Here is a 57,671-nt window from a genome sequence, read left to right as displayed (position 1 = left end):
ACACGCCGGGCGGGCACTGTTCACGCGCGTCCGGTACGGGCACGGTGACAGCGGGCACCCGCCCCGCCGCGCGCCGTCCCGCGCGGTTCCGGACCGTGGCCGAGCCTGGCGCCGGACGGCCCGCTGGCCCATACTGCGCAGAACCGGGACCTGCCCGGTGGGGCCCGTGAACACCGCACGACACCCCTGGGAACACCGCACGACACCCCTGGAAACGTCGGAGGAAGGAGGAACGATGCGACTGCTGCTCGTAGAGGACGACGAACGCGTGGCCGCCGCGCTGGTCGCGGTCCTGGGCCGGCACGGCTTCCAGGTCAGGCACGCCCGCAGCGGGCACGAGGCGCTCGACGCGCTGGTGCCGGACGGCCACGACCCGTACCGGGTGGTCCTGCTCGACCTCGGGCTGCCCGACCGCGACGGCTTCGAGGTGTGCAGCCGGATCCGGGCCGGCAGCGGCGTGCCGGTGATCATGGTGACCGCGCGAGCCGACATCCGCTCCCGGATCCACGGGCTCAACCTCGGCGCCGACGACTACGTCACCAAGCCGTACGACATGGGCGAACTGCTCGCCCGCATCCACGCCGTGGCCCGGCGCGGCGCCGCGCCCACCGCCGCCGCGGCCCCCGCGCCCGACACGGTGCCGCAGCAGCGCGGGCCGCTGGAGTCCCGCGGCATCCGGATCGACCGCGAGCGCCGCCGGGTCAGCGTGGACGGCCGCGACGTGCCGCTCACCCGCAAGGAGTTCGACCTGCTGGCGCTGCTCGCCCAGAGCCCCGGCGTGGTCTACCGGCGCGAGCAGATCTTCAGCGAGGTCTGGCGCAGCGGCTGGGAGGGCAACGGCCGCACCCTGGAGGTGCACATCGGCTCGCTGCGCACCAAGCTCGCCCTGCCCGGCCTGGTCGAGGCCGTCCGGGGCGTCGGCTACCGGCTGATCGCCGAGTCCCCGGCCTCCGCCGGGCAGCCGCCCCCGGCCCGCGCGGAGCGCTGACCGCACGTGCGCAACCGCCTGCTCGGCATCCTGCTCGCGCTGATGCTCTGCGTGCTGGCCGCCCTCGGGCTGCCGCTGGCCGCGGCGTTCGCCGCCGCCGAGCAGAGCCGGGTGCTGGTCGACCGGATCGACGACGCCGCCCGGTTCGCCCAGGACCTGCCCACCGCGGGCCCCTCGGCCCCGGAGACGGCCGTCAAGGGCGAGCCCGGGCCGGCGCCGGGCGAGCTCGGCCGGCGGCACGCGCTGGACGCCGAGGTGGCCCGCTACCACGAGCTGTACGGGGTGAGGCTGGGCATCTTCCAGCGTGACGGCGTCCCCATCGCCGCCGCCCCGGCGGACTGGCGGGTGCCCGCCGGCGGCTGGGGCGAGCAGGCCTTCCAGGAGGCGCTGGACGGGCGGCGCAGCCACAACCCGCGGCAGGTCTGGCCGTGGACCACCGACGGGACGCTGACCATCGCCGCCCCGGTGGTCCGGGACGGCGACGTGGTGGCGGTGGTGCTCAGCGAGTCCCCGACCGGCCCGATGCGCGCCCGGGTGCTGCACAGCTGGCTGGTGATCGGGGCCGGCGAGGCGGCCGCGATGATCGTCGCGGTGCTGCTGGCCGTACGCCTCACCGAGTGGGTGCTGCGCCCCGTCCGCACCCTCGACCGGGCCACCCACTCCATCGCCACCGGCCGGATGGCCGCCCGGGTGGCACCCGGCGGCGGACCGCCCGAGCTCCAGCGTCTCGCCCGGTCGTTCAACGAGATGGCCGACCATGTGGTGCTCGCCCTGGACCAGCAGAAGGCCTTCGTCGCGGACGCCTCGCACCAGCTGCGCAACCCGTTGGCGGCGCTGATGCTGCGGGTCGAGCTGCTGGGCATGGAGCTGCCCGAGGGACACGAGGAGGAGCTCGGCGGGGTCCGGGAGGAGGGCACCCGGCTCGCCCGGGTGCTGGACGACCTGCTCGGGCTGGCCACCGCCGAGCACGCCCGCCCCGAGCCCGAGCCGACCGATCTGGCCGCGCTCACCCTGGCCCGGGTGGACGCCTGGCGGCCGGTGGCGGTGCGGCGCGGGATCGAACTCGGCTGGGAGGGGCCGGCGCTGGCACTCGGCATGGCCGACCCGATCGGCTTCGGCAGCGCGCTGGACGCGGTGCTGGACAACGCGCTGAAGTTCGGGCCGGCCGGCAGCCGGGTGCGGCTGCTGGTCGCGGTGCAGCGCAAGGAGATCGCGGTGACCGTCTCGGACAACGGGCCCGGCCTCACCGAGGAGGAGCTGTCCCGGGCCGGCGACCGGTTCTGGCGCAGTGCGCGCCATCAGAACGTGGACGGCTCCGGCCTCGGCCTCTCCATCGCCCGCACCCTGCTGCAGGCCGGCGGCGGCTCGCTCACCTTCGCCCCGGTGAAGCCGACCGGCCTCGCGGTGACCCTGGCGGTGCCGCGGCCGGAGAAGGGCCGGGCGTAGCACCCCTGTCCCGCGGTTTCCCGGGCCTCAGGGCTTCAGGGCTTCACCGAGCGGTAGTAGCGCATCGCGCCCTCGTGCAGCGGGAGCGGGTCGGTGTAGACGGCGGTGCGCAGATCGACCAGCTGGGCGGCGTGGACCTTGGCGCCGATCTGGTCCCGGCTGTCTATCACCGCCCTGGTCATGCCCTGGACCAGATCGGTGTCCACATCGTCCCGGGTGATCAGCAGGTTGGGCACGGCCACGGTGGCGACGGCGTCCGCCGGTTCGGCGCCGGGGTAGGTGCCCTTGGGGATGGTGGCGGCCCGGTAGGCGTCGGTGCCGCCGCCCGGGACCTGGTGGACGGCCTCGGCGAGGTCGCCGAGCGGCACGATCCTGATCGGTGTGTGCTCCGAGAGATCGGTGAGCGCGCTGGTCGGCAGGCCGCCGGACCAGAAGAAGGCGTCCAGCCGGCCCGCCCGCAGCTCGTCGACCGCGTCGCCGATGCCCAGCATGGCGGGCTTGATGTCGTGGTCCGGGTCGAGCCCGGCCGAGGAGAGCAGCCGCCTGGTCACCAGGTTCACCCCGGACAGCGACTGGCCGACGCCGACCCGCAGGCCCTTCAGGTCGGCGGCCCGGTGCACCGGCGAGGAGGCCGGCACGATCAGCTGGAAATAGTCGTCGTAGAGCCGGGCGATGGCCCGCAGCCGCTCCTTGCCGGGGCCGGAGTACTGGGCGACGGCGTCGGCGGTGGCGATGGCGAAGTCGTCCTGGCCACCGGTCACCCGGGCGAGGTTGTCGAGCGAGCCCTGCGAGTTGTCCAGCCGCAGCCGTACCCCCGGCATCGCCTTGGCGATGTGCGTCTGCAACAGCTGCCCGTACCGGTCGTACACGCCGCGCTGCACCCCGGTGGCGAAGCCCGTCTCGCCGCGCGGATAGGAGGGCGAGCGGCCGGTCGAGAGCCACCAGCCGCCGAGCCCCGCGGCCACCAGCACCAGGACCAGCACGGTCCGCCAGAGCGGGCTGTGCGCCGCCGCGCGGACGGCGGTGCCGAGTCGGTGCGGAGAGCTGGGGGCCATGCAGGGATAGTGCCAGTCCGCCGGGGCGAACGGGAGGGGCGACCGGCGGGGAAAGCGTTTCGCGGCTGCCCGTACCCTGGTCTGGTGAGCGGTGAGAGCGGATTGAAGAGCTACAAGGTCGTCACGTACGGCTGCCAGATGAACGTCCACGACTCCGAGCGCCTGTCCGGGCTGCTGGAGGACGCCGGGTACGTGAAGGCCGGGCAGGACGGCGACCCCGACCTGGTCGTGTTCAACACCTGCGCGGTGCGCGAGAACGCCGACAACAAGCTGTACGGCAACCTCGGGCAGCTGGCGCCGGTCAAGAGCCGCCACAAGGGCATGCAGATCGCCGTCGGCGGCTGCCTGGCACAGAAGGACCGCGACACCATCGTCCGCAAGGCCCCCTGGGTGGACGTGGTGTTCGGCACCCACAACATCGGGCACCTGCCCGCGCTGCTGGAGCGGGCCGCGATCGAGCGGAAGGCCCAGGTCGAGATCCTGGAGTCGCTGGAGACCTTCCCCTCCACCCTGCCCACCCGCCGCGAGTCCGCGTACGCCGCGTGGGTCGCCATCTCGGTCGGCTGCAACAACACCTGCACCTTCTGCATCGTGCCCGCGCTGCGCGGCAAGGAGGAGGACCGCCGCCCCGGCGACGTCCTCGCCGAGATCGAGGCGCTGGTCGGCGAGGGCGTCATCGAGGTGACCCTGCTCGGCCAGAACGTCAACGCCTACGGCTCCGACCTGGGCGACCGCGAGGCCTTCTCCAAGCTGCTGCGCGCCGCCGGGCAGATCGAGGGCCTGGAGCGGATCCGCTTCACCTCGCCGCACCCGCGCGACTTCACCGACGACGTGATCGCCGCGATGGCCGAGACCCCGAACGTGATGCACCAGCTGCACATGCCGCTGCAGTCCGGCTCGGACACCGTGCTCAAGGCGATGCGCCGCTCCTACCGGCAGGAGCGCTTCCTCGGCATCATCCGGAAGGTGCGCGAGGCGATGCCGGACGCGGCCATCTCCACCGACATCATCGTGGGCTTCCCCGGCGAGACCGAGGAGGACTTCGAGCAGACCCTGCACACGGTCCGCGAGGCCCGCTTCACCAACGCCTTCACCTTCCAGTACTCCAAGCGCCCCGGCACCCCGGCCGCCGAGATGGCCGACCAGGTGCCGAAGGCCGTCGTGCAGGCCCGCTACGACCGGCTGATCGCGCTCCAGGAGGAGATCTCCTGGGAGGAGAACAAGAAGCAGGTCGGCCGCACCCTGGAGATCCTGGTCGCCGAGGGCGAGGGCAAGAAGGACGACCGGACCGACCGGCTCTCCGGCCGCGCGCCCGACAACCGGCTGGTCCACTTCACCCGGCCCGCCGAGCCGGTGCGCCCCGGCGACATGGTGACCGTCGAGATCACCTACGCGGCCCCGCACCACCTGCTCGCCGAGGGCCCGACGCTCGCGGTGCGCCGCACCCGGGCGGGGGACGCCTGGGAGAAGCGCCAGGCGGCACCCGCCGCCAAGCCCGCGGGAGTGATGCTCGGCCTGCCGACCATCGGCGCCCCCGCGGCGCCGGCCGCCGCCCCGGCGGGCGGCTGCTGCGGCGACTGACCATGGCCCAGGGCGGCCCGGCGGGATCGGTGATCCCGCCGGGCCGCTTTCGTTAGAGTGATCCGCATGCTGGTAGCCGCCGCCGTTTGCCCCTGTCCGCCGCTGCTCGTCCCGGAGGTCGCCGCCGGGGCGGCCGCCGAACTGGAGCCGCTGCGCGCCGCCTGCGACGAGGCGGTGGCGGCACTGCTCGGGGCCGGGCCGGACCTGGTCGTGGTGGTCGGCACCGGGCCGGAGGCCGAGGTGTGGACAGAGGGCGGGGCCGGCTCCTTCCACCGCTACGGGGTGCCGCTGGTGGCCAGGCTGCCGTCCGGCCGGGTCGAGGGGCCGGAGCTGGCGCCCTCGCTGACCGTCGGCGCCTGGCTGCTGGAGCGGGCCGGGGCGGCCCTGCCGACGCACGCCTGCGCCGTGCCCGCCGACGCGCCCGCCGACCGGATGCTCGGGCTGGGCCAGGGCCTGGCCGGGCTGGCCGACCGGGTCGGACTGCTGGTGATGGGGGACGGCAGCGCCTGCCGTTCGGTGAAGGCGCCGGGCTACCTGGACGAGCGCGCCGAGGGCTTCGACGCGGCGCTCGCGGAGGCGCTGGGCTCGGCCGACCTGGCCGCGCTGGCCGCCGTGGACCAGGGGCTGGCCGCCGAGCTGCGGGCCGAGGGCCGGGCTCCCTGGCAGGTGCTGGCCGGCGCCGCGGAGGGCGCCGGCCTCAAGGCACGGCTGGGCTACCAGGACGCGCCGTACGGCGTCGGGTACGTCGTGGCGTCCTGGGGCTGAGCCGTTCCGGCCGGGCACGACCGGCCGGAACGGGGTGACCGGAACGCGGGTCAGGCCGACGGGCCGCCGTTGCCCGGCTGCGGCTTGTGGGCGAAGTCGTCCACCGCGCCCTTGGCCTTGCTGGTGCCGGTCTCGATCTTCTCCGTGTACTTGCCCTTGGTGGCTTTGTCGATCGCGCCGCCGGCCTTGTCCACCACGTTGTCGATCTGCTCGCTGTGCTTGCCCGCCAGCTCGCTCGCCTTCTCCTTGAGCTCTCCGGCCTTGCCCTTGAGGTTGTCCATCAGACCCATGGCGTTCTCACCGTTCCTTTCTGTCTTCTGCTCAACGTCCGTCGCGGTCGAACCGTTCTCAACCGCAGACCTGGCCTTAACCAGGCATATCGTCACCCAATAGGACCAGTCGGGCGGGGAGGTCAACGGCGCGGCGGCGGTTTTGCGAGACTGGTGCCGTGAGCAGCTCCCGTACCGTTCAGCCCCGTGTCGTCTCCGTGGTGGGCGCGACCGCCGCCGGCAAGTCCGACCTGGCCGTCGCCATCGCCCGTAGTCTCGACGGCGAAGTGATCAACACCGACTCGATGCAGCTCTACCGGGGCATGGACATCGGCACCGCCAAGCTCACCCGGGCCGAGCGCGATGGCGTCCCGCACCACCTGCTGGACATCTGGGACGTCACCGAGGCCGCCAGCGTCGCCGAGTACCAGCGGCTCGCCCGCGCCGAGATCGACCGGCTGCTCGCGGCCGGCCGCACCCCCGTCCTGGTCGGCGGTTCCGGGCTGTACGTCCGGGCGGCGATCGACGAGATGGACTTCCCCGGTACCGACCCGGCCGTCCGGGCCCGGCTGGAGGCCGAGCTGGAGCAGGCCGGCCCGTACGCGCTGCACCGGCGGCTGGCCGAGCTGGACCCGGCCGCCGCCGAGGCCATCCTGACCGGCAACGGCCGGCGGATCGTCCGGGCGCTGGAGGTCATCGAGATCACCGGGCAGCCGTTCACCGCCAACCTGCCGAGCAACACCGCCGTCTACGACGCGGTGCAGATCGGTGTCGCGGTGCCGCGGCCCGAACTGGACGAGCGGATCACCCTGCGGGTGGACCGGATGTGGGAGGCCGGACTGCTGGACGAGGTGCGGGCACTGGAGCGGCTCGGCCTGCGCGAGGGGCGCACGGCCTCCCGGGCGCTCGGGTACCAGCAGGTGCTGGACCACTTCGCCGGAGAGTGCACCGAGGACGAGGCCCGCGCCGAGACCGTCCGGGCGACCAAGCGGTTCGCCCGCCGCCAGGAGTCCTGGTTCCGCAGGGACGGCCGGATCCACTGGCTCTCCCGCCCGGCCGGTGCCGACCCGGCCGAGCTGCTGGCGGACTCGCTGGAGCTGATCGAACGTCAGGAAAAGGACGGCGCGTAGGCGGTATCCGGCCAATCCGGCGGTGCACCTGCGCGCGCAGGCGGGCGTGCAGAACGAACCGGCGGTTACGGCCCGATCACGTGATGGCCACGGATCACCCGGTGGCCCCGGTCAGGCCCGGAACGCCCCCCTGGACATGCCATCATCGATGCCATAAGGGCCGGTCCGCGAGGGCCGGTCGCGTCCGGCCGCGAGTCCGCACTCGTGTCGAACTGTCAGGGGAGGCCGCGTGTCGACGGGTACCGGCCCCGAATCCGGGCAGAGCGGGAGCGCCACCGCCGAGGCCGACGGCCCCGACGCCTCGACCCTGCCGGACCTGCCCGTGCTGGCGGGCCTCGACGCCCCCACCTCCTACGCGGTCGCGCTGCCCGCGCTGGACACCCGCACCCCCTCCGGCGCGGTGCACGAGCGGGAGATCCGCCCGCGCCGCCGGCTGCGCTGGTGGCAGACGCTGCCGATCGCGCTGCTGGCCACCGTCGGCTCGCTGATGTTCGCCTTCCCGCTCGCCTTCGGCTCCGGCGGAACCGGCTCCGCGATGGTCGGGATGCTCGGGATGCTGCTCACCGCCGCCTCGGTCGGCTGGGGGGCGATGGCCGCCCGGCACGCCGGGTACAAGTGGCCGGGCCTGCCGCGCCGCGGCTCCGGCGAACGGGCCGGATGGAAGGCGATCGTGATCTACACCCTGATCGCGCTGGCCGCCTGCGCGCTCGCCCTGTGGCGGGTCGTCCACCTGCGCTGAGGCCTGCCGGGGCCGTCCGGCCGGTCGTCCGGTCCGCCCTACGGGCCTGGCCGTTGCCCTGCGCGGTGGCTCAGTACCATCGGGAGGGTGAGCGAATCCTCCCAGCAGCCCGTTGGCCTCCTCTTTCTCAAGGGGCACGGCACCCAGAACGACTTCGTCATCCTCCCGGACCCGGACGGCCGGCTGGCGATCGGCCCCGAGGCCGTCGCCGCGCTCTGCGACCGCCGGGCCGGTATCGGCGGTGACGGGCTGCTGCGGGTGGTGCGCTCCGCCGCCGACCCGGCCGCCGCGGACCAGGCCGACCGGGCCGAGTGGTTCATGGACTACCGCAACTCCGACGGCAGCATCGCCGAGATGTGCGGCAACGGCGTGCGGGTCTTCGCCCGCTACCTGGTCGAGGCCGGGCTGGCCGAGCCGGGCGAACTGACGGTGGCGACCCGGGCCGGCGTGCGGCGGGTCAGGGTGGCCGAGGCCGCCGAGGACGGTACGCCCGGCGACGTCACCGTGGAGATGGGGCGCGCGGTGCTGCCCGGACCGGACGGGATCGAGGTCGCGGTCGGCGAGCGGCGCTGGCCGGCCCGCAACGTCAACATGGGCAACCCGCACGCGGTGGCCTTCGTGGCGAGCCTGGACCACGCCGGCGACCTGCTGACCGCGCCGCTGACCAGCCCCGAGGGGGTCTACCCGGAGGGCGTCAACGTCGAGTTCGTGGTGGACCGCGGACCGCGCCACGTCGCGATGCGGGTGCACGAGCGCGGCTCCGGCGAGACCCGCTCGTGCGGCACCGGCGCCTGCGCCGTCGCGGTGGCCGCGGCCCGTCGGGACGGCGCCGACCCGGCGGTCACCGGAGAGACCGTCAGCTACACGGTGGATGTGCCGGGCGGCCGGCTGGTGATCGCCGAACACCCGGACGGCCGGGTGGAGATGACCGGCCCCGCGGTGATCGTGGCCAGCGGCCGGCTCGACCCGGGGTGGCTCGGCGTACTCCGGGGCTGAGCCCTTCGGGGGCGGGCGTTTTGCCCAATTCGGGCGGTGCTGAATCCCCCCGTTCGGGTGATCCGGCTGACGGACAGGAAGCAGCGCACCGCGGAACGTGCTCTGCTCGGTAGCATGGACCACCGGGTCGGCCAAGGCTCCGGTGACCGCTGCCGGAGGTGCCGATGACCATCGAAGCCGGGCAGCCCCTGGCGGGGCAGCCGACATCCGCACGGCAGGCCGGGCCCAAGCGGCCCCTCGGCGGACTCGGCCGGGCCGCACTCGGCCGGGCCGGGCGCGCCGCCCTGCTGGCCACCGACCGCCCGCCCGTCCCCGATGCGCTCGAACCGCTGGTGCAGGCACACCGGCGCCACCATCCGCAGGCCGACCTCGGCCTGCTCGGCCGGGCCTACCGGCTCGCCGAGGCGAGCCACCGCGGCCAGAAGCGCAAGAGCGGCGAGCCGTACATCACCCACCCGCTGGCCGTCACCATGATCCTGGCCCAACTCGGCGCCGGGACAACCACCTTGGTCGCCTCGCTGCTCCACGACACGGTCGAGGACACCGAGTTGACGCTCGACCAGGTGAGCGAAGGATTCGGCCCCGAAGTCGCCTATCTGGTCGACGGGGTGACGAAACTGGAGAAGGTCGACTTCGGTGCGGCGGCCGAGGCCGAGACCTTCCGCAAGATGCTGGTCGCCACCGGGGACGACGTCCGGGTGATGGTCGTCAAGCTCGCCGACCGGCTGCACAACATGCGCACCATCCGGCACATGAAGCCGGCCAGCCAGGTGCGGATCGCCAAGGTCACCCGGGACGTGCTGATCCCGCTGGCCGAACGGCTCGGCATCCAGGTGCTCAAGGCCGAGCTGGAGGACATCGTCTTCGCCACCCTGCACCCCGAGGAGTACGCCCGGGCCCGGGCCCTGGTGGCCGGCCACGAGGCCGAACCGGACGCCCTGCTCGCCCCGTTCGCCCGTACGCTGGCCCGTCAGCTCGCCGAGACCGGGGTGGCCGCCGAGGTCACCGTGCGCCCCCGGCACCTGGTCTCGCTGCACCGGGTGCTGCTCAAGCGGGCCGCCGCGCGGGGCCGGGACGGGCGGCCGCAGGGGGCGCAGCCCGCCGACTTCGGGCGGCTGCTGGTGGTGGTCGAGGAGAACGCGGACTGCTACGCGGTGCTCGGCGAGCTGCACACCTGCTGGACGCCGCTGCCGGGCGAGTTCAAGGACTTCGTGGCGGCGCCCAAGTTCAACCTGTACCAGTCGCTGCACACCGCCGTGGCGCTCGACGGCGGCGCGGTGGTCGAGGTGCTGGTCCGCACCCGGCGGATGCACGAGGTCGCGGAGACCGGGGTGGTGGCCCTCGGCGACCCCAAGCAGCCCGGCGCGGCGGCGGTCGGCGGGGGGCCGTCCGCTGCCGGACCGTCCGGTGCCGGGGCGTCCGGCATGAGGCCGTCCGGCGCCGGGGCCGGGAGCGATGAGCTGGACCGCACCGATCCGGCCCGGCCCGGCTGGCTCAGCCGGCTGCTCGAGTGGCAGCAGGAGACGCCCGACCCGGACGCCTTCTGGTCGGCGCTCACCGCCGACCTCGCCGGCGACCGCGAGATCACCGTGGTCACCGAGACCGGCGAAACGCTTCAGCTGAGGGCCGGCGCCAGCTGTGTGGACGCCGCCTACCTGCTCGGCGAGGAGACCGGCCACCGGTGCATCGGCGCCCGGGTCAACGGGCGGCTCACCGCGCTGTCCACCGTGCTGCAGGACGGCGACCTGCTCGCCGTGCTCACCGAGAACGGCCCGCGGGCCGCCGAGCCGTCCGGACCGGCGCCCGAGTGGCTGGCGCACGCCCGGACCCCCGCCGCCCGGCTGGCCATCGAACGCTGGCTGGCCGGCCACCCCACGCGCCTGCCGGTGGTGCGCACCGGGCCCTCCGCCGGGCAGCCCGCGCCGCCCGCGCACCGGGTCGCCGAGCGCGGCACCGCCCCGGTGGCGGTGGAGGGCCGGCCCGGGGCGCCGGTCCGGCTGGCCCGCTGCTGCACGCCCGTTCCGCCGGACGAGGTCAGCGGCTTCCCGATCCGGGGCGGCGCGGTCGCCGTCCACCGCACCGGCTGCCCGGCGGGGGAGCGGATGCGGGCGGCCGGGCGGGGCGTCCTGGAGATCCACTGGCAGCCCGGCGGAACCCCGGCCTCCGGGTACCGGGTCACCCTGCGGGCCGAGGCGCTGAACCGGCCCCGGCTGCTCGCCGACCTCACCGCGGCGATCTCCGGCGAGGGCGTCGGAATCGTCTCGGCCGAGGTCGAGCCGCCGCAGGAGCTGCGGGTCCGGCACACCTACACCGTCGAGCTGCCCGAGCCGGCCGTGCTGCCCGCCGTGATGCGGGGGATGCTGAGGGTCTCCGGGGTGTACGACGTCAGCCGCCCGCACGCACCCGAGGGGGGAGGCGCCGTACGCGCCCCGGCGCGCGCGCCGGAGTCGGCCAGGGCGCGTGAGGCGGGAAATAAGGATGACCCGCCCGCACCGGGCGTGCGACCATCATGGGGAATGCACGGCCGGTCCGCGGCGTTGACTGGGCACACGAGCCCCAGTGCCACCCGCGGCCCTGAGGGGTAGCTCACACCTCGCCCGAGCGGTAGACGGGGCGGCAGCTGGGCAGACTCCGAGTGCGACCGTTGCCCGCGGTCGTGCACAGGCCATCCGTACCAGCAGCCAAAGGACAGAATGACCTCCACGTTCGACACCCGCGACCACGCCGACGCCCCGCGCCGCCTGGACGGTATGCGGGCGGAAGCCCTCATGGACGAGGACCTCGCGGCCATCGACGAGGACCGCGGCCACCACTACGACGGCGACCAGTACGACCGCAGCGAGCGAGCCGCGCTGCGCCGCGTCGCCGGCCTCTCCACCGAACTCGAGGACGTCACCGAGGTCGAGTACCGCCAGCTCCGCCTGGAGCGCGTGGTGCTCGTCGGCGTCTGGACCGACGGCACGGCCGAGGAGGCGGAGAACTCGCTGGCCGAGCTCGCCGCCCTCGCCGAGACGGCCGGCTCCCAGGTGCTGGACGGCGTCATCCAGCGACGCGACAAGCCCGACGCGGCCACCTACATCGGCTCCGGCAAGGCCAAGGAGCTGCGCGACATCGTCGCGGCGACCGGCGCCGACACCGTGGTCTGCGACGGTGAGCTCACCCCGGGCCAGCTGATCCACCTGGAGGACGTGGTCAAGGTCAAGGTCGTCGACCGTACGGCCCTGATCCTGGACATCTTCGCCCAGCACGCCAAGTCCCGTGAGGGCAAGGCACAGGTCTCGCTCGCCCAGATGCAGTACATGCTGCCGAGGCTGCGTGGCTGGGGCCAGTCGCTCTCCCGGCAGATGGGTGGTGGCGGCTCCGGCTCCTCCGGCGGCGGTATGGCCACCCGCGGTCCCGGTGAGACGAAGATCGAGACCGACCGGCGCCGGATCCGCGAGAAGATGGCGAAGCTCCGCAGGGAGATCGCCGAGATGAAGAAGGGCCGCGACACCAAGCGCCAGGAGCGCAAGCGCCACCAGGTGCCGTCCGTGGCCATCGCCGGCTACACCAACGCCGGCAAGTCCTCGCTGCTCAACCGGCTCACCGGAGCGGGCGTACTGGTGGAGAACGCGCTGTTCGCCACCCTCGACCCGACCGTGCGCCGGGCCCAGACCCCGAGCGGCCGGCTCTACACCCTGGCCGACACCGTCGGCTTCGTCCGGCATCTGCCGCACCACCTGGTCGAGGCGTTCCGCTCGACCATGGAGGAGGTCGCCGACGCCGACCTCATCCTGCACGTGGTGGACGGCTCGCACCCCGAGCCGGAGACGCAGCTGGCCGCCGTCCGCGAGGTCATCGTCTCGGTCGACGCGCAGAACGTGCCGGAGATCGTGGTGATCAACAAGGCGGACGCCGCCGACCCGCACGTGCTGCAGCGCCTGCTGCGCCGCGAGCCGCACGCCATCGTGGTGTCGGCCCGCAGCGGCCAGGGCATCGACGAGCTGCTGAAGCTCATCGACGACGAGCTGCCGCGCCCCGCCATCGAGCTGCAGGCCCTGGTCCCGTACACCCGGGGGGACCTGGTCTCGCGGGTGCACGCCGAGGGCGAGCTGATCTCCACCGAGCACACCGGCGAGGGCACCCTGCTGCGCGCCAAGGTGGCGGCGGAGCTGGCCGCCGAGCTGGAGCGCTACACGGTGGCGCTGACCCAGGGCTGAGCCAGGGCTGAGCCCGGACGACACCGGACGGGCCCCGGTCTCCTTCACGGAGACCGGGGCCCGTCGGCGTTCCCGGGCTACTTCGCGTTCTTGCTGAAGTAGTCGAAGGCCTGCTTGGCCTGGTCCTGGAGGGACGGCCCGGCCAGGTACTCGGACGGGTTGCGGTTGCCGATCGCGTTGACGCTGACCAGGTTCGGCTTGCCGTCCTTGTTGATGAACCAGCCGCCGCCGCTGGAGCCCCCGGTCATCGTGCAGCCGATCACGTACATCGGCGGGTGGGCCGGGCCGAAGGACAGCCTGGCGGGCCTGGCCGCGGCGTCGCAGTGGTGGAGCTCCATGCCGTCGAACGGCCGCTCGGCGGGGTAGCCGTAGGAGAACACCGAGGTGATCTGGGACCGCGGGGCGTTGAACCAGACCGGGACGGAGCTGCCGACCATCTCCTCCAGCGACCGGCCGGAGCCGCTCTCGTCGCGGACCCGGACGATCCCGTAGTCGTACGGGGAGCCGGGGCCGACGCCGCTCTCCTTCACCCAGGCCGGCGAGACCAGCGCGCGCACCGCCGTCCACCGCCCGTACGGGGCGACCTGCTGCTCGGTGTACGGCCTGCCCCGGACGGCCTGGCCGTCGCGGTTGTAGCCCGGCACGAAGACGATGTTCTTCAGCCAGCCGCCGCCCTTGCCGTCGTGCAGGCAGTGCGCGGCGGTGTAGACCAGGTTGCTCCGGCCCGGCTGGGCCGGATCGGAGACCACGGTGCCCGAGCACGTCGAGTCGCCCCCGGACGCCGTCATGAAGATCTTGCCGACCACGGCCGTCGCCTGGCTGTACGGGTGCGGCTGCGGGGTGGCCGGGACGGCGGCCGGCGGATCGTCCCGCTCGACGTCGCCGCCGGCCGTCCGGTACGAGAACTGCAGCGTGGCCCGGCCCTTGGCCTTCTCCATCCTGGCGGTGGACCAGAAGCCCTGGGTCACCTCGTTGCTGAAGGCGTTCTCGCGGGCGAACCTCGTCCAGTCGTCGACCTTCCAGTTCGCCGGCTCCTGCGGGCCGCCGGGCAGCGCGGCGCCCGGCAGGCCCGCGGCGACCGTCGCCGCGGGCCGGCCGGTGCCCGCCGCGCCGTCCGGCCCGCAGGCCGTCGCGGTGAACGGCAGCGCGACGAGCGACACGGCGCCGGCCAGGGCGGCCCGGCGCCGCGGCGCGCCGGCCCGGCTGGTCTTCGGCATGGTGGATCGGTTCCCGTGGACGTGGTGGAGGTAGGGGCGGCTACTGCTTCTTGGAGATCCAGTCCAGGGCCTGCTTGGCGACCGCCTCCAGATACGGGCCGCTCAGCGAGGTGTGGTCCTGGGTGCCGACCGAGGTGTTGCTGACCAGCGCCGTCTTCCCGTCCGGCATGGTGGCGAACCAGCCGCCGCCACTGGAGCCCTGGGTCATGGTGCAGCCGATGGTGAGCATCGGCGGCCGCTTCGGGTCGAACGAGAGCCGGGTCGGCCGGCCGCCCTCGCACTTGTACAGCTCCTGGCCGTCGAACGGCTTGTAGAGCGGGTAGCCGACGGCCGAGACGGCGAGCTTGTCGCGCGGCGCGTCGAACCAGACCGGGACGGCCGCGCCGACCGCCTCCTCCAGCGACTTGCCGCTGTCGTTCTGGTTGTGCACCCGCATGATGGCGAAGTCGTACTGGTTGGCGGCATCGCCGCTACCGCCGCCCTCGACCATCCACTGCGGCGAGGTCGTCACCTGGTCCGCCCACCAGGTGCCGAGCGGGGCCAGCTCGGAGAGCGGGGCCTTCTTGCCGCCGCTGGAGGCACCGGAGTTGTTGTAGGCGGGCACGAACACCAGGTCCTTGAAGAAGTTCCCGCCCTTGCCCTCGTGCACGCAGTGCCCGGCCGTCCAGACCAGGTTGCTCTTGCCCGGGTGCGCCGGGTCGGTGACCACCGTCGCCGAGCAGTTGCCCCGGCCGCCCTGGGCGCTGAAGAACACCTTCCCGGAAGGCTGCTTGGTGTACGGGCGGGCCACCGGCACCGCCTTGACCGGCGCCGGCTCGGGATCGGTGACCGCGGCGCCGTCGGCCGGCTTCGCGGTCGGCGGCGCCGGGTCGGCGGGCTTGGAGTCGCCCATCTTGTCCGGGTTCCAGAAGTCCTTCACGACCGGGTTGTTGAAGACGTGCTTGGACGCCCAGTTGTCCCAGTCCTGGAAGTTCCACTTCTTCAGGTCGTCCCAGCTCTTCGGCAGGCCCTCCAGCAGACTGGTCGGGATGCCCGAGGGCAGGGTGAGCCCGCCGATCACCCCGCCGCTCCCGGCTGCGGCCGTGGTCGCGGCGCTCGCCGAGGCGGGTGGCGGAGCGGCGGTGCCCCCGCCCGAGGGGCCGTCCGGCCCGCAGGCGCTCACGGCGAGCAACGTCCCCGCGGCCAGTGCCGCGGCCAGGGCCGACCGGTGGATCAATGGCATGGTGTTCGCTTCCCCCTGGTAGTCCGGTGCGCCGGCGGCTCGCCGCCTTGGAGTCTCCCACTGGCCACCAGGACGACACGGGCCGACCCCCGGGTTGCGGCCCCGGTCGGAGGTCATCAATCTGTGACGAACTCCCGGCGGCGTCGTTGGAACAACAGGGACTCCCCGCCGAGTGGTGAACAATCACCGCTCTTCACCCGGACGAGTGAGCCGTCCTTGTGATCACCCGTCAGGGATAGGTAACCCTTACCTGACGCGACGATGAGAGCGCCCGCCACATCCTCTCCAGCACCCCTGCGCGTCCGCACCCCCACGCGCCCCAAGGAGCAGCCTTGACCACCGCCCTCACCGGAGCCCCGCCCCACATCCCGGCCTGCCGGACCTCCCCCGACCGCCCGGCGCAGCCCGACCTGCTGCTGCACCCCGACCCCGCCGTCGCCGCCGAACAGGCCGCCCTGGAGGCGCTGTTGCGCTGCTGGACCCGCGAGACCGGCGCCGCCCCCGGCCCGGACGGGAAGCTGCGGGTCGCCGTCCTCGGCGGCGCGGCCCTGCTCTCCGCGCCCGTCCGCTACTGGTCGCCGGGTGGCTGGCACCGTTTCGGCGCCGCCACCCTCTCGGCCGGCGAGGGTACCGCCGACGCCCCCGTGGACGCCGTCACCACCGCCGCGCTGCTCGCCACCGCGGCCGCCGAGCGCCCCGACCCCGGCCAGGTCGCCGACCTCGCCGCCCGGGTCGCCGACTCGGTGGTCCGCACCGCCGACATCCTGGCCCACCGCCGCACCGCCGCCGCCCCCGGGGGGCCGGAGGGCTCGCACTTCCTCGCCGCCGAACAGTCCCTGCTGCTCGGCCACCCGCTGCACCCCACCCCCAAGAGCCGCGACGGCCTCGGCCCCGCGCAGAGCGCCGCGTACTCCCCGGAACTCCACGGCTCCTTCCAGCTCCACTGGTACGCCGTCGACCGCGAGCTGCTCGCGGCCGGCTCCGCCGTCGCCGAGAGCGCCGACCGGATCACCGCCCGACTCCTCGGCGACCGGGCCCGGCTCCCGCGCGGAACCGCCGCGCTGCCCCTGCACCCCTGGCAGGCCCGCGAGCTGGCGCTGCGCCCGGCCGTCGCCGAGCTGCTCGCCGCCGGCCTGCTGCACGACCTCGGCCCGTCCGGTGAACCCTGGCACCCCACCTCCTCGGTGCGGACCGTCTACCGGCCCGGCACCCCCTGGATGCTGAAGCTCTCGCTCGGCCTGCGGATCACCAACTCCCGCCGGGAGAACCTCCGCAAGGAACTCCACCGCGGCCTGGAGGTGCACCGGCTGCTGGAGAGCGGCCTGGCCGCCGAGTGGCGGGCCGCCCACCCCGGCTTCGACGTCGTCCGCGACCCGGCCTGGATCGGCGTGGACCACCCCGGCCTCGGCGACCCGGGCGGCCTGGACACCGTGCTGCGCGCCCAGCCCTTCGGCCCCACCGAGCGCGCCCTCTGCGTCGCCGGGCTGGTCGCCGAACAGCCGCTCGGCACCGGCTCCGTCGTGCCGTCCCGGCTCGGCGACACCCTGCGCGCGCTCGCCGCCCGCTGCGGCCGCCCGCTGCGCACGGTGGCCGCCGAATGGTTCCTGCGTTACCTGGAGACCGTCGTGCTGCCCGTCCTGTGGCTGGACGGTCAGGCCGGCATCGCGCTGGAGGCCCACCAGCAGAACAGCCTCGTCCTGCTCGACGCCGACGGCTGGCCGAACGGCGGCCGTTACCGCGACAACCAGGGCTTCTACTACCGGGAGAGCGCGGCCGAGCGGCTCGCCGCCCGGCTGCCCGGCCTCGGCGCCCGGAGCGACACCTTCCTCGCCGACGAGGTGATCGACCATCACTTCGCCTACTACCTCGGCATCAACCACATCCTCGGACTGATCGGCGCCTTCGGCTCCCAGCGGCTCGCCGACGAGAGCGTGCTGCTGGCCGCCCTGCGCGGCTTCCTGTCCGGTCCGCGGGTCACCGCCACCGGCTCCGCGCTGCCCGGCCTGCTGCTGGACGCGCCCACCCTGCCCTGCAAGGCCAACCTGCTCACCCGGATCAACGGCATGGACGAACTCGTCGGCCCGGTCGCCACCCAGTCCGTCTACGTGGACATCCCCAACCCGGTGGCCGGCGCGTGACGCCTCCCGCCTGCCCGCTCGACGGCGTGCCCGGCCGGGGCGGCATGACCACCGCCGCCGGTGAGTTCCGGCTCCGGCCGGTCCGGCTTCCCGCCGATCTGGACCTGCTCGCCGGGTGGATGAACGACCCCGAGGTGGCCGCCTTCTGGGAGCTCGACGGCCCGCCCGCCGCCACCGAACGGCACCTGCGGGCCCAACTCGACGGCGACGGCCGCAGCGTGCCCTGTCTCGGGCTGCTGGACGGCGCCCCGATGAGCTACTGGGAGATCTACCGCGCGGACCTCGACCCGCTCGCCCGGCACTACCCGGCCCGGCCCCACGACACCGGTGTCCACCTGCTGCTCGGCCCCGCCGACCGCCGCGGCCGCGGCCTCGGCGCCACCCTGCTCGCCGCCCTCGCCGACCGGATCCTGCGGGAACGGCCGCGCTGCGAGCGGGTGGTCGCCGAACCCGACGTCCGGAACCGGCGCTCGGTGCGGGCCTTCGAACGGGCCGGCTTCGCCCATGCCGCGGACCTCGACCTGCCCGCCAAACGCGCCGCCCTGATGGTCCGCGCGCGCCGCCCTCACGCCTCCTAGGACACCCCCCACCCCATGGACACCCCCGCACCCCAGGCCGGGCCCTACGACCTGCTCGGCGTCGGCATCGGCCCGTTCAACCTCTCGCTCGCCGCGCTCGCCGAGCCCGTGCCGGGCCTGCGCACGCTCTTCTGCGACCAGCGCCCGGAGTTCCGCTGGCACCCCGGGATGCTGGTGGACGGGGCCCGGATGCAGGTGCCGTTCCTCGCCGACCTGGTCTCCCTGGTCGACCCGACCAGCCCCTGGTCCTTCCTCAACTACCTGCGCGACCAGGACCGGCTCTTCCCGTTCTACTTCGCCGAGCGCTTCCAGCTGCCCCGCCGGGAGTACGACCACTACTGCCGCTGGGCCGCCGAACGGCTCGGCAACTGCCGCTTCGGCACCGAGGTCACCGCCCTGCACTGGGTGGCCGAGGCCGGCGGCGGCCACTTCCGGGTCGAGCTGCGGTCCACCGCCACCGGCCGGCGCACCGAGGTGCAGGCCCGCAACCTCGCGCTCGGCGTCGGCACCCGGCCGGTCCGGCCCGAGGCCTTCGCCGCCCTCGACGGACACCCGCGCGTCTTCCACTCCGCCGACTACCTCGACCGCCGGGACGCCCTGGACGGCGCCCGTGACATCACCGTCGTCGGCAGCGGTCAGTCCGGCGCCGAGGTCTTCCTGGACCTGCTCCGCCGGTACGGCGATGCTCATGACGGTGCCGTCCACGGTGGTGCCGCTCGCGGCGCGGTGCCCCACGGCGACGAGGGGGCCGGGCTGCGCTGGCTGACCCGGACCAGGGCGCTCGCCCCCATGGAGTACTCCAAGCTCGGCCTGGAGCACTTCACCCCCGACTACACCCGCTACTTCCACAGCCTGCCCGCGAGCGTCCGCGATCCCCTGGTCGAGGCCCAGTGGCAGCTGCACAAGGCCGCCAGCGCCGAGACCCTCGCCGAGATCCACGACCACCTGTACGAGCGGACCATCGGCCGCCCGATCGACAGCACCCCGGTCGAGATCACCCCGGGCACCGCCGTCACCGCCGCCCGGCCCGGCCCCGGCGGCGCCCTCGAACTGCACTGCCGGCACCTCGACTCCGGCACCGAGCACGTGCTGCGCACCGACGCCGTCGTCCTCGCCACCGGCTACCGCGCCGCCCGCCCCGCCGCCCTGGAACCGCTCTCCCACCTGATCGAGTGGGACGCCGCCGGCCGCTACCAGGTCGACCTCGAACACCGTGTCGCGACCCTCCCCGAACTCACCGGAGGCCTGTACGTTCAGAACGCCGAACTGCACACCCACGGCGTCGGCACCCCCGACCTGGGCCTCGGCGCCCACCGGGCCGCCGTGATCCTCAACGCCGTCACCGGCCGGACCGTCCACCGGCTGCCCACCCGTACCGCCTGGACCGGCTTCGCCCCGCCCGCACCACCCGCCCCCGCCCCCGCCCCGGGCTTCCCGCGACCCCAGGAGTGGACCCGTGCCGCAGCCGCCGGCCGCTGAACCGCAGCTGTACCTGCCACCACAGCTCACCGCCGGGCACTGGCGGCGGGCCGGCCGCACGCTGCTGGCCAAGATGCTCGGCGAGTTCGCCTACGAGGAGCTGATCACCCCGGCCCCCGACGGGCCCGTCGGCGGCTACCTGCTGCGGCTGCCCGAGGCCGAGTACCGGTTCACCGCCCGCCGCGGGGCGTACGGCGGCTGGCAGGTCGACGAGGACTCGGTGCGCTGTTCGAAGACCGACGGCCTCGACCCGCTGCGGTTCCTCCCGTACGCCCGGCACGCCCTCGGCCTGCGCGGCGACACCACCGGGCACCTGATCCGCGAACTCACCGCCACCCTGACCGCCGACGCCCACCAGCTCGCCACCGCGCTCACCGCCGCCGAACTCGCCGACCTCGGCCACACCGAGCTGGAGGGCCGGCAGGGCGGCCACCCCTGGATCGTCCCCAACAAGGGCCGGATCGGCTTCTCCGCCACCGACGCCGCCCGCTGGACCCCGGAGGCCCGTACCCCGCTGCCGCTGCCCTGGATCGCCGTCCACAAGCGCCTCGCCCAGTACCGCGGCGTTCCCGGACTCGACCGCCCCGAGCTGCTCTACCGGCGTGAACTCGACGACCCCGGCGCGCTGCTCGCGGCCCTCGGCCCGGACGCCGGGGACTACCTGCTGCTGCCCGTCCACCCCTGGCAGTGGGACGAGACCGTCGTCCCGCTGTTCGCCCCCTGGATCGCCACCGGCGAGATCGTCCCGCTGCCCTCCGACGGCGACCTACGGCTGCCCCAGCAGTCCATCCGCTCCTTCTTCAACGCCGACCACCCCGAACGCTGCACCGTCAAACTGCCGCTCGCCATCCTCAACACCCTGGTCTGGCGCGGCCTGCCCACCGAGCGCACGCTGGCCGCACCCGCCGTCACCGCCTGGATCCACGGCCTCCGGCAGGCCGACCGATTCCTGCGCGAGGAGTGCCGGGTCGTGCTGCTCGGCGAGATCGCCTCGGTCACCGTCGACCACCCGCTCTACCGCGAGCTGCCCGAGGCGCCGTACCAGTACAAGGAGCTCCTCGGCGCGATCTGGCGCGAACCGCTCGGCCCGTTCCTCGACCCCGGCGAGCGGGCCCGCACCCTGGCCGCGCTGCTGCAGACCGGCTCCGACGGCCGGGCGCTCGCCGCCGAGCTGATCGCCCGCTCCGGGCTCACCCCCGCCGCATGGACCGCCCGGCTGTTCGCCGCCATGCTGCCGCCGCTGCTGCACTTCCTCTACCACTACGGCCTGGTCTTCTCCCCGCACGGCGAGAACGCCATCCTGGTCTTCGACGAGCACGACGCCCCGGTCCGCCTCGCGGTCAAGGACTTCGTCGACGACGTCAACCTGAGCGACCAGGACCTGCCCGAACTGCGCGGCCTGCCCGCCGAGGTGGACGAGGTACTGCTGCGCGAGGACCCGCAGGGCCTCTGCCAGTTCCTCCACTCCGGCCTCTTCGTCGGCGTCTACCGCTACCTCGCCCCGCTGCTGGAGACGCAGACCGGGCTGCCCGAGGCCGAGTTCTGGGCCCTGCTGCGCGCCGAGATCCTCCGCTACCAGGCACGCTTCCCCGAGCTGGGCGAGCGCTTCGCGCTCTTCGACCTGTTCCGCCCGCGGATCGAACGGCTCTGCCTCAACCGCAACCGGCTGCTGCTCGACGGCTACGGGGACCGCCCGCACCGCCCGCACGCGGCCCGGCACGGCACCGTCCCCAACGCGCTCACCGCGGAGGCCGCGACCGTGCTGCCCGGTCAACGGGACCGGATTGTCACCCCCGCCCCGTAGGCTGGGAGGGTCATGACGAACGACTCCGAATCCCAGCTTCCCGCCGACGCCGACGACGCCGCTGACGACGTCGTCGAGGTCGCCGAGGACTCCGCCGACGGCCCGGGGGACGACTCCGGCGCCGTCCCCCGGGCCCGTATCCCCGAGCTGCTGCACGCCGCCGTCGAGGCCGTCGGCGGCGTGGAACGCCCCGGCCAGGCCAGGATGGCCGCAGCCGTCGCCGACGCCGTCGACCACGGCGAGCACCTGTTGGTACAGGCGGGCACCGGCACCGGGAAGTCCCTCGCCTACCTGGTGCCCGCCCTCGCCCACGGGGACCGCGTGGTGGTCGCCACCGCCACCCTGGCGCTCCAACGCCAGCTGGTCGAGCGGGACTTGCCGCGCACCGTCGAGGCGCTGCACCCGGTGCTGCGCCGCCGGCCGCTGTTCGCGATGCTCAAGGGCCGCTCCAACTACCTCTGCCTGCACCGGGCGAACGAGGGCACCCCGAGCGAGGAGGGCGAGGGACTGTTCGATCCGGTGGACGCGCTCGGCGGCCCCACCGGCAAGCTCGGGCAGGACGTGCTGCGGCTGCGCGACTGGGCGGACGAGACCGAGACGGGGGACCGGGACGACCTCAGCCCGGGCGTCTCCGACAAGGCCTGGGCCCAGCTGTCCGTCACCTCCAAGGAGTGCCTGGGCGCCACCCGGTGCGCCTACGGGCAGGAGTGCTTCGCGGAGAAGGCGCGCGAGCGGGCCAAGCTCGCGGACGTCGTGGTGACCAACCACGCGATGCTGGCGATCGACGCGATCGAGGGCGCGCCGGTGCTGCCCGAGCACGGGCTGCTGATCGTGGACGAGGCGCACGAGCTGGTCAACCGGGTCACCGGCGCGGCCACCGCCGAGCTGACCGTGGGCGCCGTCAACCGGGCCGTGAAGCGGGCCGCCCGGCTCGCCAACGAGAAGGCCGTGGACGCCCTGCAGGCCGCCGCGGAGAACTTCCACGGCCTGATGGAGACGGCCCAGCCCGGCCGGGTCGAGGAGCTGCCCGAGTACCTGGCGTACGCGGTCACCGCGATCCGGGACGCCAGCCGGCAGGTGATCACCTCACTGGGCGAGACCAGGGACAAGGCGCTCACCGACGAGGACGCGGTCCGCAAGCAGGCGATGGCCTCCGCCGAGGCGCTGCACGAGACGGCGGACCGGCTGCTGGAGGACTCCGAGTACGACGTGGTCTGGATCGAGCGCAGCGACCGCTTCGGGATGGGCACCGCCTCGCTGCGGGTCGCCCCGCTGAGCGTCTCCGGGCTGCTGCGCGAGGGCCTGTACAAGGAGCGCTCGGTGGTGCTCACCTCCGCCACGCTCAAGCTCGGCGGGGACTTCAACGGCGTCGCCGCCTCGGTCGGCCTGCCCTCGGAGGCCCGGCTGCCGGACGAGCGCGGGCCCGCCGACGCCCCCGAGCCGGCCTTCGGCGAGGACCCGGTGCCGCACTGGCGCGGCATCGACGTCGGCTCGCCGTTCAAGTACCCCAAGCAGGGCATCCTCTACGTGGCCCGGCACCTCGCCGACCCGGGGCGCGACCCCGAGCGGCCCGACATGCTGGACGAGCTGGCCGAGTTGATCGGTGCGTCCGGCGGGCGGACGCTGGGCCTGTTCTCCTCGATGCGCGGCGCCCAGACGGCCGCCGAGGCGATGCGCGAGCGGCTGGACAACCGGATCCTGCTCCAGGGGGAGGACACCCTGGGCGAGCTGATCCGCGAGTTCGCGTCGGACGCGTCCACCTGCCTGTTCGGCACGCTCTCGCTCTGGCAGGGCGTCGATGTGCCGGGCTCGGCCTGTCAGTTGGTGGTGATGGACCGGATCCCGTTCCCGCGTCCGGACGACCCGCTGATGAGCGCCCGGCAGAAGGACGTCGAACAGCGCGGCGGGAACGGCTTCATGGCCGTGGCGGCCACCCATGCCGCGCTGCTGATGGCGCAGGGCGCGGGCCGGCTGGTGCGCGCGGCGGACGACCGGGGCGTGGTGGCGGTCCTCGACCCGCGGGTGGAGACCAAGCGGTACGGGAGCTTCTTCCGGTCCTCGATGCCGGAGTTCTGGTACACCACCGACCGCAACCAGGTGCGCCGGTCGCTGGCGGCGATCGACGCCTCGGCGGCGCCGGTCCGCCCGGTGGTCAAGCGGGGCTGACCGGCGGCCCAGGACAGGCCGGAGGGGCTCCGCGCGGTGGTGCGTGGAGCCCCTTCCCGTCCCGGTGTCTCCGGCCCCGGGTTTCCTCGGCCCTCGGGTTTCTTCGGCCTCGGCGTTTCGGGACCCTCCGTTTTCCGGCCCCAGCGTTTCGGGCCCTCGGCGCCTTCGTTCCGGCGCCGAGGCGGCCTCTCCCGGCCCGTGCTCAGAGGCGGCGCAGGACGGCGACCACCTTGCCCAGGATGGTCGCGTTGTCGCCGTTGATCGGCTCGTACGCGGGGTTGTGCGGCATCAGCCAGATCCGGCCGTCCTCGCGCTTGAGGCGCTTCACGGTGGCCTCGCCGTCGATCATCGCGGCCACGATGTCGCCGTTCTCGGCGACCGGCTGGCGGCGGACCGTCACCCAGTCGCCGTCGCAGATGGCCGCGTCGATCATCGAGTCACCGCGCACGGTGAGCGCGAACAGCTCGCCCTCGCCCACCAGTTGGCGCGGCAGCGGGAAGACGTCCTCGACCGTCTGCTCGGCCAGGATCGGCCCGCCCGCGGCGATCCGGCCGACCAGCGGCACATACGAGGTGGACGGCCGCCCGGCCGTCTCGGCGGTGTTGGGGCGGGCCACCTCGACGCCGCGGACCTCGTAGGCGCGCGGGCGGTGCGGGTCGCGGCGGAGGAAGCCCTTGCGCTCCAGGGCCATCAGCTGGTGGGCGACCGAGGAGGTGCTGGACAGGCCGACGGCCTGGCCGATCTCGCGCATGGACGGCGGATAGCCGCGGCGCTGGACCGAATCCCGGATGACCTCGATCACCCGGCGCTGGCGCTCGGTCAGACCGGCCTCGTCGGTGCGGATCCCGGGGGGGCGCCCCGGCATCGCCCGCGTGGGGGCGGGGTGGGCCTCGTCCAGCACGGGGGCATGCTCGATCGGCTGGTCGGGAACGCGGCTCGTGCTGGAAACAGCAGGGCCGGAGAGGCGGTGTTCTTCGCTACGGTCCATGCTGACATCCACACTCTGCTGATTCGTGGTGCGCAGCCCCACCTTGAGCTGGGAGTGTTCCTGCACCGGGATGGTGTTGCTTTCGATGGTGTTCACGGCGGCCCCTCTCGACGGCTGTCCTCTCCCTTTTCCAGCCCAACGGCACCTCCTATCGAAAGGTTGCGCCAAACACACGTTCGAGTGAATTATTCGGGAGTTGGCTGACTCGATCAAGGCTTTGTTGTACATCGATTAAATGTTCGATCGATCATCGGCTCCGGCAGTCTAATCCGCGTCGACACGCCAGGGGTGTCACTTCCCCCGAAGACCTACATGTAGTGGCTACAGTCCTCACCGTGCCCAGTACTAGTGGTCACGCCTCATGATCAGCTTGCCGAGGCCCGGTCCGCATCGCATAGACTCAACCGGTCCGCACGTCCTGCCAGGGAGGGATCCTCAGGTGCACTGCCCCTTCTGCCGGCACTCCGACAGCCGCGTCGTCGACAGCCGGACCACCGAGGACGGCAGTTCGATCCGCCGTCGTCGGCAGTGCCCGGACTGCGGCCGCCGTTTCACCACGGTGGAGACGGCCGCGCTGATGGTCATCAAGCGCAGTGGCGTCACCGAGCCGTTCTCCCGGGAGAAGGTCATCTCCGGAGTCCGCAAGGCCTGTCAGGGCCGCCCGGTCACCGAGGACGCCCTCGCCCAGCTCGGCCAGCGGGTCGAGGAGTGCGTGCGGGCCACCGGCAACGCCGAGCTCACCACCCACGACGTCGGGCTGGCCATACTCGGACCGCTCAAGGAGCTCGACGTGGTCGCCTACCTGCGCTTCGCCAGCGTGTACCAGGCGTACGACGGACTGGAAGACTTCGAGGCCGCCATCGCGGAACTCCGCGCCGAACGGCCCGTCCCCGAGGCGGACGGCACCTGCGTGCCCGTCCCCGCCGCCGCGCCCTAGGAGGCCCGGCTCCAAGCACCACCGGCCCCCCGGGGCCACCAGCCACAGCGGCCCTTCGGGGCCGACGTATGCCCGAAAAAAGGGCACAGAACACCACAAACCGTGCATCGGCAGGCGAGGGCCTCGGCTGCCCGCACACCAGGAGAAGCGAACCAGCGGTGCCCGGATTTTTCGGGGCACTTTGGGCGTTTGCCCAGGAGGAGGAGCGAGAAGTGACAGACACCACGAGCGGTTCCGCACGCGGGTCGAAGTCCGACAAGGCCGCGGCCAAGGGAGCCGGCAAGGCGCCCAAGGGCGGTCTGCGGATGGAGCGCATCTACACCACCCCTGGCGTCCACCCCTATGACGAGGTCCGCTGGGAGCGCCGCGACGTCGTCATGACCAACTGGCGCGACGGCTCGATCAACTTCGAGCAGCGCGGCGTCGAGTTCCCCGACTTCTGGTCGGTCAACGCGGTGAACATCGTCACGTCCAAGTACTTCCGCGGCGCCGTCGGCACCCCGCAGCGCGAGTGGAGCCTCAAGCAGATCATCGACCGCGTGGTGCTCACCTACCGCGCCGCCGGTGAGAAGAACGGCTACTTCGCCACCCCCGGTGACGCCGAGATCTTCGAGCACGAGCTGACCCACGCCCTCCTCCACCAGGTGTTCAGCTTCAACTCGCCGGTCTGGTTCAACGTCGGCACCAAGCAGCCCCAGCAGGTCAGCGCCTGCTTCATCCTGGCCGTCGACGACTCCATGGAGTCGATCCTCGACTGGTACAAGGAAGAGGGCATGATCTTCAAGGGCGGCTCCGGCGCCGGCCTCAACCTCTCCCGGATCCGTTCCTCCAAGGAACTGCTCTCCTCCGGCGGCAACGCCTCCGGCCCGGTCTCCTTCATGCGCGGCGCCGACGCCTCCGCCGGCACCATCAAGTCCGGCGGCGCCACCCGCCGCGCGGCCAAGATGGTCGTCCTGGACGTCGACCACCCGGACGTCGAGGCCTTCATCGAGACCAAGGTGAAGGAGGAGGAGAAGATCCGCGCCCTGCGCGACGCGGGCTTCGACATGGACCTCGGCGGGGACGACATCACCTCCGTCCAGTACCAGAACGCCAACAACTCCGTCCGCGTCTCCGACGAATTCATGACCGCCGTCGAGAACGGCACCGAATTCGGTCTGCGCGCCCGGATGACCGGCGAGGTCATCGAGACCGTCGACGCGAAGAAGCTCTTCCGCAAGATGGCCGAGGCCGCCTGGGCCTGCGCCGACCCCGGTATCCAGTACGACTCCACCATCAACCACTGGCACACCTGCCCGGAGTCCGGCCGGATCAACGCGTCCAACCCGTGCAGCGAGTACATGCACCTGGACAACTCCAGCTGCAACCTCGCCTCGCTCAACCTGATGAAGTTCCTGCGCGAGGACGACTCCTTCGACGCCGTCACCTTCGCCAAGGTCGTCGAGCTGGTCATCACCGCGATGGACATCTCCATCTGCTTCGCCGACTTCCCGACCGAGAAGATCGGCGAGACCACCCGCGCCTACCGCCAGCTCGGCATCGGCTACGCCAACCTCGGCGCCCTGCTGATGGCCACCGGCCACGCCTACGACAGCGAGGGCGGCCGCGCCCTGGCCGGTGCCATCACCTCCCTGATGACCGGCACCGCCTACCGCCGCGGCGCCGAACTCGCCGGTGTCGTCGGCCCGTACGACGGCTACGCCCGCAACGCCGCCCCGCACCAGCGGGTCATGAAGCAGCACGCGGACGCCTCGCTCGCCGCCGTGTCGCTCGACGACCTGGACGCCCCGGTCTGGGCCGCCGCCACCGAGACCTGGCAGGACGTGCTGCGCCTGGGGGCGCAGAACGGCTTCCGCAACGCCCAGGCGTCGGTGCTCGCCCCGACCGGCACCATCGGCCTGATGATGGACTGCGACACCACCGGCGTCGAGCCCGACCTGGCCCTGGTCAAGTTCAAGAAGCTCGTCGGCGGCGGCTCGATGCAGATCGTCAACGGCACCGTGCCGCGCGCCCTGAAGCGCCTCGGCTACCAGGACGAGCAGATCGAGGCGGTCGTCGCCCACATCGCCGAGCACGGCAACGTGGTGGACGCGCCCGGCCTGAAGACCGAGCACTACGAGGTGTTCGACTGCGCGATGGGCGAGCGGGTCATCTCGGCCATGGGCCACGTGCGGATGATGGCGGCCATCCAGCCGTGGATCTCCGGTGCCATCTCCAAGACGGTGAACATGCCGGAGACCGCCACCGTCGAGGAGATCGAGGAGATCTACTTCGAGGCGTGGAAGATGGGCGTCAAGGCCCTGGCCATCTACCGCGACAACTGCAAGGTGGGCCAGCCCCTTTCGGCCAAGAAGAAGGACGCCGCGCCGAAGGCCGAGGAGGCCCCGGCCGCCGCGGTGGAGAAGGTCGTCGAGTACCGCCCGGTCCGCAAGCGCCTGCCCAAGGGCCGTCCGGGCATCACCACCTCCTTCACGGTCGGTGGCGCCGAGGGCTACATGACCGCCAACTCCTACCCGGACGACGGCCTCGGCGAGGTCTTCCTCAAGATGTCCAAGCAGGGCTCGACCCTCGCGGGCATGATGGACGCCTTCTCCATCGCCGTCTCGGTCGGCCTCCAGTACGGCGTGCCGCTGGAGACCTACGTCGCGAAGTTCACCAACATGCGCTTCGAGCCGGCCGGTCTGACCGACGACCCGGACGTGCGGATGGCGCAGTCGATCGTCGACTACATCTTCCGCCGGCTGGCGCTGGACTTCCTGCCGTTCGAGACCCGCTCGGCGCTCGGCATCCACTCCGTCGAGGAGCGCCAGCGTCACCTGGAGACGGGCTCCTACGAGCCGCTGGAGGCCGAGGAGCTCGACACCGAGACCCTCGCCCAGTCCGCGCCGCGCACCGCCGAGCCGGTCGTCCCGGCCAAGCCGGCCCCCGTCGCCGAGGCGCCGAAGGCCACCCCGGCCCAGGCCCACAACTCGACGGAGCTGATCGAGATCCAGCTCGGCCTCAACGCCGACGCTCCGCTCTGCTTCTCCTGCGGCACCAAGATGCGCCGCGCCGGCAGCTGCTACCTCTGCGAGGGCTGCGGCTCCACCAGCGGCTGCAGCTGACAGCGGGCGCTGAACCCCGGGGAGGTGGCCTCGCAGAGGTGACCTTCCGCTGAGGCGGGGCGAGGACTTCACGTCCTCGCCCCGCCTTTCGCGTTCCCCGGGAGACGGGGCGATGGCGTCAACCAGGGTTGACAGATGGAGGGTGTCAACCTAGGTTGACAGCATGAGCGAGAGCGGAGAACTCGCGGCGGCGGCGAGCAGTCGTGACCCCGCGGTGGGGCTTCGGGCGGTCCGTGCGCTGCGTGACCTGGCGGACCGGCTGGAGGGTCTGCAGGTGGGTGGCGCCCGTGAGCAGGGCTGGTCCTGGCAGGACATCGCGGTCTGCCTCGGGGTGACCAGGCAGGCGGTGCACAAGAAGTACGCCCGGCGCGGAGTCGGCAAGGACGAGGACGGAGGCTGAGCGATGTTCGAGCGTTTCACCGAGTCGGCGCGACAGGTGGTGGCCGGCGCGCAGCGGGAGGCGGCGGCGCTCCGGCACGGGTGCATCGGCACGGAGCACCTGCTGCTGGCGGTCCTGGCCGTGCCGGACGACCCGGCGGCGGCGGTGCTGGTCGACGCGGGGCTGGATCACGGCGCCGCGCAGCTGGCGGTCCGGCGGCTGCTGGGGCCAGGGGAGGACGCCCAGGCCCTGGCCGCGATCGGGGTGGACCTGGACGCCGTCCGGGAGGCCGTGGAGTCGGTGTTCGGGGAGGGGGCGCTGGATGCGCCGCCGGGGGAGGGGCCGCGTCGGCGTGGCTGGTTCCGGTCGGAGGCCAGGGGCGGGCGCACTCCGTTCACGGCCGGGGCGAAGAAGGCGCTGGAGCTGTCGTTGCGGGAGTCGCTGCGGCTGAAGTCCGGCCGGATCGCGGTCGGTCACCTGTTGCTCGGGGTGATCCGGGAGGGCGAGGGCGCCGGGGCCCGGGTGATCGCCGACCACGGTCTGGACCCGGCGGTGCTCCGGCGGGCGGTGGACGCCGTCCTGGGCTGAGTCCCGCGGCGGCCGGCCCGCCGCCGGTGACGCGGCGTCATGTAGCGGTCCCGTCCGGGCCGGACGGGGCCGCGGGCGTTTCCCCCGGCCCGGGGGATCGTGCCCGGACGCGCCGGGGTCACGAGTGGGGCACTTGCCGGTGAAGGTTGAACGCGGACCTTGGCGGCGGCTGGCAGCTGGGTTAACGTCTTCGAACCGGCCGTCGCCGGGTACATGTCGATCTCCGGTACAGCGCAATGTCGTTCGTCTTACTGCTGGCGTCCGCGCCCTGGCATGGAGGACCGCATTGACCCTCACCCCGACCGCATCGTCCACGAGTTCCCGCCGCCTGGCCGTCGTGCCCGCCCTGCTGGCGGCGCTGGCACTGACCGCGGCCTGTTCCAACAGTTCGAGCGGCTCGGGAGGCGGTTCGGGCGGAGGGGGCCAGAGCCTGGCCGGGGACTGTGCCAAGTACCAGTCGTACGCGGGGCATTCGGGCAAGACGGTGACGGTCTTCGCGTCGATCCTCAGCCCGGAGTCGGACAATCTGGAGAAGTCCTGGGCCGAGTTCAGCTCCTGCACCGGAATCAAGATCAGCTATGAGGGCTCCAACGACTTCGAGTCCCAGTTGCCGGTCCGGGTGACCGGCGGCAACGCGCCGGACTTCGCGATCATCCCGCAGCCCGGTCTGCTGGCCCAGATGGTCAAGAGCGGGAAGGTGGTCAAGCCGCCCGAGCAGACCGTCGCCAACCAGGACAAGTGGAGCCCGGTCTGGAAGACGTACGGTTCGGTCAACGGCACCTTCTACGCGGCGCCGATGAGCGCCAACATGAAGTCGCTGGTCTGGTACTCGCCGAAGGCCTTCAAGCAGGCCGGCTACGAGGTGCCCAGGACCTGGACCGATCTGATGGCGCTCAGCGATCGGATCGCCAAGGCCGGTGCGGGCAAGCCGTGGTGCGGCGGCATCGCCTCCGGGACGGCCACCGGCTGGCCGGCCACGGACTGGCTGGAGGAGGTGGTGCTCGGCTCGTACGGCGGCGAGGTGTACGACCAGTGGGTGAGTCACAAGGTGAAGTTCTCCGACGAGAAGATCACCACGGCGATGAAGACCCTCGCGGACTGGATGCAGAACCCGGCCTGGGTCAACGGCGGGTACGGCGACGTGAAGTCGATCGCCACCACCACCTTCCAGGACGCGGGCGCGCCGATCCTCACCGGCAAGTGCCTCATGCTCCAGCAGGCGTCGTTCTACAAGGCGCAGTGGCCCAAGGACACCAAGGTCGGCCCGGACGGTGACATCTTCGCCTTCCACCTGCCGGCCGTGAACCCGGCCGTGGCCAACCCGGTCGAGGGCGGCGGGGAGTTCCTGACGGCGTTCGCGAGCCGTCCCGAGGTGCAGGCGGTGCAGAACTACCTCTCCAGTTCGGACTGGGCGAGCAGCCGGGTGAAGACCGCCAGCGGCTGGGTCTCCGCCAACCAGGGCGTGGACAAGAGTCTGTACACCGACCCGATCGACCGGCTCTCCGCCGACGCGCTGACCGACCCGGCCGCGACCTTCAGGTTCGACGGTTCGGACCTGATGCCGGCCGCGATCGGCGCCGGGCAGGAGTGGAAGTCGCTGACCGCCTGGTTCGCCGAGGGCCAGTCCATCCAGAAGACCGCCGCCGACATCGACGCGGCCTGGCCGCAGTAACCGGCGGCCGGAGCCCGGCGGCCGGCCGCGGTGAGCGGCGGACGCCCTCCCCGCAGAACCACCTGATCAGGACCACCTGTCGAGGGCGGTGCGGGACCACCCACCCGCACTGCCCGCCCTTTCTTCTGATCGTCCGATCTTCCGATGGGAGGACGCGCAGTCATGTCCGTACCCGGCACCCTGTCGTCCGCTGCCTCGCTCGCCGACGGCGCCTGGGGCGACGCGGCCGTCAAGTTCGGCAACAGCTTCGGTGCCATCGCCGGCTTCCTCGGCATCCTGCTGCTGGTCTTCCTCGCCGCCGGCCGGGCCACCGGCCGGATCGCCCGCCCGCTGGCCGTCGCGGTCTTCCTCGGTCCGGCGGTGGTGCTGTTGCTCGTCGGCCTGGTCGCGCCGTTGGTCCGCACCGTCTATCTGAGCCTCTACAGCGACGACAGCAGCCGGTTCGTCGGCGGCGAGAACTTCGGCTGGGCGCTGACCACCGACTCGGTGCGGAAGGTGCTGGTCAACACGCTGCTCTGGCTGGTGATCGCGCCCCTGGCGGCCACCGCCCTCGGCCTGGTGCTGGCCCTGCTGGTGGACCGGATGCGCGGTCAGGCGGTGTACAAGTCACTGATCTTCATGCCGATGGCGATCTCGCTGGTCGGCGCCTCGATCATCTTCAAGTTCGTCTACGAGTCGCGCGACTCCTCGCAGCAGCAGATCGGGCTGCTCAGCCAGGTCGCCATCGCGCTGGGCTGGGAGCATCCGCCGAACTGGATGCTCTCCCAGCCGCTCAACACCTTCCTGCTGATGGCGGTGATGGTCTGGGTGCAGACCGGCTTCGCCATGGTGGTGCTCTCGGCGGCGATCAAGGCCATCCCGGACGAGGTCACCGAGGCCGCCCGGCTCGACGGCGCGGGCGGGGTACGGCTGTTCTGGTACGTCACCGTGCCGATGATCCGCACCACGGTGGTGGTGGTCCTCACCACCGTCATGATCACCACCCTCAAGGCCTTCGACATCGTCCGCACCATGACCGGCGGCAACTTCGGCACCCAGGTGCTGGCCAACGAGATGTACTCGCAGTCGTTCGTGCAGTTCAACACCGGGCGGGGCAGCGCGCTCGCGGTGATCCTCTTCCTGGCGGTGCTGCCGCTGGTGGCCTACAACATCGTCCAGCTGCGCAAGGAGCGTGGGGTCCGATGAGCGAGCGCCGCAATTCCGCCCGTGCGGTGCGGAAGACCTTCAGCAGCCCGATCGCCTCGGTCTTCGTGATCGCGGTGACGGTGCTCTGGACCATCCCCACCCTCGGCCTGCTCGCCACCTCGCTGCGTCCCAAACAGGACGTCACCGCGGACGGCTGGTGGAACGTCTTCCTCCACCCGGACCTCGGGCTCTCCAACTACCACACGGTGCTGTTCGAGGGCGGTTCCGGTGTCTCCACCGGCCTGCTGCCGTTCCTGGTGAACTCGCTGGCGATCAGCGTCCCGGCGACGCTCTTCCCGCTGGTCCTGGCGGCGATGGCCGCGTACGGGCTGGCCTGGGTGCGGTTCCGGGGCAGCGACGCGGTGTTCTTCGTGGTCTTCGCCCTCCAGGTGGTGCCGATCCAGATGGCGCTGATCCCGCTGCTGCGGCTGTTCTCCGGCGGCGCGCACCTGGGCTCGGTGACGCTGATCCCGGCGGTGGACCTCAAGGGCACCTACGCGCCGGTCTGGCTGGCGCACACCATGTTCGCGCTGCCGCTGGCGATCTTCCTGCTGCACAACTTCATCGCCCAGCTGCCGCGCGACCTGATGGAGGCGGCGGTGGTGGACGGCGCCTCGCACTTCAAGATCTTCCGTTCGATCGTGCTGCCGCTCTGCACCCCGGCGTTGGCCTCGTTCGCCATCTTCCAGTTCCTCTGGGTCTGGAACGACCTGCTGGTCGCGCTGACCTTCGCGGGCGGCACCCCCGAGGTGGCGCCGATGACGGTACGGCTGGCGCAGCTGTCCGGCTCCTTCGGCGGGCGCTGGGAACTGCTCACCGCCGGGGCGTTCCTGTCGATCGTGATCCCGCTGGTCGTCTTCTTCAGCCTCCAGCGCTACTTCGTCCGCGGTCTGCTGGCCGGATCCGTCAAGGGGTAGGGCGTCTCCCGGCCGACCGCAGCGGAATGCGGCGGTTTCGTGGGCACGGTCGGCGCGGGACCTGTACACCGATAGGGGCAGCCGGCCGATGTGGCACAGGGGGCGGTCATGGCGGGTGCGGCATACGGGGGCGGAGAAGGCCGGCGGGCCTGCTGGCGGCCCTGACCACGGTGGCGGTCCTGGCGAGCAGCGCCTCCGCGACGCTCACCGCGAACAACTGGAACACCGTCCCGCTGACGGCCACCCTGGCCGCCAACACCCCGTACTGGCCGGCCTGCAACAGCAACGGCGCCGGCGCGACGGTGAACAACATGAACTACTCCACCGGCGCGACCGGGCAGGGCGCCCACAGCAACACGGTGGTGCCCTTCGGCAGCCGGCAGCCGGCAGCCGGCCGACGGACTTCGGACCGGCGGTGAGGGACTCGCCGGTGTACTCGCTGTACGGGTCCTACTGAGTCGACGGGCCGTCCGGGCGGTCGGGATGCCTGGCACCCCGGGCGGTCGGCCCTTCCGGTCGCCCGGGGGCCCGGTCTCGCGGGTGCCGGGCCCGTCACAGCGTTTTTGAACCTGTTCAGAATGGTCTACAGTCGGCTCCAGTCGCGGCGCCATCGCGTCTGCCGGCGGACTGCCCCAGGGTGGCTTCCGCATGCCCACCGACCTCTGAGGGGGACTCATGTCCGGATTGTCCACGCCTGCTTCGGTCGACGCCCCGCCCGGGACCGACCCGTACCGCGCGCCGGCCGCGCCTGCCTGGCAGCCCATCGCGTGGCTGCGCCCCAGCGAGCCGGAGCGCAAGGCGGCCGCCGCCCCCCGGGCGCTCGCGGCGGCGGTGATCACCGGCCTTCTGGCGGCGTGGCTGCTGGCCGACGGGGTGGGCGTCAACCTGCTGCTCTGCGGTGTGGTGGCCGCCGTCGGCGCCGGGATCGCCGCCCGCTCGGCAGGCCGGCGGGTCCGGGTCTGGACGGTCCTGTGGAGCGTGCTCGCACTGGCCCTGCTCGCCGTGCCGGCCCTCTCCGAGGCGGGCTGGCCGGTGGCGCTGTCGACGCTCTGCGCGCTGGCCCTGGCCTCCCTCGCGCTGCACGGCGGCCGCCGCTGGGCGGGCGTCCTGCTCGCTCTGCCGGGCATCCTCTGGCAGCTCGCGCCCGGCCTGCTCTGGGCCCGGGACGGACTGCGCGGCCTCAGCCTGCCGGGCCGGGGCAAGGTGGTTCCGGTGCTCAAGGCGGTCGTGGTGGCGGCGGTGCTGCTGACCGTCTTCGGCTGGCTGTTCGCCAGCGCCGACGCGGCCATGGCGGACGTCCTGTCCGGCCTCACTCCCAGCCTGGACCTCAGCGAACTCCCGCTGCGCTTCGTGCTGTTCGTCCTCGGCCTGCTCACCGCACTGGGATTCGCCCACATCGCGGCCGGCCCGCGCCGCTGGGACCGTACGGCGGTCCGGCCGGGCCGCGAGCGCGGGCGGCTGGAATGGGCGCTGCCGCTGGTCGCGCTCAACCTGATGTTCGGCGCCTTCGCACTGATCCAGGCCGTGGTGGTGCTCGGCGGCCGGGACTCGATCACGAACACCGGGATGAGCCGCTCCGAGTACGCCCGGCAGGGCTTCTGGCAGCTGACGGCCGTCACCGTGCTGACCCTCGTCGTGGTCGCGGTGGCCAAGCGCTGGGCGCCGCGCGGCACCGCCGCCGACCGCCGGCTGGCCCGGATCCTGCTCGGTGTGCTCTGCCTGCTCACCCTGGTCGTGGTCGCCTCGGCGCTCGGCCGGATGTGGTTCTACGTCGACGCCTCCGGGCTGACCAGGCTGCGACTCTGGGTGCTGGTGGTCGAGGTCTGGCTCGGCGCCGTCTTCCTGCTGCTGATCGTGGCCGGACTGACCCGCTCGGCGGCCTGGCTCCCGCGCGCCGTGGTGCTCAGCGGCATGGTCACCGCCGCCGTGTACGGGCTGATGGGCCCGGACGCGATCATCGCGGAGCAGAACGTGGCCCGCTTCGAGCGGACCCAGCAGATCGACCTGCGCAACGTCCGCGACCTCTCGCCCGACGCCGTCCCGGCCCTGGACCGGCTGCCGGGGGACCAGCGGACCTGCGCGCTGGAGCTGATCCGGGCCGGCCTCGACGACTCCTCGCCCTGGTACGCCACCAGCCTGGCCGAGGCGCGGGCCCGGGAGATCCTGGCGGAGCGGCCGCTGTCCCAGAGCCTGTCGGCGGAGCAGAGCGCCTGTGACCGGGCGGGCCTGAGGGGCGACGACTACATCGGGCGGTACTGAGCGGCGGCGGACCGGGCGGTGACGTGGCGCGCGAGGGCCGGCGGCCGGTGACGCGCGCGGGCCGGCCGGGAGTGTGCGGCTCCCGGCCGGCCCGCGTCGTGCTTCCGGTGCCGGATCAGTGCACCGCGATGCCGGACGCGTCCGACGGCAGGTCGCCGGCCTTGGCCCTGATCACGAAGACCGCGATGAGCAGCGCGACCCCGGCGAGCACGGCGCCCACGATGAAGCCGTGCGAAATGCCCTGCGCGAGCACCTCGTTGGCCGCAACCGTGCCCTTGGGGAACTCGTGCTTCGTCAGGAACTCCGCCTGCTGCTCCGGTGTGGCCGTGGCCATGAAGCCGGGCGCCTGGAGCTTGGCCTCCGCCGTGGCGTAGTGCGCGAACACCGTGGTCAGGATCGACAGCCCCAGCGAGCCGCCGATCTGCTGCATCGAGTTGAGCAGCCCGGAGGCGGCGCCGGTGTCCTCCCCGGCGACGCCCGCGACGGCGAGCAGCATCACCGGGACGAAGATCAGGCCCATGCCGAAGCCGAACACCACCGTGGGGCCGAGCACCCCGTCCACGTACCCGCTGCCCGCGTCCATCCGGGTGAGCCAGGTGAGGCCGATGGTGACCAGCAGTGCGCCGGTGGCCATGAACGGCTTCGGGCCGTACTTGACCTGCAGTCTGGAGGCGATCTGCGCGGCGGTGATGATCGACGCGCTGATCGGCAGGAAGGCGAACCCGGCCCGCAGCGGGCTGTAGTCCAGCGGCCCCTGGATGAAGAGCGTGATGTAGAAGAAGATGCCGAACATGGCCGCGGTCAGGCAGAGCATCATCATCAGGCCGCCGGTGCGGTTGCGGTTGGCGAACAGGTGCAGCGGCGTGATCGGCTGGGCGGTGCGGTTCTCGACCACGAGGAAGGCGGCGATGAGCAGCACGCCGGCCGCGAACGAGCCCAGCGTCAGGCTGTCCGACCAACCGTCCGAGGCGGCCCGGATGAACCCGTAGACCAGGCTGATCAGACCGAGTGTGGAGGTGAACGCACCGGGCAGGTCGAAGCGGCCGTCCTGGCGCTCCGACTCGGCGATGTAGCGCGGGGCGGCGATCGCGATCAGAACCGCGATCGGCACGTTGACGAAGAAGACCCAGCGCCAGTCCAGGTACTCGGTGAGCAGGCCGCCGGCCAGCAGGCCGATCGCCGCACCTGAGCCGGCCACCGCCGAGAAGACCCCGAAGGCCTTGTTGCGCTCGGGCCCTTCCTTGAAGTTGGTGGCGATCAGGGCGAAGGCCGTCGGCGAACAGATCGCGCCGCCGACCCCCTGGAGCGCGCGGGCGGCCAGCAGCATGCCACCGTCCTGCGCGAAGCCGCCCAGCAGCGAGGCCAGGCCGAACAGCAGCGTGCCGAAGACGAACACCCGTCGGCGGCCCAGGATGTCGCCCGCGCGGCCGCCGAGCAGCAGCAGGCCGCCGAAGGTCAGCGTGTAGGCGTTGATCACCCACGACAGGTTGGTGGTGGAGAAGTTCAGCGTGTCCCTGATCTGCGGCAACGCGATGTTCACGATGGTGGCGTCGAGCACCACCATGAGCTGGGTGGCCGCGATGACGGTCAGGGTGACGCCCTTGTGCCGGTCCTGGCTGCCCTGCGGTGGAGAGGTCTTGCCGAGTGTGTCGGAGATAGCCAAGTTGATGCCCCCTGCTGGCTATTGCTTCGTATGCTGTGGACCCGAGGCCCGAAGCGCTTCTGCGGCGTCCCGCAGGCTATGAAGGAACGGAATCGTTCACTAAGGTGGACGATATCCTGGGCGATATTATGAACGCAAGCGTTCCCTAAGGTTGGTGACGATGGATCAGTTGGTGCGGCGCCAGGCGGCGGATCGTGCGGCCGGCCGGCCGGTGGAGCGGTCGGCGGAGCAGTCCGTCGAAGGGTCCGCCGACGGGTCTGTCGAGCGGCCTGCCGGGCAGCCTGTCGAGCGGTCTTCCGGGCGGTCTTCCGAGCGGGTGGAGCCAGGTTCCGAGTGGCCGGTCGAGCCGGCGCCGGGGCGGGCGGGCGCGAGGGGGTCGTCGGCGGTCCCGGGTGCGAGGTCCGCGGCCCACTGCCCGGTGAGGGTGGTGGCCGAGGTCCTGTCCCGGCCCGTGCGCCGCCGCGGGAAGGAGCTGGAGAGTGCGATCTTCGAAGCCGCGCTCGACCAGCTCATCTCCGGCGGATTCGCGCGGATGACGATGGAGGGCGTCGCCGGTGCCGCGCGGACCGGGAAGGCCGCGCTCTACCGGCGCTGGGCGTCCAAGGCCGAACTGGTCATCGACGCCCTGGACTCCACTCTGCCACGCCCCTCCGACACCCCGGACCTCGGGTCCGCCCGAAGTGAATTGCTGCTGCTCATCGGGGGGTTCGCCGACGCTCTCACCTCGAGGGCGGGTGGTGCGCTGCAGGCGCTGATGGCCGAGCTGGACCATGAACAGGCCGAGGTGTTCAAGAGGTTCATCGTGCAGCGGGTGGTCGAGCCGACCAAGGGCACGATTCTGGACATCCTCCGCCGGGGAGTCGAACGCGGCGACGTCCGGCCCGACGCGGCCACCGTGATCGTCGCCGATGTCGCCCCGGCGATGCTGATGTACCGGGTCAAGGTCTACGGCCGCGACACTGGCCCCGACTTCGCGAACCAGCTGGTGGACGAGGTGCTGCTCCCGCTGATCCGCGTCTGACGAGCGCCTGGCGGGTGTGCGGCGGGAGCCTGACGGGCGTGCGGCGGGTCGGCTCCGAGGGGGTGGGCCCGGCGGCCGGGGCGCCGCGGGGCGGGGCTTAGGCTGGAGGTTGCCCCAGCTGAACGGATTCCACGATGCCCATCGTCCCGCCGACGCACTCCGTCGAGCGTTCGCTCCGCCGGGCCGGCGCCAAGACCGTTGTCGGCCTCGACGAGGTCGGGCGCGGCGCCTGGGCCGGGCCGGTCACCGTGGGTGCGGCCGTCACCGGGCTGCGCAAGCCGCCGGACGGTCTGACCGACTCCAAGCTGCTCACCGAACTGCGGCGCGAGGCGCTCGCCCCGGTCCTCGCCGACTGGGTCACCGCGTACGCGCTCGGCCACGCCTCCGCGCTGGAGTGTGACGAGCTGGGCATGACGGCGGCGCTGCGGCTGGCCGCCGTCCGCGCGCTGGAGGCCCTGCCGGTGGAGCCCGACGCGGTGATTCTCGACGGGAAGCACGACTACCTCGGCGGCCCCTGGCGGGTGCGCACGGTCATCAAGGGCGACCAGTCCTGTATCTGCGTCTCGGCCGCCTCGGTGCTCGCCAAGGTCCATCGGGACGGGATGATGGCCGAACTGGGCGAGGCGTATCCCGGGTACGGGTTCGCCGACAACGCCGGCTACCCGTCCCCGGTCCACCGCGCCGCGCTGGAGGAATTCGGCCCGACCGATCAGCACCGGCTCTCCTGGGCCTACCTGGACGGGCTGCCCAAGTGGCGCCATCTGAAGCGGAATCGGGCCATGGCGGCGGGTGGTGCTCCCGGCTCCGCGGGCCCCGCCGACGAACAGCTGACGCTCGGTTTCTGACAGTCCGTCTGAATTGCCCCGAGTGGGGCCGGCCGGTGTGCGGTGCCCAAGGGGTGGGGCGCCCGTGCGCGTTCGATCGGCATTTGATAGATATCCGGGTATGCCTGTCTTCCCCGAGGAGCCGGAGATTCACGAGAGCCTCCCGGGCCCCGGCGTTCCCTTCCCCCGCGAGTCGGACGCACAAGCCCTCCGCACGCCTGCCACCGGCAGCGCGACCACTTCCGTACCTTCCGCCGCCGCCGCCGGCGCGGCACCGGCCCCCGGGCCGGGCCCCCGCCCCACAGCTCCTCGGCCGGCGCCGCCGCGCGCCGCCCGCCCGGGGCCGCCCCGCCCGGCCCAGACCCCCAAGCCCGGTCCCGCGCCGCGCCGCCCGGCACCCGCCGCACCGCGGGTCGCGGTCCAGCACGTCGCCGCCACCGCGGCCGAGGCACTGGAGCGTGCCGACGAAGCCGTCGACCGGCTGCTGGACTCCGGGCGCAGTCCCGGCGAGATCCTGGTGCTGACCGTCGGCGGGCCACACCCCTGGCAGCAGCACGAACTCTCCTTCGGCGAGGAGCGCTACTGGGCGCAGCTCACCGAGGGCGGCGACGTGTTCTACGCGGAGGCCGGGCTGACCCGCCCGGTCCGCCGTGAGGTGGTCGTGCTGGTCGTCAACGGGGGCTCGGCCGACCGCGCCGCCCAGGCGTACACCAAGGCGCTCGGCCACGCGGCCGCGCTGCTGGTGGTCTGCGGCGACGCGGGCCCCGCCGCCGGTGCGCCGACCGGTCGTTCGGCGTCCGCCTAGCCGTCCGGGAGTCATGGACCGTTCGAGTCCGGCGCCGTGAGGTGCCGGGCCCGAACGGTGCCGAGCCGTACCCTCCGGGCCCGGAGACCGGGTTGTGCCGTGTGCGCCCGGCGGGCGGGTCCGCGTCAGCGGGTGCCGGTGCGCCGGACCGGCTCGACGGCCGCCACCCGGGCGGGCGGCCAGGGATGCTCGGGCCGGCGGGAGTGTGATGCCCGGTCGCCGAGCTGGGGGTGTTCGGCCGGCTGGTGCGCTGGCCGCTGGCCGCGTGGCCCGTCGGCCGCCGGGCGGGGCGGCAGCTCCGTCACGGTGTGGACCGGCCCGTCCGCCCAGGATCCCGCGTGTGGATTGCGGCCGCTCCGCTCGTCGCCGAGGATCTGCCAGCCCGCCGGGGTCAACGCGATGTACGAGCCGCAGCGCAGCCCGTGCAGGGCGGCCGCGTCCCGCAGGGCCCACATCCAGGCGCCGTCCTGTTCCGTCCAGCCCGCCGGGCCCTCGCGGCAGCGCAGCAGTACGGCCGTCCGGACCGGAGCGGCGAGTCGCAGGTCGTGCGGGGTGACCTGGCGCAGGTGCGACAGGATCAGGTTGCGGTGCTGCCAGCCGTCGGTGTCGTGGGGCCAGGGTGTGAACGAGGCCGAGGCGGTCGCCCGGTGCAGCGCGTTCAGGACGGTGACCACGACCGTGCCCGGTTGCGGCAGGTGGCGCTGGTGGATTTCCAGGACGAACTCGCGCGGGTCGCGCAGCAACGGGATCCCCGAGGCGGTCCAGGTCTCCAGGTCGAGCACCCGTCTGGGCGCCGAGCTCCGGGCGAGGGGATACTGACCTCGGTCGATACCGTTGATCGCGATCCTCCTTCCCGACCCGCGAACACGCGGGCCCCCGCGTACGCCGAAGGCCGGGTCCAGCGGACCGGGTTCCGGGTACGGTCCAATTCTCAGGGCAGAGGGGGTGGGGCGGCAATGATGAAATGATGAACGCCGCCCGAAAGTCAACGCTCTGTCGGATATGTTCCACGATCGTGCGAGTGCTGCTCAGGTGGCGCCCGATCGTGAACCGGGCCGCCAGAAGGCCTCTGGCGAGCGCTTTCAGCAACTCAACCACTCCTCTCCACCACCGGTGTTCCTCGCTCCCGCGCGTGTTCCTGCCGACTCCTCGACTTCTCCCTTCGTCCATTCGGGTGAGGGGGTGAGGGCCTGACCCGGCGCGGCCACTTGTGCCGCACCCGTCAGGCGCCTCTCCCCGGCGCCGCTCAGCCCTGTACGGCCAGCACCAGCGGCAGTACCGAACTCGCCCCGGCCCGCCGGAGCAGCCGGGCGGCGACGGTGACCGTCCACCCGGAGTCGACCAGGTCGTCCACCAGCAGCACCGGGCCGCCCGCCCCGGCGATCGCGGCCTCGGTCTCCGGCGGCAGGACGAGTGCCCCGGCCAGCGCGTGCAGCCGCTGCGCGCTGTTGCTGCGCGCCCCGTGCGGAGGCTGCCCGGCCGCGTACTCGATCCGGCCGAGCAGCGGCAGCCGCCCGATCTCCGCGATCCGGGCGCCGAGGCTGCCGACCAGCTGAGGGCGGCTGGACGAGGCCATGGTCACCACGCCGACCGGCCGGTCCAGCCGGGTGCCCTCGGCCGTCGCGGGCCCGGCCCAGCCGCCCGGGCCGCGAGCCCAGTCGGCCAGCACCGCGACCAGAGCGTCCACCGCCTCGCCGGGCACGGGCACGTCGGGGGCCTGGTCCGCGAGCAGGGCCCGCAGCCGGTTGCCCCAGCCGATGTCGGAGAGCCGGCCGAGGGCCCGGCCGGTCTCCGCCTGTTCGCCCGCCGGGATGCGGCCCTTGAGCTGCACGCCCAGCGACTCCATACCGGTGGGCCAGAGCCGGCGGGGCTCGAAGCTGACCCCGGGCCGACCGAGCGCCGCCCGGGCCGCGTCCAGCGCCTCGGCGGAAATTTCGGGGCCGTGCAGCGCACCGGCGCAGTTGTCGCAGCGGCCGCAGGGCCGGGCCTGCTCGTCGTCCAGCTGCCGGCGCAGGAACTCCATCCGGCAGCCGGTGCCCGTGGCGTACTCGCGCATGGCCCGCTGCTCGGCCTCACGGGAGGCCGCGACCTTGGCGTACCGGGCGGTGTCGTACTCCCAGCTCTGCCCGGTGGCCGTCCAGCCGCCCTTGACCCGCCGGACCGCGCCGTCCACGTCCAGGACCTTGAGCATGGTCTCCAACCGGGCGCGGCGCAGGTCCACCCGGGGCTCCAGCGCGGCCGTGGACAGCGGCCGGCCGGCCTCCGCGAGCGCGTTGATGGTGCGGCGCACCTGCTCCTCGGGAGGGAAGGCCAGCGAGGCGAAGTAACGCCAGATCGCCTCGTCCTCACGCCCGGGCAGCAGCAGCACCTCGGCCCGGTCGACGCCGCGGCCCGCCCGGCCGACCTGCTGGTAGTAGGCGATCGGCGAGCTGGGCGAGCCCAGGTGCACCACGAAACCGAGGTCGGGCTTGTCGAAGCCCATGCCCAGCGCGGAGGTGGCGACGAGGGCCTTGACCCGGTTGGCCAGCAGGTCGGCCTCGGCGGTCCGGCGCTCGGCGTCCTCGGTGCGGCCGGAGTAGGACGCCACCGGGAAGCCGCGCTCGCGCAGGAACGCCGTCACCTCGTCGGCCGCGGCCACCGTCAGGGTGTAGACGATGCCGGACCCCGGCAGCCGGTCGAGGTGGTCGGCCAGCCAGGCCAGGCGGTGCGCCGGATCGGACAGGGCGAGCACGCCGAGGGTGAGGCTCTCCCGGTCGAGCGGGCCGCGCAGGACGAGGGCGTGCTCGTCGGTGGCTCCGGTGCCGAGCTGCTCGGCGACGTCGGCGGTCACCCGGGCGTTGGCCGTGGCGGTGGTGGCCAGCACCGGCACGCCCGGCGAGAGCTCGGCGAGCATGGTGCGCAGCCGCCGGTAGTCGGGGCGGAAGTCGTGACCCCAGTCGGAGATGCAGTGGGCCTCGTCGACCACCAGCAGGCCGGTGGAGGCGGCGAGTTTGGGGAGGACCTGGTCGCGGAAGTCGGGGTTGTTCAGCCGCTCGGGGCTGACCAGCAGGATGTCCACCGTGCCGGCCGCGACCTCGGCCTGGATCTCGTCCCACTCGTCGGTGTTGGCCGAGTTGATGGTGCGGGCCTGGATGCCGGCCCGGGCCGCCGACTCCACCTGGTTGCGCATCAGGGCGAGCAACGGGGAGACGATCACTGTGGGCCCGGCGCCGCGGGCCCGCAGCAGCGCCGTGGCGATGAAGTAGACGGCGGACTTCCCCCAGCCGGTGCGCTGTACGACCAGGGCCCGGCGGTGGTCGACGACCAGCGCTTCGATGGCCGTCCACTGGTCGTCGCGGAGTGTGGCGCCGGGCCCGGCCAGCTCGCGCAGGACGGCCTCGGCCCGCGCCCGGACCTCGGCGCGGTCGGCGGCCGTCGCGCTGCTGGTGCCGGTGCCGGTGCCGGCCGTGGCGGGGGCGTCGGTGGCGGTGATGTGGGGCTGGGGCTGCTGCATGCCGTCCATGTAACCCCGAGGGGCCGACAATGGGCGAATGGCGGTGCACCATGGACGGGTGGACCAGGGGTGTATTTCATCTGCTCTTTCGCTGAACATCCGTCATATGTCCCCCGGGGGAGTGGGTCTGGATAATCCGAAGGAGGGAGATTTTATCCACAGGCGGGAGTTGTCCACAGGGAAAAAGAAAATTCCCGGGGCATTCGCGGATTGCGGCAGTCTTCCGGCCATGAACAACGAACGCATCGCGCTGTCCCTCGGCCCGGCCTCCGGCCACCGGCCGGTCACCATGCGGGGCCCGGCCGACATGGCCGAGCTGCTGCCTTATCTCCTGGGCTTCTTCCCCGACGACAGCATCGTCGCCGTCGGTCTCCAGGGCCCGGACCTCCACCAGGGCGGGGTGATCCGGCTGGACATCCCCGAATCGCCGGAGGAGTGGCAGGCCGCGGCCGAGGAGACGGCCGCCCTGCTCATCGGTCTGTCCGAGCGGCGGGACCGCCGCCCGGCCCAGGTGCTCCTCTACCTCTGCCAGGATCCCGGCACGAGCCATGGCCCGCCCGTTCTGGACGGGCTCGGACCGCTCGCGGAGGGGCTGCGGGTGTCCTTCGAGAGCAGGGGGGTGGCGGTCAAGGAGTCGCTCTGCGTCTCGGCCGGCCGCTGGTGGTCCTTCCTCTGCCGCCGTGAGGGGTGCTGTGACCCGGCGGGCAATCCGATCCGGCGCTCTCCCGACCCCGGCCCGGTGGCCGCCGCGGCCACCGTCGCCGGTTTCGCTCCCCGGGGGAGCCGTAAGGCGATCATCGCCGGGCTGGTTCCGATCGGCCCGCCCGGCGCCGATACCCAGCGCTCGGCGATCGCCCGGGTCAAGGGCGGCGGTGGAGTAGTGGGGAGCCGGCCGCCGCTGTCCCGGGGGCGGGGCGCCGAGCTGCTCGACCAGGCGGTCGCCGAGTTCTCGGCCGGCGCCCGTGAACTCGACGAGCACCGGACGGCGCTGCTGATCATCGCCCTCCAGGACAGGATCACCCGCGACCGCGCCGCCGAGTACACCCGGCCCGAGGAGATCGCCCCCGCACAGCGGCTGTGGCGTTTCCTCGCCCGGCATTGTGTCCCGCCCTACACGAGCTGTGCCGCGGCCCCGCTCACGTTGCTGGCCTGGACGTCCTGGGTCGCGGGGGACATCGCGACGGCCCGTGTGGTGCTCGCCCACACACTCCGCCTCGCCCCCTCCTACCTGCTGGCCCAGCTCCTGTACGAGTCGCTGAACGAAGGCATGTCCCCGGATGCGCTGCTGGCGAGCGTGGCGGCGGAGCGACAGCGGCGCACCGCGGTCCGTTCCGGCGGAGCGGCCGGGGAAGCGGTGGTGTCAGGCCCGGCCGCCGACGAGCCGGGCGGCCCGCCGACGGGCCCGGACGGTGAACCCGCCCCGGCGCCGGCCAGGTCCCCGCGCCGAGCTGCCTCAGGGGCGGTCGCCGAGTCCGTCGCCCCGGCGGTCCCGGGTTCGGGGGACCATCCGGCCGGTCCCCCGAACCCGGGACCGCGGGCCGCGCCGGTGGCCGGGGATCCCGGACGGTCCGAGGGCGGACCGTCCGACCCCGGGCCGGGCGCGTGCCTGCCCGCGCAGGCGCGCCGCATTCCAGGGTGCCGACCGCGGCCTCGGCCCGGTGCCGTCCGGAAGGCCCGGCTGGGCCGGGTGACACCGTGGGCGGCCCCGGCGACGGCAGCGACCGTGCGCAGCCGGTGCCGCGGTGTGCGGGGCCCGACGGCGGGAGCCCGTCATGCGCGGTGACATGCGTGGCGGCCCGCGACCGGCGGCCCGTAACCGGTGGTCCGGCCAGCCGGTCGGCCGCGGTTCCGCCGTCGGCACCGGGCTCCGCTACGCCTCGCCGTGCGCCATGGCGATCAGGCGGTCCAGCACCTTGCCGCCGCTCACCCGGAGCCCGTCGTGCTCCCACTCATTGGTGATCCACGCTCGCAGGCCGCGCACGGCGCGGGCGGTCTCCAGGGAGTCGGCGGTGTCGACATACATGTCGTCGTGGTAGACCGCCGCCACCACCGGCACCTCGTTGGCGGCCAGCCGGGCCGGGTCGTACAGGTCGGGCCAGTCGGTCCGGGCGGCGAGCAGGTCCGCGGTCTCCTTCAGCGGGCGCAGCGCCGGGTCGGTGTCGAACATCCAGGGGTAGATCATCTCTCCGGTGAACAGCACCGGCGCCCCGGACTCCAGCGCGGCCCCGGCGTCGAACTCCGTGAACTCCTTGCGGACGCGCTCGGCCGACCAGGCGGTGCCGGCCGGGTCCACCGACCGCTGGCCGTAGATCGACTCGTGCAGCACGGCGTACAGCGGGCCCTCCGCGAAGGAGAGCTTCGCCTGGACACCGGCCAGGAAGGTGTCGGAGAGCTCGGGCCCGGCGGCGCCCTCCACCCACGCCTCCTCCAGCAGGTAGTGCAGGCTGCCGGAACCGCTGCCGCCGCCGAGCATCATTCCGAGGGACTGGAACGCCTCGACGGTCAGCAGCCCGCCGCCGGGCAGGGCCGCAGGGGCTGCGGCCAGACGCGCGGTGATCCGCCGTACCACCTCGACGTCCTGCGGGTAGCGGGCGTAGTGGTCCTCGTTCTTGCGGACGACCCGGGGGTAGGCGGCGCGGTAGACGTCGTCGGCCGAGCTGCGCAGGCCGGAGAGGCCACCGGTGATGAAGGCCTCACGCAGGCCGTCGGGCGCGATCGAGAGGTAGGTGAGGGCGCAGAAGCCGCCGAAGCTCTGGCCGAGCACGCTCCAGCGGTGGTCGTCGCCGAGCAGCCGGCGGCGGATCAGCTCGGCGTCCCGGACGATCGAGTCCGCGCGGAAGTGCGCCAGGTAGTCCGCCTGTTCCCGCGCGCCGCCGCGCCGGGCGAGGGTCTGCCGGGTCGCGGGCGTGGACCGCCCGGTGCCGCGCTGGTCGAGCAGGAGCACCCGGTACTCGTCGAGGGCGCGCTCCAGCCAGCCGTCCCGGCCGAGCGGTCGGCCGGCCTTGCCACCGGGGCCACCCTGGAGGAAGAGCAGCCAGGGCAGGTCGTCCGTTTCGCGGCCCGCGGCCACCACCTCGCGGGCGTACACCTCGATCTGCTCGCCCTGTGGGGCGGCGTGGTCGAGGGGCGACTGGAAGACGTGGTCGGTCGTGACAATCCCGGGCAGCCGGCTGGCGGTGGACATACAACTCCTCGGTATGCGCTGGTCGCAGCAGTCACGTTGCCGCTCACGGTGTTACCGGTGCGGGTGCCGTGACCCCCGCACCGTATCCTGGCGGCGGCCGGGCACCGGTTGGGCGGTCGCTGCCCAGACCGTCCGCCCGGTGGTTCGTACAAAACGGCAGACAGCCTCGGCCCGTGCGGTTCGACCCGGAACGGCACCGGAGTGGGGCGGCAACGGTCCGGTGACGGCGGCGGCACGACCGCCTGCCGCGCCCGGGCCTGCTGGTCGAAGTGACAGGACGGGCGTTACCTGCGGCCGGTGAGCGGCGTTCACCCCGGGGGACCGCGCCCGGGTGACCACCGGGCCGGCCGGAGACGGACGGTTTCCCGGGCGTGCCGGGTGCCGGAAGTGAGGCTGCGGGCTGTCGGAAGCCGGGCGAGGGCGGCCGAGGCGTCGGCCCGTCAGACCCCGGTGTGGGCACGCCCGTACCCGGGCCGTCCGAGTCGGTCGCGGCGCGGTGCGAGCGCCCCGCAGACGCCTCCTGCCCCACGGCAGGTACCGGACGCCGCAGGCGACCATGTGCCGGGCACCAGGGGGTGTCCGGCGCGAGGCGGTGCGGGGTACCGCAGCGGTACCCCGCACCGCATGGCACGGCCCGGCGCCGGGTACGGCCAGACACGGCACACACGCCGACGGGAACCCCCGCCGGTCCGACATCATCAGCACGCGATCGAGCATGCTCGCGGCCCACCGGCCTCACCGGCCACCGGACCGCCGAGGGGAGGAGAGTCCGGTGACCGCCATGAGGCCACCACAGGCCATGCCGGCCGAGAGCGTGGTCGGCGCACCCGCGGGCACGCCCGCCGGCCAGGCCCGACCTGCGGCTCCGCCCCGTCCGCAGCCCGCCGCCGTCCACCACGCGGTGCTCTGCGTCAACGCGCCCGCCATGGCCGCCTCCGGACCGGACGGGCAACTGCGCGGTCACGGGCTCCATGGCTTCTACCGCTCCGGCGTCCGGGTCCTGGCCCGGATGGAGCTGCGGCTCGGCGGTATGGAACCGCTGCCGCTCCAGGGCACCCTGACCACCGCGGCGCAGGCCCGCTTCCTCGGCGCGGTCCGGCTCCCCGGCGATCTGGACCCCGACCCGGCGCTCACCGTGGAGCGGCTGCGCCACGCCGACGGCGTCGAGACCGTCACCGTGCGGAACACGGGCAGCCGCCCGGCCCGGCTGCCGCTGGAGATCGCCGTCGGAACGGACCTCGGCCCGGTCGGCGAGATCGCCGCCGGACATCGCCCGCCGGACCTGCCCGGCCAGGTGCAGTCCGCCGGGTTGCGCTGGGCGGGCCCGGCCCACAGCGCCACCGTCAGTGCCAAGCCGTCGCCGCACGCCGTCCTCGCGGGAGCCGGTGTGCTCCGCTGGGACCTGGACGTGCAGCCCGGCGCCCGCTGGTCGGTCGAGCTGCGCACCGAGCTGGAGAGCACCGTCCCCGGCCCGCGGCCACCGGGCGGGCGCGGCCCCGGTGTGCCGCTGCCCTGGTCCGAGCCGGAGATCCGCTGCGACGACCCCCGGGTCGAACTGCTGGTGGCGCGTTCACTGGACACCCTGGGCCGGCTGCTGTTCGTCGACCCGGACCGCCCCACCGACCTCTACCCGGCCTCCGGTGCGCCCTGGCGGTTCGGGCTGGCCCCGGCCGACGCGCTGTGGGCGGCGCGGTTGACGCTTCCATTGGGTACCCGGCTGGCCGCCGGCACCCTCCGGGCCCTGGCCCGCCGTCAGCAGCTCGCCCCCGTTCCGGGCCAGGGCGGACCGGGTCAGCCGGGCCCGCGCCCCGAAGGGCTGCTGCCCGGCGCCCTGCGGCACGGCGGGCCGGAGCTCCCGCCCAGCTGCACCGCCACCGAGGCGACGCTGCTGTTCGTCACGGTGCTGGCCGAGGCCTGGCGCTGGGGCCTGCCCCGGCACGAGGTCGCCGAACTGCTCCCGGCCGCCGAGCGGGCGCTCGGGGCGCTGCGCGGCGGTCTGGTCGACGGCTTCGTCACCGACCTGAGCCGCCCGGTGGAGGACCGTGCCGCCCATCCCGTGGCGGTGCGGGCCGAGGTCCAGGCCCAGGCGCACCGGGCCGCTCTGCACGGCGCCGAACTGCTGGAGGAGTTCGGACGCCCCGGTGCCGAGGAGTGGCGCGACTGGGCGGCCGCGCTGCGCGGGCGCTTCCGCGACCGTTTCTGGATCGACGACCTCTCCGGCGGGCGCCCGGCGGCCGGGCTCGCCCCGGGCGGCCAGCCACTGCCCGCGGTGGCCTCCTCGCTCGTCCACCTCCTCGACCCGGGGCTCTGCGCCGACGGCGGCCGGCACCAGAGCCTGCTGGACCGTGAGCAGACCAGGCTGCTCGCCCAGCGCCTGGCCGCGCCGGAGCTGGACAGCGGCTGGGGGCTGCGCACACTCAGCGCCAAGTCGCCCCGCTTCAACCCGCTGGGCCACCGTGGTGGCGCGGTACGTGTCCACGAGACCGCGCTGGCGATCGCCGGGCTGGCCGAGGCCGGCCACGAGAACGAGGCCGGCGCGCTGCTGGAGGGCCTGCTCGGCGCGGCCGCGCACTTCGAGGGGCGGCTGCCCGAGATGTACGCGGGGGAGCAGCGCACGCCCGGCTGCCCGCCCGTACCGCACCCGGCCGCCTGCCGCCCGGCGGCGGTCTCGGCGGCCGGCGCAGTGCACGCCGTGTTCGCGCTCGCCGGGGTCCGGCCCGATGTCCCGGGCGGGCGGGTGCTGGTCCGGGCGGCCAGTACCGCGCCGCTCGGCGAGCTGCAGCTGACCGGTCTGCGGGTCGCGGGCGAACCGTTCTCGGTGCGGGTCAGCCGGATCGGCGTGGCGATGGTCGAGGAGGCGTCCGCCGAACTGCAACTGGTCGCCCGCTGACATCCCCCGCCACCCGGGGGCGGACCTCGCCGGTCCGCCCTCGCCCGCCCCCGACCGGGGCATCCGGCAGCCGGGCCACCTGCGGGGCACAGCACGGTCCGTGCACAGGCCTGTGCTTATCGTCAAAGAGACGACTATGATCGTCGCCATGTCGCGTTATGACCCGTCGGCCTTCCCCCCGTTCGCTGTCACGGTTGACCTGGTGGTGCTGACGGTGCGGGACCACGCCCTGTGCGCCCTGCTGGTACGACGGGGCGAGCCGCCCTTCCAGGGGTACTGGGCCCTGCCCGGAGGATTCGTCCGCCCGGACGAGGGCCTGGCCGAGGCGGCCTCCCGGGAACTGGCCGAGGAGACCGGTCTGCGCGCGCATTCCGCCCCCGGCCACGACGTGGCCGGCCCCGGCACGGCCGGCGCCCATCTGGAACAGCTCGCGACCTACGGACACCCTCAGCGCGACCCCCGGATGCGGGTGGTCAGCGTGGCCTACCTGGTCCTGGCGCCGGACCTGCCGACGCCCCGCGCCGGCGGCGACGCCAGCGGCGCCCGCTGGGCCCCGGTCGCCGAACTGCTCGGACAGAGCCCGGCCGACGGCGTTCCGCTCGCCTTCGACCACGGCCTGATCCTGGCCGACGGCGTGGAGCGCGCCCGCTCGAAGATCGAGTACTCCTCCCTGGCGACGGCCTTCTGCCCGACCGAGTTCACCGTCGGCGAGCTGCGCCGGGTCTACGAGGCCGTCTGGGGCGTGGTCCTCGACCCCAGGAACTTCCACCGCAAGGTGACCGGCACCCCCGGCTTCCTGCTGCCCTCCGGTGGCACGACGACCCGTCAGGGAGGCCGCCCCGCACAGCTGTTCACCGCGGGCGGGGCCACCGTCCTCAACCCGCCCATGCTGCGCCCGGAGTCCTGACCCGCCGTCGGCCCCGCCCCGTACCCGGGCCCCGCCCCGTACCTCGCCCGGACCAGTTCGCACCCCTCGCCCCTACCGCCTGCGAGCCCCCTGCCCCGTCGCAGGATCGGATTTTCCCCTGATCGGGTGAGGTGTGCAGGCGGCGGCCCCGTGCCGCTCCCGCAATGCCCGGAATCCCCGGCCCGGCCCCCTAATGTGCTGGCGCGGGCCCGTGCGGGCACGGCCCCGCGCCGCGCCTGTCAGGCCGGCCAAGGGCATGGGAGCAGCCAGCGATGATCCAGATCACCGGACTGACCAAGGTCTACCGCACGGGTGGGCCGCCGGCGGTGCTCGACCTCACCTTCGACGCCCGGCCCGGCGTGGTGACGGCACTGCTGGGTTCCGAGGGCGCGGGCAAGTCCACCGCCCTGCGCCTGATGCTCGAACTCGAACGCGGCCAGGGCGTCACGCTCTTCGACGGTCGCACCTACCGTCGGCTGCGCCACCCCGAACGCGAGGTCGGCGTGCTGCTGCCCGGTCCGGGCGGAGCCGCCGGATCGGTGGCCGGACACCCCGGCCGGAAGGCGCGCAGCCATCTCAGGATGCTGGCGGCGGCCGCCGGTGTCCCCGCCCGGCGGGCCGACGAACTGCTGGAGCAGACCAGGCTGGCCGCCGTCGCCGGACAGCGGCTGCGCGCCTTCTCGCCCGGTATGCACGGGCGGCTCGCCCTCGCCGCCGCCCTGCTGGGGGACCCTGGGACCCTGCTCCTGGACGCGCCCACCGAGGGCCTTTCGCCGCGCAATGTGGAGTGGTTCCACTCCTTTCTGCGCTCGTTCGGAGCCGCGGGCGGGACGGTCCTGGTGACCACCCGCACGCCGCGGGAGGCCGCGCAGCTCGCGGACCGCGTCATCACGCTGGACCAGGGCCGGCTGGTGGCCGACCAGCCGGTGGCGGACTTTCGCCGGACCCGGCTCAGCCCGGAGGTGGCCGTGCGCGGGCCCCAGATGGCCCGGCTCGCCGATCTGCTGGTGAGCCAGGGTGCCGAGGTGCGCCGCGACGGCGGGGCCGGTCTCGCGGTGGCGGGCATCGGCCGCACCGAGATCGGTGAACTCGCCTACCGCCACGGCATCCTGCTGCACGAGCTCGCCGACCGGGTGGTCGAACAGCCCGCTCCCCGCGCCGCCCTGCCCGTCGCCTCGGGCCGCTCGGGCGAGCTCCGGATCCGGTCGGCGCCCGCCCGGTCGGCGCCCGCTCGGCCGGACCCCGCCCGGACGGAGCCGACGGCGGAGGTGAGGGAAACGGCGGAAGCGGTGACGCCGGAGCGCGCTTTGACCACCGGCGCGCTGCCCGCTCTCGCGCTTCCGGCCTCGCCGGCCGCCGCCTCGGCCACGACCGCGCTGTCGGCGGTCACCCCACGATCGGGAGCGCCGACCCGCCCCGCCGGGCCGACACCGTCCGCCCAGCCTGGCCGTCCCGCACGAGCCACCCCGCCCGCGCGCCGGCAGGACGACCCGGCCGGGCCGGCCGAGGCCTCCCCGACGGTCGCCGTGGACCGGCTCTTCCGGGACGGTCTCAACGGTCTGGCCCGGCAGGCCGGCGGCGGCCCCGTCTCCCGGGAGCACCGCGAGGACGCCACCGACCTGCTGACCGCCGACACCGTCCGCCTCGGCCGCCCCGGCGGTGCCCCCGCCCCCGGCGCGGGCACCCCCGCTCCCACCTCCGCCCCCGCGACCACCTCCGTCCCCGACCACCGGAGCGAGTGAACCGTGCACGCCCTGGCCTATGAGCTGCGCCGCCTGCGCGGCCTCCGTTCCACCTGGCTGCTCCTCGCCGCCGTCCTCCTCGGCGACGCCGGGGTGGCGGCCCTGCTGGCCGCCCAGACGCCCACCGGACCGCTGACCGGTCCGGCGGGCGTGCGGCTGCTGACGGCGGCCGTCCCGCTGGTCCCGCTGCCGTTCGCGGCCCTCGGCGCCGGGGTGCTGGGCGCCCTCTCGTACGGACACGAGGTGCGGCACCCGGGTCTGCCGGCCTCGCAGGTGTCGTATCTGCGCCGGGTGCGGCTGCTGCTGGCCAAGCTGGCCGTGATCGGCCCGGTGGCGGGCCTGCTGGCGCTGGTCACCCTGGTGGTCGACGCGGTGGCCGTGCACCTCGCGCTGCCGGGCGGGGTGACGGCGGCCGCCTGGTCGGACCCGGCCGTGCTCTCGGACCGGGTGTCGGAGGCACTGGCCTCGGTCGGCCTGACCGGGCTCGCCGAGCTGCCGGGGGCGCTCGCCCCGGTGGCGCTCGGGGCCGGCCAGGGCGCGCCGGCCGCGCTGCTCGCCTTCGTCCTGCTGGTGGTCGTGGCGGGCTGGACCGGTGTGCTGACGGCGGCGGTGACCCGCAGTGCCTCGGCCGGGGTCCTGTTGCTGTGCGCGCTGCCGCCGCTGCTGGAGACCGGGGTGGCCCTGCTGCTGCGGCAGACCGGTGCGGTCCGGCCCACCCATGCGGCCGAGCTGCTGCCGTTCCAGTCCGGCGCCGAGTGGGCGTACGGATGGGTGTACGGCGGGGGCCACCGGGTTGCGCGGAGCGGGGCGGCGCTGACCGATCCGGCTCTGCTGGCGGCGGTGACGGCGCCCGCGTTCGTCCTGCTGCTCGTGGCCCTGCTGGTCCAGGTCCGCCGCCGCGCGCTCTGAACGGCGGCTGTTCCGGGCGGCCGCTGACGGTCTGCCAAGATCGACCAGCAGTGACCGTAATGCGCGGTTCTTCCTGATAAGAAGTCAATTATCCAGTCGCGGCCGATCACCCTTTCGTGTGCTTTTCACGAGAATTCTCAAGCTGCGCCCGCCGATCGCCGACAAAGGACCTGTGAGTACCCTTGCGCACCCCACCATGACCCCTGCCCGTTCCGCCGACGGCGCCATCCACGGCCCCGGCGATCTGGACCGCTTCTCGTACGCCGACCGGCCGACCCCGCCGGCGCCCCGCTGGGAGGGCGCCGAGTCGGACCTGGCCCGGGTCGGTCGCAAGACCACCAGCAGCCGCGGCCGCGGCCTGCACGGCCAGCTCGTCCAGCAGCTCGGCCAGATGATCGTCTCGGGTGATCTCGGCGCCGACCGCCCGCTCGTCCCCGAGGAGATCGGCCAGCGGTTCGAGGTGTCCCGCACCGTCGTCCGCGAGTCGCTGCGCGTGCTGGAGGCCAAGGGCCTGGTCAGCGCCCGGCCGAACGTCGGCACCCGGGTCCGCCCGGTCGGCGACTGGAACCTGCTCGACCCGGACATCATCGAGTGGCGCGCCTTCGGTCCGCAGCGCGACGAGCAGCGCCGGGAGCTGTTCGAGCTGCGCTGGGCGATCGAGCCGCTGGCGGCCCGGCTCGCGGCCGGCCACGGCCGGGAGGACGTCCAGCAGCGGCTGGTCGAGCTGATCGAGATCATGGGCCACGCCGCCGCCCAGGCCGATCTCTCCACCTACTCGCGGGCCGACGCGGAGCTGCACGCCCTGGTTCTGCAGATGGCGGGCAACCGGATGCTGGAGCACCTCTCCGGGATCGTCTCCTGCGCGCTCCAGGTGTCGGGCGGCCCGGCCATCTCCTGCGAGCGGCCCTCGGAGGCCTCGGTCAGCCTGCACTCCCGGCTGGTCGACGCGCTCGGCACCGGTGACGGCACCGCGGGCGAGGCCGCGATGCGGGCGCTGCTCACCGTGCACCCGGAGGTCGAGCCGTCCGTTCCCGCTCCCCGGGAGCACTGAGCCGTCCATCCGGCGACCGATCGAACCCCGTGAACCCACGGCCCTCCGACTGCACCGCCTGGCGCAGTCGGAGGGCCCTTTTCCTGGGAAAGCCCCTTGACGCCCTGTCCATGCCAAAGGCTTGGGCGCGAATGCGGGATGATGGAAGTCGGCCCCGGGGTCGCGGGCGCCGATCGGTGTGACCCGCGACACCAAGGCCATGCGTAACACTTGACGAGTAGCAGCGATGTGTCCTGAGCGGAAGCAGCTCCGGAATAGCCCAACATGTCAGAATGCTGTGTTGGTCCGCGGCGCTGCTGCCGTCCTGCAAACCCAGTCCTCAAGCCCGAGTCGGTCGGAATCGACACCGCGCGTCCGACGCGCGATTTCCTTCCCCGCCCGCTCGGGCGGCCGGTACGGGTTCGAGTCCACTCATCGTCCGAGAGGTTGTTCGTGTCGGCCAGCACATCCCGTTCGCTTCCCCCCGAGATCGCCGAGTCCGCGGCTCTGCTGGCGCTCATCGAGCGGGGCAAGGCCCAGGGGCAGATCGCCGGTGACGACGTACGCCAGGCGTTCGAGGCGGACCAGATCCCGGTCACCAAGTGGAAGAACGTCATGCGCAGCCTCAACCAGGTACTGATTGAGGAAGGGGTGGATCTCATGGTCAGCGCGGCCGAACCGGCCGGCGCCAAGCGCAAGAGCGTCGCGGCCAAGAGCCCCACCAAGCGCACCGCCACCAAGGCGGTCACCACTCGGACCCCGTCCGCCTCGGCGGCCCCCACCAAGCCCCCGGTGCGCATCGCGCCCGGCGCCACCATCTCCGCTCCGGCGGTCGCGGCCGCCACGGCCTCGGTCAGCACGGTGTCCGCGGAGATCACCACCGCGGGGACGGCCGCCGGCGTCGCCGAGGCGAAGGCGGCCCCGGCGAAGAAGGCCGCGTCGGCCAAGAAGGCCGCCGCCAAGAAGACCGCCGCGCCGGCCAAGAAGGCCGCCGCCAAGAAGACCACCACCGCCAAGGCCGGTAAGGGCGACGAGGAGCTGCTCGGCGACGAGGAGCTCATCGAGGACGTGGCGCTGCCCGGCGACAAGGCCGGTGCCGAGGGCGACGCTCCGGAGGAGGAGTCGGAGGGCTTCGTCCTCTCCGACGACGACGAGGACGACGCGCCGGCCCAGCAGGTCGCCGTCGCGGGTGCCACCGCCGACCCGGTCAAGGACTACCTGAAGCAGATCGGCAAGGTCCCGCTGCTCAACGCCGAGCAGGAGGTCGAGCTCGCCAAGCGCATCGAGGCCGGCCTGTTCGCCGAGGACAAGCTCTCGGCGGCCGACAAGCTCGCCCCGAAGCTCAAGCGCGAGCTGGAGATCATCGCCGAGGACGGCCGCCGCGCCAAGAACCACCTGCTGGAGGCCAACCTCCGGCTGGTCGTCTCGCTGGCCAAGCGCTACACCGGCCGCGGCATGCTCTTCCTGGACCTGATCCAGGAGGGCAACCTCGGTCTGATCCGCGCGGTCGAGAAGTTCGACTACACCAAGGGCTACAAGTTCTCCACCTACGCGACGTGGTGGATCCGCCAGGCGATCACCCGCGCGATGGCCGACCAGGCCCGCACCATCCGTATCCCGGTGCACATGGTCGAGGTCATCAACAAGCTGGCCCGCGTCCAGCGCCAGATGCTCCAGGACCTGGGCCGCGAGCCCACCCCGGAGGAGCTGGCCAAGGAACTCGACATGACCCCGGAGAAGGTCATCGAGGTCCAGAAGTACGGCCGCGAGCCCATCTCGCTGCACACCCCGCTGGGCGAGGACGGCGACAGCGAGTTCGGTGACCTGATCGAGGACTCCGAGGCGGTCGTCCCGGCCGACGCGGTCTCCTTCACCCTGCTCCAGGAGCAGCTGCACTCGGTGCTGGACACCCTGTCCGAGCGCGAGGCGGGCGTGGTCTCGATGCGCTTCGGCCTGACGGACGGTCAGCCGAAGACGCTCGACGAGATCGGCAAGGTGTACGGGGTCACCCGTGAGCGCATCCGCCAGATCGAGTCCAAGACCATGTCGAAGCTGCGCCACCCGTCGCGTTCCCAGGTGCTGCGCGACTACCTGGACTGATCTGTTCGGCGGTTCGTACCGTCGGAGGGCCCGGAGCGTATCGCTCCGGGCCCTCCGGCATGTCCGGCGGAGGGCGTCCGCGACATCCGGGCGCGTCAACGTCCGGACGGTTGTCATCGCTCGTACGGGTGGATGCGAGGTGCCGCACGGTCTCGTTATGTAGCTGACCGCCTACGCTGTGTCGGTTGCCTGCCGTCGAGCCAACCTGGAGACACGGTGCTGCCCAATCCGGACCGCACGGACCTGTCGACCGCCGTCCCGTCCCCGGCACGTCCGGCCGCCCGGCCGGTACGCCGCCGCCGGGTGGTCGCCCTGGCCCTGCTGGCGGCGCTGCCCGCGCCGGCGCTCGCGCTCGGTCCGGCCGGTCCGGCCGAGGCGCAGCGCAGGATCGTCGGCGGTGTCGCGGTGAGCACCTCGGACCACCCGTGGGCGGTGGCGCTCGCCAGCCGCCAGCAGTTCGGCAACGGCCGCTCGGGACAGTTCTGCGGTGGCGCGCTGGTCACCGCGACGAAGGTGGTGACGGCCGCGCACTGCTTCTACGACGAGTCCAAGGGCCAGCGGGTGGAGCGGCCGGGCCTGAAGGTCGTGGTCGGGCGGGACGACCTGCGCGGCTCGATCGGTCGTGAGGTGGCCGTCCAGTCGGTCTGGATCCACCCCGACTACGCCTTCGCCGCCAACATGAACGACGTGGCGGTGCTGACCCTCACCGAGTCACAGGGCACCCGGCCGGTGATCGGCATGGTCGGCCAGGGGGAGGCCGAGCCGTATGCGCCGGGGACCAGGGCGCAGGTCTTCGGCTGGGGGGACACCAGCGGAACGGGTAACTACTCGCCGACGCTCCGTGGTGTCGATGTGCCGATCATCGCGGACCAGACCTGTGCGCACGCCTACCCCGGCGGCCCGGACGGGCGTTTCGACGCCCGCGGCATGGTCTGCGCGGGCGAGGAGAAGGGTGGCAAGGATGCCTGTCAGGGGGACAGTGGCGGCCCGCTGATCGTCGCGGGCCGACTGGTCGGACTGGTCTCCTGGGGAACGGGTTGCGCGGAGGCCGTCCACCCCGGCGTCTACACCCGGCTCGGCGCGGTCTCGAACGCGGTGCGCTCGGTACTGTGAGCAGCCGGTTACGCTCTGACGTCGCGTTGCCCGGTGCGGGTGGTGTGACCGGCGTCGGCGAAAACAGCGGAGCCGGGGGGGGGGGGCCCCCCCCCGCGGGGCGGGGGGGGGGGGCGGCCGGCGGGGCGGGGGGGGGGGGGGGCCCCCCGCCCGCCCCGGGGCGCCGGGGTTGTTGGGGGGAGAAGGGTA

General features: G+C 73.3%; 43 protein-coding genes. 34 read left to right on the top strand and 9 right to left on the bottom strand.

The window, feature by feature from the left end; translation table 11 throughout:
• The first annotated feature begins 235 nt into the window (after nucleotides 1-235).
• Together ACIP82_RS28560 and ACIP82_RS28555 are read left to right on the top strand one after the other, a co-directional pair.
• Entirely contained in the window at nucleotides 236-988 is a 753-nt protein-coding gene (locus tag ACIP82_RS28560; protein WP_363609586.1) for a response regulator transcription factor, read from the top strand.
• Between the two features lie 6 nt (nucleotides 989-994).
• Nucleotides 995-2,434 carry a HAMP domain-containing sensor histidine kinase gene (locus ACIP82_RS28555; RefSeq protein ID WP_363609584.1) on the top strand — a complete coding sequence of 480 codons (1,440 nt, stop codon included), beginning with the start codon at nucleotides 995-997 and terminating at the stop codon, nucleotides 2,432-2,434.
• A 35-nt stretch (nucleotides 2,435-2,469) separates the two neighbouring features.
• Here ACIP82_RS28555 and ACIP82_RS28550 read toward each other — a convergent pair whose 3' ends face one another.
• Nucleotides 2,470-3,489: a TAXI family TRAP transporter solute-binding subunit gene (locus ACIP82_RS28550; protein WP_363609582.1), complete on the bottom strand. Its 1,020-nt coding sequence runs from the start codon at nucleotides 3,487-3,489 to the stop codon at nucleotides 2,470-2,472.
• Nucleotides 3,490-3,573: 84 nt separating this feature from the next.
• On the opposite strand from ACIP82_RS28550, the gene miaB reads away from it, so the two are divergent.
• Nucleotides 3,574-5,070: a tRNA (N6-isopentenyl adenosine(37)-C2)-methylthiotransferase MiaB gene (gene miaB, locus ACIP82_RS28545; RefSeq protein ID WP_363609580.1), complete on the top strand. Its 1,497-nt coding sequence runs from the start codon at nucleotides 3,574-3,576 to the stop codon at nucleotides 5,068-5,070.
• A 66-nt stretch (nucleotides 5,071-5,136) separates the two neighbouring features.
• Nucleotides 5,137-5,835: a class III extradiol dioxygenase subunit B-like domain-containing protein gene (locus ACIP82_RS28540; RefSeq protein ID WP_363609578.1), complete on the top strand. Its 699-nt coding sequence runs from the start codon at nucleotides 5,137-5,139 to the stop codon at nucleotides 5,833-5,835.
• A gap of 50 nt (nucleotides 5,836-5,885) precedes the next feature.
• Here the strand turns inward: ACIP82_RS28540 and ACIP82_RS28535 are convergent, their stop codons facing one another.
• Nucleotides 5,886-6,125, bottom strand: a complete 240-nt coding sequence (locus tag ACIP82_RS28535; RefSeq protein WP_363609576.1) for an antitoxin — start codon at nucleotides 6,123-6,125, stop codon at nucleotides 5,886-5,888.
• Nucleotides 6,126-6,283: 158 nt separating this feature from the next.
• On the opposite strand from ACIP82_RS28535, the gene miaA reads away from it, so the two are divergent.
• The 5 genes from miaA (at nucleotide 6,284) to hflX (ending at nucleotide 13,168) form a co-directional block, all read left to right on the top strand.
• Nucleotides 6,284-7,234 (top strand): tRNA (adenosine(37)-N6)-dimethylallyltransferase MiaA, encoded by a 951-nt coding sequence (gene miaA, locus ACIP82_RS28530; RefSeq protein ID WP_363609574.1) that lies wholly within the window; start codon nucleotides 6,284-6,286, stop codon nucleotides 7,232-7,234.
• A 229-nt stretch (nucleotides 7,235-7,463) separates the two neighbouring features.
• A complete protein-coding gene (locus ACIP82_RS28525; protein ID WP_363609572.1) occupies nucleotides 7,464-7,973 on the top strand; it encodes a hypothetical protein in 510 nt (169 codons plus the stop codon).
• Between the two features lie 87 nt (nucleotides 7,974-8,060).
• Nucleotides 8,061-8,969 (top strand): diaminopimelate epimerase, encoded by a 909-nt coding sequence (gene dapF, locus ACIP82_RS28520; RefSeq protein ID WP_363609570.1) that lies wholly within the window; start codon nucleotides 8,061-8,063, stop codon nucleotides 8,967-8,969.
• A 164-nt stretch (nucleotides 8,970-9,133) separates the two neighbouring features.
• Nucleotides 9,134-11,554, top strand: a complete 2,421-nt coding sequence (locus ACIP82_RS28515) for a RelA/SpoT family protein (RefSeq protein ID WP_400657406.1) — start codon at nucleotides 9,134-9,136, stop codon at nucleotides 11,552-11,554.
• Between the two features lie 108 nt (nucleotides 11,555-11,662).
• Entirely contained in the window at nucleotides 11,663-13,168 is a 1,506-nt protein-coding gene (hflX, locus tag ACIP82_RS28510) for a GTPase HflX (protein WP_363609566.1), read from the top strand.
• 77 nt (nucleotides 13,169-13,245) lie between these two features.
• On the opposite strand, the gene ACIP82_RS28505 is transcribed toward hflX, so the two are convergent.
• Nucleotides 13,246-14,385, bottom strand: coding sequence for a trypsin-like serine peptidase (locus tag ACIP82_RS28505; protein ID WP_400657403.1), 1,140 nt, complete (start codon nucleotides 14,383-14,385; stop codon nucleotides 13,246-13,248).
• Between the two features lie 40 nt (nucleotides 14,386-14,425).
• Nucleotides 14,426-15,607, bottom strand: coding sequence for a hypothetical protein (locus tag ACIP82_RS28500; protein WP_363609562.1), 1,182 nt, complete (start codon nucleotides 15,605-15,607; stop codon nucleotides 14,426-14,428).
• A 332-nt stretch (nucleotides 15,608-15,939) separates the two neighbouring features.
• Between ACIP82_RS28500 and ACIP82_RS28495 the strand changes: the two genes are divergently transcribed.
• From ACIP82_RS28495 to ACIP82_RS28475, 5 genes are read left to right on the top strand one after another with little or no spacing between them, the layout of a single operon-like run.
• Nucleotides 15,940-17,745, top strand: a complete 1,806-nt coding sequence (locus tag ACIP82_RS28495; RefSeq protein ID WP_400657401.1) for an IucA/IucC family protein — start codon at nucleotides 15,940-15,942, stop codon at nucleotides 17,743-17,745.
• Nucleotides 17,742-18,323 (top strand): GNAT family N-acetyltransferase, encoded by a 582-nt coding sequence (locus ACIP82_RS28490; RefSeq protein WP_363609560.1) that lies wholly within the window; start codon nucleotides 17,742-17,744, stop codon nucleotides 18,321-18,323. The genes ACIP82_RS28495 and ACIP82_RS28490 overlap by 4 nt, the downstream gene beginning before the upstream one ends.
• A gap of 15 nt (nucleotides 18,324-18,338) precedes the next feature.
• Nucleotides 18,339-19,802 carry a lysine N(6)-hydroxylase/L-ornithine N(5)-oxygenase family protein gene (locus ACIP82_RS28485; RefSeq protein ID WP_400657397.1) on the top strand — a complete coding sequence of 488 codons (1,464 nt, stop codon included), beginning with the start codon at nucleotides 18,339-18,341 and terminating at the stop codon, nucleotides 19,800-19,802.
• Nucleotides 19,780-21,606 (top strand): IucA/IucC family siderophore biosynthesis protein, encoded by a 1,827-nt coding sequence (locus ACIP82_RS28480; RefSeq protein WP_363609556.1) that lies wholly within the window; start codon nucleotides 19,780-19,782, stop codon nucleotides 21,604-21,606. Before ACIP82_RS28485 ends, ACIP82_RS28480 begins: the two co-directional genes overlap by 23 nt.
• 12 nt (nucleotides 21,607-21,618) lie before the next feature.
• Nucleotides 21,619-23,772, top strand: coding sequence for an ATP-dependent DNA helicase (locus ACIP82_RS28475; RefSeq protein WP_363609554.1), 2,154 nt, complete (start codon nucleotides 21,619-21,621; stop codon nucleotides 23,770-23,772).
• 202 nt (nucleotides 23,773-23,974) lie between these two features.
• On the opposite strand, the gene lexA is transcribed toward ACIP82_RS28475, so the two are convergent.
• Complete coding sequence (lexA, locus tag ACIP82_RS28470; RefSeq protein WP_400657444.1) at nucleotides 23,975-24,637, bottom strand: transcriptional repressor LexA; 663 nt, start codon at nucleotides 24,635-24,637, stop codon at nucleotides 23,975-23,977.
• A 562-nt stretch (nucleotides 24,638-25,199) separates the two neighbouring features.
• Between lexA and nrdR the strand changes: the two genes are divergently transcribed.
• From nrdR to ACIP82_RS28425, 9 genes are all read left to right on the top strand, one after another.
• A complete protein-coding gene (gene nrdR, locus ACIP82_RS28465; protein ID WP_363609550.1) occupies nucleotides 25,200-25,697 on the top strand; it encodes a transcriptional regulator NrdR in 498 nt (165 codons plus the stop codon).
• Between the two features lie 212 nt (nucleotides 25,698-25,909).
• Nucleotides 25,910-28,801, top strand: a complete 2,892-nt coding sequence (locus ACIP82_RS28460) for a vitamin B12-dependent ribonucleotide reductase (protein ID WP_363609548.1) — start codon at nucleotides 25,910-25,912, stop codon at nucleotides 28,799-28,801.
• Nucleotides 28,802-28,964: 163 nt separating this feature from the next.
• Nucleotides 28,965-29,201: an RNA polymerase subunit sigma-70 gene (locus tag ACIP82_RS28455; protein WP_363609546.1), complete on the top strand. Its 237-nt coding sequence runs from the start codon at nucleotides 28,965-28,967 to the stop codon at nucleotides 29,199-29,201.
• 3 nt (nucleotides 29,202-29,204) lie between these two features.
• The gene (locus ACIP82_RS28450) at nucleotides 29,205-29,768 is read left to right on the top strand and encodes a Clp protease N-terminal domain-containing protein (protein ID WP_400657392.1); all 564 of its coding nucleotides are present in this window, start codon (nucleotides 29,205-29,207) and stop codon (nucleotides 29,766-29,768) included.
• A 286-nt stretch (nucleotides 29,769-30,054) separates the two neighbouring features.
• Nucleotides 30,055-31,440 (top strand): ABC transporter substrate-binding protein, encoded by a 1,386-nt coding sequence (locus ACIP82_RS28445; RefSeq protein WP_363609542.1) that lies wholly within the window; start codon nucleotides 30,055-30,057, stop codon nucleotides 31,438-31,440.
• A 162-nt stretch (nucleotides 31,441-31,602) separates the two neighbouring features.
• The gene (locus tag ACIP82_RS28440) at nucleotides 31,603-32,625 is read left to right on the top strand and encodes a sugar ABC transporter permease (RefSeq protein ID WP_363609540.1); all 1,023 of its coding nucleotides are present in this window, start codon (nucleotides 31,603-31,605) and stop codon (nucleotides 32,623-32,625) included.
• Complete coding sequence (locus ACIP82_RS28435) at nucleotides 32,622-33,542, top strand: carbohydrate ABC transporter permease (RefSeq protein WP_363609538.1); 921 nt, start codon at nucleotides 32,622-32,624, stop codon at nucleotides 33,540-33,542. The genes ACIP82_RS28440 and ACIP82_RS28435 overlap by 4 nt, the downstream gene beginning before the upstream one ends.
• Nucleotides 33,543-33,712: 170 nt before the next feature.
• Nucleotides 33,713-33,961, top strand: coding sequence for a hypothetical protein (locus tag ACIP82_RS28430; protein ID WP_400657389.1), 249 nt, complete (start codon nucleotides 33,713-33,715; stop codon nucleotides 33,959-33,961).
• Nucleotides 33,962-34,217: 256 nt separating this feature from the next.
• Nucleotides 34,218-35,801, top strand: a complete 1,584-nt coding sequence (locus tag ACIP82_RS28425) for a DUF4153 domain-containing protein (protein WP_400657387.1) — start codon at nucleotides 34,218-34,220, stop codon at nucleotides 35,799-35,801.
• Nucleotides 35,802-35,916: 115 nt separating this feature from the next.
• Here ACIP82_RS28425 and ACIP82_RS28420 read toward each other — a convergent pair whose 3' ends face one another.
• On the bottom strand, nucleotides 35,917-37,464 hold the full coding sequence (locus ACIP82_RS28420; RefSeq protein WP_400657385.1) for an MFS transporter: 1,548 nt from the start codon (nucleotides 37,462-37,464) through the stop codon (nucleotides 35,917-35,919).
• A 427-nt stretch (nucleotides 37,465-37,891) separates the two neighbouring features.
• Between ACIP82_RS28420 and ACIP82_RS28415 the strand changes: the two genes are divergently transcribed.
• From ACIP82_RS28415 to ACIP82_RS28405, 3 genes are all read left to right on the top strand, one after another.
• Nucleotides 37,892-38,485, top strand: coding sequence for a TetR/AcrR family transcriptional regulator (locus tag ACIP82_RS28415; protein WP_363609532.1), 594 nt, complete (start codon nucleotides 37,892-37,894; stop codon nucleotides 38,483-38,485).
• A gap of 134 nt (nucleotides 38,486-38,619) precedes the next feature.
• Nucleotides 38,620-39,330 carry a ribonuclease HII gene (locus ACIP82_RS28410; RefSeq protein WP_363609530.1) on the top strand — a complete coding sequence of 237 codons (711 nt, stop codon included), beginning with the start codon at nucleotides 38,620-38,622 and terminating at the stop codon, nucleotides 39,328-39,330.
• 100 nt (nucleotides 39,331-39,430) lie between these two features.
• On the top strand, nucleotides 39,431-40,114 hold the full coding sequence (locus ACIP82_RS28405; RefSeq protein ID WP_400657382.1) for a hypothetical protein: 684 nt from the start codon (nucleotides 39,431-39,433) through the stop codon (nucleotides 40,112-40,114).
• 125 nt (nucleotides 40,115-40,239) lie between these two features.
• Here ACIP82_RS28405 and ACIP82_RS28400 read toward each other — a convergent pair whose 3' ends face one another.
• Entirely contained in the window at nucleotides 40,240-40,896 is a 657-nt protein-coding gene (locus tag ACIP82_RS28400) for a hypothetical protein (RefSeq protein ID WP_400657379.1), read from the bottom strand.
• A gap of 464 nt (nucleotides 40,897-41,360) precedes the next feature.
• Nucleotides 41,361-43,607, bottom strand: a complete 2,247-nt coding sequence (locus tag ACIP82_RS28395) for a RecQ family ATP-dependent DNA helicase (protein WP_400657376.1) — start codon at nucleotides 43,605-43,607, stop codon at nucleotides 41,361-41,363.
• Between the two features lie 229 nt (nucleotides 43,608-43,836).
• On the opposite strand from ACIP82_RS28395, the gene ACIP82_RS28390 reads away from it, so the two are divergent.
• Nucleotides 43,837-45,390 (top strand): DUF4192 family protein, encoded by a 1,554-nt coding sequence (locus ACIP82_RS28390; RefSeq protein WP_400657374.1) that lies wholly within the window; start codon nucleotides 43,837-43,839, stop codon nucleotides 45,388-45,390.
• An 87-nt stretch (nucleotides 45,391-45,477) separates the two neighbouring features.
• Here the strand turns inward: ACIP82_RS28390 and ACIP82_RS28385 are convergent, their stop codons facing one another.
• Complete coding sequence (locus tag ACIP82_RS28385; RefSeq protein ID WP_400657372.1) at nucleotides 45,478-46,791, bottom strand: alpha/beta fold hydrolase; 1,314 nt, start codon at nucleotides 46,789-46,791, stop codon at nucleotides 45,478-45,480.
• 781 nt (nucleotides 46,792-47,572) lie between these two features.
• Here ACIP82_RS28385 and ACIP82_RS28380 point away from each other — a divergent pair.
• The 7 genes from ACIP82_RS28380 to ACIP82_RS28350 all read left to right on the top strand — a co-directional run bounded on the left by ACIP82_RS28380 (nucleotide 47,573) and on the right by ACIP82_RS28350 (nucleotide 57,482).
• Nucleotides 47,573-49,681 carry a glycogen debranching N-terminal domain-containing protein gene (locus ACIP82_RS28380; protein ID WP_400657442.1) on the top strand — a complete coding sequence of 703 codons (2,109 nt, stop codon included), beginning with the start codon at nucleotides 47,573-47,575 and terminating at the stop codon, nucleotides 49,679-49,681.
• A gap of 148 nt (nucleotides 49,682-49,829) precedes the next feature.
• Nucleotides 49,830-50,588: an NUDIX domain-containing protein gene (locus tag ACIP82_RS28375; protein WP_363609516.1), complete on the top strand. Its 759-nt coding sequence runs from the start codon at nucleotides 49,830-49,832 to the stop codon at nucleotides 50,586-50,588.
• A gap of 272 nt (nucleotides 50,589-50,860) precedes the next feature.
• A complete protein-coding gene (locus tag ACIP82_RS28370) occupies nucleotides 50,861-52,330 on the top strand; it encodes an ATP-binding cassette domain-containing protein (RefSeq protein ID WP_400657369.1) in 1,470 nt (489 codons plus the stop codon).
• Between the two features lie 3 nt (nucleotides 52,331-52,333).
• Complete coding sequence (locus tag ACIP82_RS28365; RefSeq protein WP_400657367.1) at nucleotides 52,334-53,239, top strand: hypothetical protein; 906 nt, start codon at nucleotides 52,334-52,336, stop codon at nucleotides 53,237-53,239.
• 172 nt (nucleotides 53,240-53,411) lie between these two features.
• Nucleotides 53,412-54,290 (top strand): FadR/GntR family transcriptional regulator, encoded by an 879-nt coding sequence (locus ACIP82_RS28360; RefSeq protein ID WP_400657365.1) that lies wholly within the window; start codon nucleotides 53,412-53,414, stop codon nucleotides 54,288-54,290.
• Between the two features lie 432 nt (nucleotides 54,291-54,722).
• Entirely contained in the window at nucleotides 54,723-56,369 is a 1,647-nt protein-coding gene (locus ACIP82_RS28355; protein WP_400657360.1) for an RNA polymerase sigma factor, read from the top strand.
• A 216-nt stretch (nucleotides 56,370-56,585) separates the two neighbouring features.
• Nucleotides 56,586-57,482 carry a S1 family peptidase gene (locus ACIP82_RS28350; protein WP_400657358.1) on the top strand — a complete coding sequence of 299 codons (897 nt, stop codon included), beginning with the start codon at nucleotides 56,586-56,588 and terminating at the stop codon, nucleotides 57,480-57,482.
• The last annotated feature ends 189 nt before the right edge of the window (nucleotides 57,483-57,671 follow it).

This window comes from Kitasatospora sp. NPDC088548, assembly GCF_044753005.1.
Lineage (GTDB): Bacteria > Actinomycetota > Actinomycetes > Streptomycetales > Streptomycetaceae > Kitasatospora.
Note: the sequence above shows the minus strand (reverse complement) of the source record. Positions and strands in the feature narration are given on the sequence as shown.

Coding starts and splice junctions, on each gene's coding strand:
- ACIP82_RS28540 (WP_363609578.1), top strand. CDS start 5,137: ATGCTGGTAGCCGCCGCCGTTTGCCCCTGTCCGCCGCTGCTCGTCCCG.
- ACIP82_RS28485 (WP_400657397.1), top strand. CDS start 18,339: ATGGACACCCCCGCACCCCAGGCCGGGCCCTACGACCTGCTCGGCGTC.
- ACIP82_RS28380 (WP_400657442.1), top strand. CDS start 47,573: ATGAGGCCACCACAGGCCATGCCGGCCGAGAGCGTGGTCGGCGCACCC.
- ACIP82_RS28375 (WP_363609516.1), top strand. CDS start 49,830: ATGTCGCGTTATGACCCGTCGGCCTTCCCCCCGTTCGCTGTCACGGTT.
- ACIP82_RS28450 (WP_400657392.1), top strand. CDS start 29,205: ATGTTCGAGCGTTTCACCGAGTCGGCGCGACAGGTGGTGGCCGGCGCG.
- ACIP82_RS28395 (WP_400657376.1), bottom strand. CDS start 43,607: ATGCAGCAGCCCCAGCCCCACATCACCGCCACCGACGCCCCCGCCACG.
- ACIP82_RS28500 (WP_363609562.1), bottom strand. CDS start 15,607: ATGCCATTGATCCACCGGTCGGCCCTGGCCGCGGCACTGGCCGCGGGG.
- ACIP82_RS28385 (WP_400657372.1), bottom strand. CDS start 46,791: ATGTCCACCGCCAGCCGGCTGCCCGGGATTGTCACGACCGACCACGTC.
- ACIP82_RS28515 (WP_400657406.1), top strand. CDS start 9,134: ATGACCATCGAAGCCGGGCAGCCCCTGGCGGGGCAGCCGACATCCGCA.
- ACIP82_RS28410 (WP_363609530.1), top strand. CDS start 38,620: ATGCCCATCGTCCCGCCGACGCACTCCGTCGAGCGTTCGCTCCGCCGG.
- ACIP82_RS28440 (WP_363609540.1), top strand. CDS start 31,603: ATGTCCGTACCCGGCACCCTGTCGTCCGCTGCCTCGCTCGCCGACGGC.
- ACIP82_RS28535 (WP_363609576.1), bottom strand. CDS start 6,125: ATGGGTCTGATGGACAACCTCAAGGGCAAGGCCGGAGAGCTCAAGGAG.
- ACIP82_RS28455 (WP_363609546.1), top strand. CDS start 28,965: ATGAGCGAGAGCGGAGAACTCGCGGCGGCGGCGAGCAGTCGTGACCCC.
- ACIP82_RS28435 (WP_363609538.1), top strand. CDS start 32,622: ATGAGCGAGCGCCGCAATTCCGCCCGTGCGGTGCGGAAGACCTTCAGC.
- hflX (WP_363609566.1), top strand. CDS start 11,663: ATGACCTCCACGTTCGACACCCGCGACCACGCCGACGCCCCGCGCCGC.
- lexA (WP_400657444.1), bottom strand. CDS start 24,637: ATGCCGGGGCGCCCCCCCGGGATCCGCACCGACGAGGCCGGTCTGACC.
- ACIP82_RS28475 (WP_363609554.1), top strand. CDS start 21,619: ATGACGAACGACTCCGAATCCCAGCTTCCCGCCGACGCCGACGACGCC.
- ACIP82_RS28390 (WP_400657374.1), top strand. CDS start 43,837: ATGAACAACGAACGCATCGCGCTGTCCCTCGGCCCGGCCTCCGGCCAC.
- ACIP82_RS28425 (WP_400657387.1), top strand. CDS start 34,218: ATGTCCGGATTGTCCACGCCTGCTTCGGTCGACGCCCCGCCCGGGACC.
- ACIP82_RS28405 (WP_400657382.1), top strand. CDS start 39,431: ATGCCTGTCTTCCCCGAGGAGCCGGAGATTCACGAGAGCCTCCCGGGC.
- ACIP82_RS28560 (WP_363609586.1), top strand. CDS start 236: ATGCGACTGCTGCTCGTAGAGGACGACGAACGCGTGGCCGCCGCGCTG.
- ACIP82_RS28550 (WP_363609582.1), bottom strand. CDS start 3,489: ATGGCCCCCAGCTCTCCGCACCGACTCGGCACCGCCGTCCGCGCGGCG.
- ACIP82_RS28370 (WP_400657369.1), top strand. CDS start 50,861: ATGATCCAGATCACCGGACTGACCAAGGTCTACCGCACGGGTGGGCCG.
- ACIP82_RS28505 (WP_400657403.1), bottom strand. CDS start 14,385: ATGCCGAAGACCAGCCGGGCCGGCGCGCCGCGGCGCCGGGCCGCCCTG.